The sequence below is a fragment of the Amycolatopsis suaedae genome (assembly GCF_004214935.1).
Classification (GTDB): Bacteria; Actinomycetota; Actinomycetes; order Mycobacteriales; family Pseudonocardiaceae; genus Amycolatopsis; species Amycolatopsis suaedae.
In genome coordinates, this window is sequence record NZ_SFCC01000011.1 from 224,380 (window position 1) to 280,406 (window position 56,027).

General features: G+C 71.2%; 56 protein-coding genes (2 of these 56 only partly in view). 36 read left to right on the forward strand and 20 right to left on the reverse strand.

The window, feature by feature from the left end; translation table 11 throughout:
- Positions 1-1,300 carry the 3' portion of a glycoside hydrolase family 15 protein gene (locus EWH70_RS22750; protein ID WP_130477503.1) on the forward strand. Its footprint begins 869 nt before the window's first position, so the window shows 1,300 of its 2,169 coding nt (coding positions 870-2,169); its start codon lies off the left edge, out of view; its stop codon occupies positions 1,298-1,300.
- Between the two features lie 36 nt (positions 1,301-1,336).
- On the opposite strand, the gene EWH70_RS22755 is transcribed toward EWH70_RS22750, so the two are convergent.
- Positions 1,337-1,903: a peptide deformylase gene (locus tag EWH70_RS22755; RefSeq protein WP_130477504.1), complete on the reverse strand. Its 567-nt coding sequence runs from the start codon at positions 1,901-1,903 to the stop codon at positions 1,337-1,339.
- A 136-nt stretch (positions 1,904-2,039) separates the two neighbouring features.
- On the opposite strand from EWH70_RS22755, the gene EWH70_RS22760 reads away from it, so the two are divergent.
- Together EWH70_RS22760 and EWH70_RS22765 are read left to right on the forward strand one after the other, a co-directional pair.
- Entirely contained in the window at positions 2,040-2,378 is a 339-nt protein-coding gene (locus EWH70_RS22760; RefSeq protein WP_130477505.1) for a DUF3263 domain-containing protein, read from the forward strand.
- Positions 2,375-2,983, forward strand: a complete 609-nt coding sequence (locus EWH70_RS22765; protein WP_130477506.1) for a LytR C-terminal domain-containing protein — start codon at positions 2,375-2,377, stop codon at positions 2,981-2,983. The genes EWH70_RS22760 and EWH70_RS22765 overlap by 4 nt, the downstream gene beginning before the upstream one ends.
- A gap of 11 nt (positions 2,984-2,994) precedes the next feature.
- Here the strand turns inward: EWH70_RS22765 and EWH70_RS22770 are convergent, their stop codons facing one another.
- The 5 genes from EWH70_RS22770 to moeA form a co-directional block, all read right to left on the reverse strand.
- A complete protein-coding gene (locus tag EWH70_RS22770; protein WP_130477507.1) occupies positions 2,995-5,262 on the reverse strand; it encodes an AAA family ATPase in 2,268 nt (755 codons plus the stop codon).
- A gap of 9 nt (positions 5,263-5,271) precedes the next feature.
- On the reverse strand, positions 5,272-6,219 hold the full coding sequence (locus EWH70_RS22775) for a CDP-alcohol phosphatidyltransferase family protein (protein ID WP_130477508.1): 948 nt from the start codon (positions 6,217-6,219) through the stop codon (positions 5,272-5,274).
- A 3-nt stretch (positions 6,220-6,222) separates the two neighbouring features.
- The gene (locus EWH70_RS22780) at positions 6,223-6,939 is read right to left on the reverse strand and encodes a phosphatidylserine decarboxylase (protein ID WP_130477615.1); all 717 of its coding nucleotides are present in this window, start codon (positions 6,937-6,939) and stop codon (positions 6,223-6,225) included.
- 179 nt (positions 6,940-7,118) lie between these two features.
- Positions 7,119-7,496, reverse strand: a complete 378-nt coding sequence (locus EWH70_RS22785) for a squamosa promoter-binding protein 15 (protein ID WP_130477509.1) — start codon at positions 7,494-7,496, stop codon at positions 7,119-7,121.
- 11 nt (positions 7,497-7,507) lie between these two features.
- Positions 7,508-8,734: a molybdopterin molybdotransferase MoeA gene (gene moeA, locus EWH70_RS22790; protein ID WP_130477510.1), complete on the reverse strand. Its 1,227-nt coding sequence runs from the start codon at positions 8,732-8,734 to the stop codon at positions 7,508-7,510.
- 77 nt (positions 8,735-8,811) lie between these two features.
- On the opposite strand from moeA, the gene EWH70_RS22795 reads away from it, so the two are divergent.
- The 6 genes from EWH70_RS22795 to EWH70_RS22820 all read left to right on the forward strand — a co-directional run bounded on the left by EWH70_RS22795 (position 8,812) and on the right by EWH70_RS22820 (position 15,056).
- Positions 8,812-9,489, forward strand: a complete 678-nt coding sequence (locus EWH70_RS22795; RefSeq protein WP_130477511.1) for a TIGR00266 family protein — start codon at positions 8,812-8,814, stop codon at positions 9,487-9,489.
- Between the two features lie 5 nt (positions 9,490-9,494).
- A complete protein-coding gene (locus EWH70_RS22800; protein ID WP_130477512.1) occupies positions 9,495-10,085 on the forward strand; it encodes an AIM24 family protein in 591 nt (196 codons plus the stop codon).
- A gap of 115 nt (positions 10,086-10,200) precedes the next feature.
- Positions 10,201-10,407: a cold-shock protein gene (locus EWH70_RS22805; RefSeq protein ID WP_130477513.1), complete on the forward strand. Its 207-nt coding sequence runs from the start codon at positions 10,201-10,203 to the stop codon at positions 10,405-10,407.
- 67 nt (positions 10,408-10,474) lie between these two features.
- The gene (locus EWH70_RS22810; protein ID WP_130477514.1) at positions 10,475-11,953 is read left to right on the forward strand and encodes a serine/threonine-protein kinase; all 1,479 of its coding nucleotides are present in this window, start codon (positions 10,475-10,477) and stop codon (positions 11,951-11,953) included.
- A gap of 249 nt (positions 11,954-12,202) precedes the next feature.
- Positions 12,203-13,831 (forward strand): chaperonin GroEL, encoded by a 1,629-nt coding sequence (gene groL / locus EWH70_RS22815; protein ID WP_130477515.1) that lies wholly within the window; start codon positions 12,203-12,205, stop codon positions 13,829-13,831.
- Between the two features lie 463 nt (positions 13,832-14,294).
- A complete protein-coding gene (locus tag EWH70_RS22820; protein WP_130477516.1) occupies positions 14,295-15,056 on the forward strand; it encodes a nucleotidyltransferase domain-containing protein in 762 nt (253 codons plus the stop codon).
- 43 nt (positions 15,057-15,099) lie between these two features.
- On the opposite strand, the gene EWH70_RS22825 is transcribed toward EWH70_RS22820, so the two are convergent.
- On the reverse strand, positions 15,100-15,321 hold the full coding sequence (locus EWH70_RS22825) for a PspC domain-containing protein (RefSeq protein ID WP_130477517.1): 222 nt from the start codon (positions 15,319-15,321) through the stop codon (positions 15,100-15,102).
- Positions 15,322-15,406: 85 nt separating this feature from the next.
- On the opposite strand from EWH70_RS22825, the gene EWH70_RS22830 reads away from it, so the two are divergent.
- Both EWH70_RS22830 and EWH70_RS22835 read left to right on the forward strand, forming a co-directional pair.
- Positions 15,407-16,366, forward strand: a complete 960-nt coding sequence (locus EWH70_RS22830; RefSeq protein WP_240687148.1) for an o-succinylbenzoate synthase — start codon at positions 15,407-15,409, stop codon at positions 16,364-16,366.
- 21 nt (positions 16,367-16,387) lie between these two features.
- Positions 16,388-16,960: a type 1 glutamine amidotransferase domain-containing protein gene (locus EWH70_RS22835; RefSeq protein ID WP_130477519.1), complete on the forward strand. Its 573-nt coding sequence runs from the start codon at positions 16,388-16,390 to the stop codon at positions 16,958-16,960.
- Here EWH70_RS22835 and EWH70_RS22840 read toward each other — a convergent pair.
- Positions 16,957-17,808, reverse strand: a complete 852-nt coding sequence (locus tag EWH70_RS22840) for a DUF72 domain-containing protein (protein ID WP_130477520.1) — start codon at positions 17,806-17,808, stop codon at positions 16,957-16,959. The genes EWH70_RS22835 and EWH70_RS22840 overlap by 4 nt on opposite strands.
- Before the next feature lie 37 nt (positions 17,809-17,845).
- Positions 17,846-19,483, reverse strand: coding sequence for a DNA repair helicase XPB (locus EWH70_RS22845; protein ID WP_130477521.1), 1,638 nt, complete (start codon positions 19,481-19,483; stop codon positions 17,846-17,848).
- A gap of 71 nt (positions 19,484-19,554) precedes the next feature.
- On the opposite strand from EWH70_RS22845, the gene EWH70_RS22850 reads away from it, so the two are divergent.
- Positions 19,555-20,106, forward strand: a complete 552-nt coding sequence (locus EWH70_RS22850) for an LppU/SCO3897 family protein (RefSeq protein WP_130477522.1) — start codon at positions 19,555-19,557, stop codon at positions 20,104-20,106.
- Here the strand turns inward: EWH70_RS22850 and EWH70_RS22855 are convergent.
- Entirely contained in the window at positions 20,103-21,515 is a 1,413-nt protein-coding gene (locus EWH70_RS22855; protein WP_130477523.1) for an FAD-dependent monooxygenase, read from the reverse strand. The two genes, EWH70_RS22850 and EWH70_RS22855, sit on opposite strands and share 4 nt — an antisense overlap.
- Before the next feature lie 72 nt (positions 21,516-21,587).
- Between EWH70_RS22855 and EWH70_RS22860 the strand changes: the two genes are divergently transcribed.
- Positions 21,588-22,223 (forward strand): TetR family transcriptional regulator, encoded by a 636-nt coding sequence (locus tag EWH70_RS22860; RefSeq protein ID WP_130477524.1) that lies wholly within the window; start codon positions 21,588-21,590, stop codon positions 22,221-22,223.
- Positions 22,224-22,506: 283 nt separating this feature from the next.
- Here the strand turns inward: EWH70_RS22860 and EWH70_RS22865 are convergent, their stop codons facing one another.
- Positions 22,507-23,472 (reverse strand): ABC transporter substrate-binding protein, encoded by a 966-nt coding sequence (locus EWH70_RS22865; protein WP_130477525.1) that lies wholly within the window; start codon positions 23,470-23,472, stop codon positions 22,507-22,509.
- Positions 23,473-23,636: 164 nt separating this feature from the next.
- Here EWH70_RS22865 and EWH70_RS22870 point away from each other — a divergent pair, with 164 nt between their 5' ends.
- Positions 23,637-26,048 carry a sensor histidine kinase gene (locus EWH70_RS22870; protein ID WP_130477526.1) on the forward strand — a complete coding sequence of 804 codons (2,412 nt, stop codon included), beginning with the start codon at positions 23,637-23,639 and terminating at the stop codon, positions 26,046-26,048.
- On the forward strand, positions 26,045-26,740 hold the full coding sequence (locus tag EWH70_RS22875; protein WP_165436367.1) for a copper homeostasis protein CutC: 696 nt from the start codon (positions 26,045-26,047) through the stop codon (positions 26,738-26,740). Before EWH70_RS22870 ends, EWH70_RS22875 begins: the two co-directional genes overlap by 4 nt.
- Here EWH70_RS22875 and EWH70_RS22880 read toward each other — a convergent pair.
- The 4 genes from EWH70_RS22880 to EWH70_RS22895 form a co-directional block, all read right to left on the reverse strand.
- Positions 26,703-27,851 (reverse strand): MFS transporter, encoded by a 1,149-nt coding sequence (locus EWH70_RS22880; protein ID WP_130477527.1) that lies wholly within the window; start codon positions 27,849-27,851, stop codon positions 26,703-26,705. The two genes, EWH70_RS22875 and EWH70_RS22880, sit on opposite strands and share 38 nt — an antisense overlap.
- Entirely contained in the window at positions 27,852-28,703 is an 852-nt protein-coding gene (locus EWH70_RS22885; protein WP_130477528.1) for an amino acid ABC transporter permease, read from the reverse strand. It abuts the gene before it with no gap.
- Positions 28,700-29,344, reverse strand: coding sequence for an amino acid ABC transporter permease (locus EWH70_RS22890; protein WP_130477529.1), 645 nt, complete (start codon positions 29,342-29,344; stop codon positions 28,700-28,702). Before EWH70_RS22890 ends, EWH70_RS22885 begins: the two co-directional genes overlap by 4 nt.
- A gap of 68 nt (positions 29,345-29,412) precedes the next feature.
- Complete coding sequence (locus EWH70_RS22895; protein ID WP_130477530.1) at positions 29,413-30,354, reverse strand: glutamate ABC transporter substrate-binding protein; 942 nt, start codon at positions 30,352-30,354, stop codon at positions 29,413-29,415.
- Between the two features lie 706 nt (positions 30,355-31,060).
- Here EWH70_RS22895 and EWH70_RS22900 point away from each other — a divergent pair.
- The 6 genes from EWH70_RS22900 to EWH70_RS22925 all read left to right on the forward strand — a co-directional run bounded on the left by EWH70_RS22900 (position 31,061) and on the right by EWH70_RS22925 (position 37,038).
- A complete protein-coding gene (locus tag EWH70_RS22900; protein ID WP_240687149.1) occupies positions 31,061-33,919 on the forward strand; it encodes a sensor histidine kinase in 2,859 nt (952 codons plus the stop codon).
- Between the two features lie 2 nt (positions 33,920-33,921).
- Complete coding sequence (locus tag EWH70_RS22905) at positions 33,922-34,389, forward strand: roadblock/LC7 domain-containing protein (RefSeq protein ID WP_165436368.1); 468 nt, start codon at positions 33,922-33,924, stop codon at positions 34,387-34,389.
- A 92-nt stretch (positions 34,390-34,481) separates the two neighbouring features.
- On the forward strand, positions 34,482-35,243 hold the full coding sequence (locus EWH70_RS22910; RefSeq protein ID WP_130477532.1) for a DUF742 domain-containing protein: 762 nt from the start codon (positions 34,482-34,484) through the stop codon (positions 35,241-35,243).
- Positions 35,224-35,832, forward strand: coding sequence for a GTP-binding protein (locus EWH70_RS22915; RefSeq protein ID WP_130477533.1), 609 nt, complete (start codon positions 35,224-35,226; stop codon positions 35,830-35,832). Before EWH70_RS22910 ends, EWH70_RS22915 begins: the two co-directional genes overlap by 20 nt.
- A 122-nt stretch (positions 35,833-35,954) precedes the next feature.
- Positions 35,955-36,374 carry a roadblock/LC7 domain-containing protein gene (locus EWH70_RS22920; RefSeq protein WP_130477534.1) on the forward strand — a complete coding sequence of 140 codons (420 nt, stop codon included), beginning with the start codon at positions 35,955-35,957 and terminating at the stop codon, positions 36,372-36,374.
- 7 nt (positions 36,375-36,381) lie between these two features.
- Complete coding sequence (locus EWH70_RS22925; RefSeq protein ID WP_130477535.1) at positions 36,382-37,038, forward strand: DUF742 domain-containing protein; 657 nt, start codon at positions 36,382-36,384, stop codon at positions 37,036-37,038.
- Here the strand turns inward: EWH70_RS22925 and EWH70_RS22930 are convergent.
- Positions 37,035-39,299 (reverse strand): helicase-associated domain-containing protein, encoded by a 2,265-nt coding sequence (locus EWH70_RS22930; RefSeq protein ID WP_130477536.1) that lies wholly within the window; start codon positions 39,297-39,299, stop codon positions 37,035-37,037. The genes EWH70_RS22925 and EWH70_RS22930 overlap by 4 nt on opposite strands.
- A gap of 33 nt (positions 39,300-39,332) precedes the next feature.
- Between EWH70_RS22930 and EWH70_RS22935 the strand changes: the two genes are divergently transcribed.
- The 5 genes from EWH70_RS22935 (at position 39,333) to EWH70_RS22955 (ending at position 43,826) form a co-directional block, all read left to right on the forward strand.
- Entirely contained in the window at positions 39,333-40,682 is a 1,350-nt protein-coding gene (locus EWH70_RS22935) for a serine hydrolase domain-containing protein (RefSeq protein WP_130477537.1), read from the forward strand.
- A 63-nt stretch (positions 40,683-40,745) separates the two neighbouring features.
- Positions 40,746-40,934 (forward strand): hypothetical protein, encoded by a 189-nt coding sequence (locus tag EWH70_RS22940; protein WP_130477538.1) that lies wholly within the window; start codon positions 40,746-40,748, stop codon positions 40,932-40,934.
- A 96-nt stretch (positions 40,935-41,030) separates the two neighbouring features.
- On the forward strand, positions 41,031-42,419 hold the full coding sequence (locus EWH70_RS22945; protein WP_130477539.1) for an NAD-dependent malic enzyme: 1,389 nt from the start codon (positions 41,031-41,033) through the stop codon (positions 42,417-42,419).
- 10 nt (positions 42,420-42,429) lie between these two features.
- Positions 42,430-42,903: a cyclic pyranopterin monophosphate synthase MoaC gene (gene moaC / locus EWH70_RS22950; protein ID WP_130477540.1), complete on the forward strand. Its 474-nt coding sequence runs from the start codon at positions 42,430-42,432 to the stop codon at positions 42,901-42,903.
- The gene (locus EWH70_RS22955) at positions 42,900-43,826 is read left to right on the forward strand and encodes a molybdenum cofactor biosynthesis protein MoaE (RefSeq protein WP_130477541.1); all 927 of its coding nucleotides are present in this window, start codon (positions 42,900-42,902) and stop codon (positions 43,824-43,826) included. The genes moaC and EWH70_RS22955 overlap by 4 nt, the downstream gene beginning before the upstream one ends.
- 272 nt (positions 43,827-44,098) lie before the next feature.
- Here EWH70_RS22955 and EWH70_RS22960 read toward each other — a convergent pair whose 3' ends face one another.
- The 3 genes from EWH70_RS22960 to moaA form a co-directional block, all read right to left on the reverse strand.
- Positions 44,099-44,725 (reverse strand): LysM peptidoglycan-binding domain-containing protein, encoded by a 627-nt coding sequence (locus EWH70_RS22960; protein ID WP_130477542.1) that lies wholly within the window; start codon positions 44,723-44,725, stop codon positions 44,099-44,101.
- Between the two features lie 456 nt (positions 44,726-45,181).
- Positions 45,182-45,466: a MoaD/ThiS family protein gene (locus EWH70_RS22965; RefSeq protein ID WP_130477543.1), complete on the reverse strand. Its 285-nt coding sequence runs from the start codon at positions 45,464-45,466 to the stop codon at positions 45,182-45,184.
- Positions 45,467-46,522, reverse strand: a complete 1,056-nt coding sequence (moaA, locus tag EWH70_RS22970; protein ID WP_130477544.1) for a GTP 3',8-cyclase MoaA — start codon at positions 46,520-46,522, stop codon at positions 45,467-45,469.
- Positions 46,523-46,591: 69 nt separating this feature from the next.
- On the opposite strand from moaA, the gene EWH70_RS22975 reads away from it, so the two are divergent.
- The 10 genes from EWH70_RS22975 (at position 46,592) to EWH70_RS23020 (ending at position 54,817) form a co-directional block, all read left to right on the forward strand.
- Entirely contained in the window at positions 46,592-46,984 is a 393-nt protein-coding gene (locus tag EWH70_RS22975) for a TOBE domain-containing protein (RefSeq protein ID WP_130477545.1), read from the forward strand.
- Entirely contained in the window at positions 46,981-47,700 is a 720-nt protein-coding gene (gene modA / locus EWH70_RS22980; protein ID WP_130477546.1) for a molybdate ABC transporter substrate-binding protein, read from the forward strand. Before EWH70_RS22975 ends, modA begins: the two co-directional genes overlap by 4 nt.
- Positions 47,701-47,710: 10 nt before the next feature.
- Positions 47,711-48,484 carry an ABC transporter permease gene (locus EWH70_RS22985; RefSeq protein ID WP_130477618.1) on the forward strand — a complete coding sequence of 258 codons (774 nt, stop codon included), beginning with the start codon at positions 47,711-47,713 and terminating at the stop codon, positions 48,482-48,484.
- Positions 48,481-49,539, forward strand: coding sequence for a sulfate/molybdate ABC transporter ATP-binding protein (locus EWH70_RS22990; RefSeq protein WP_130477547.1), 1,059 nt, complete (start codon positions 48,481-48,483; stop codon positions 49,537-49,539). Before EWH70_RS22985 ends, EWH70_RS22990 begins: the two co-directional genes overlap by 4 nt.
- Positions 49,540-49,553: 14 nt before the next feature.
- Positions 49,554-50,345: an HAD-IIA family hydrolase gene (locus tag EWH70_RS22995; RefSeq protein ID WP_130477548.1), complete on the forward strand. Its 792-nt coding sequence runs from the start codon at positions 49,554-49,556 to the stop codon at positions 50,343-50,345.
- A gap of 25 nt (positions 50,346-50,370) precedes the next feature.
- Positions 50,371-51,174: a metallophosphoesterase gene (locus EWH70_RS23000; protein ID WP_130477549.1), complete on the forward strand. Its 804-nt coding sequence runs from the start codon at positions 50,371-50,373 to the stop codon at positions 51,172-51,174.
- A gap of 163 nt (positions 51,175-51,337) precedes the next feature.
- Positions 51,338-51,892, forward strand: a complete 555-nt coding sequence (locus EWH70_RS23005) for a snapalysin family zinc-dependent metalloprotease (protein WP_240687150.1) — start codon at positions 51,338-51,340, stop codon at positions 51,890-51,892.
- A 90-nt stretch (positions 51,893-51,982) separates the two neighbouring features.
- The gene (locus tag EWH70_RS23010) at positions 51,983-52,591 is read left to right on the forward strand and encodes an OmpL47-type beta-barrel domain-containing protein (protein ID WP_130477550.1); all 609 of its coding nucleotides are present in this window, start codon (positions 51,983-51,985) and stop codon (positions 52,589-52,591) included.
- A 26-nt stretch (positions 52,592-52,617) separates the two neighbouring features.
- The gene (locus EWH70_RS23015; protein ID WP_130477551.1) at positions 52,618-53,118 is read left to right on the forward strand and encodes a hypothetical protein; all 501 of its coding nucleotides are present in this window, start codon (positions 52,618-52,620) and stop codon (positions 53,116-53,118) included.
- A gap of 52 nt (positions 53,119-53,170) precedes the next feature.
- Positions 53,171-54,817: an AMP-binding protein gene (locus EWH70_RS23020; protein WP_130477552.1), complete on the forward strand. Its 1,647-nt coding sequence runs from the start codon at positions 53,171-53,173 to the stop codon at positions 54,815-54,817.
- A gap of 362 nt (positions 54,818-55,179) precedes the next feature.
- Here the strand turns inward: EWH70_RS23020 and EWH70_RS23025 are convergent, their stop codons facing one another.
- A protein-coding gene (locus EWH70_RS23025; RefSeq protein WP_130477553.1) for a R2-like ligand-binding oxidase crosses the window boundary here: on the reverse strand, positions 55,180-56,027 show its 3' portion. 118 nt of this gene lie beyond the right edge of the window; the window shows 848 of its 966 coding nt (coding positions 119-966); its start codon lies off the right edge, out of view — the gene reads right to left on this strand; it ends in the stop codon at positions 55,180-55,182.

Sequence of the window (56,027 nt, forward strand, 5' to 3'; positions counted from 1 at the left end):
CGCGCCGCGGTCGCTGCGCACGCCCGCCGAACGGGACCTCTACCGCGCGTCGGCGCTGCTGCTCGCCGCCAGCGAGGACAAGCTCAACCCGGGTGCGTTCATCGCCTCGCCGAGCATGCCGTGGGCGTTCGGCAACAACGGCAAGGGCTACCTGCCGTCGGGCACCTACCACCTGGTCTGGCCGCGTGATCTCTACCAGATCGCCACCGGAATGCTCGCCGCCGGCGACCGGGCGGCGGCGGAGCGGTCGCTGGAGTACATGTTCACCAAGCAGCAGTACCCGGACGGGCATCTCGCGCAGAACACTCATGTCGACGGCACGCCGTACTGGACGTCCGTGCAGCTCGACGAGACCGCGCTGCCGATCGTGCTCGCCGAGCAGCTGAAGGCCTACGACGCCAAGACCTGGCAGGGCGTGCGCAAGGCCGCCGAGTTCCTGCTGACCTACAAGGGGTCCAACGGCCTGGCCTCGCCGTACAGCCAGCAGGAACGGTGGGAGGAACAGGACGGGTACTCGCCGTCGACCATCGCGTCGGTGATCGCCGGCCTGGTCTGCGCCGCCGAACTGGCCAAGGCCAACGGCGCGGCTGCCGACGCGCAGCGTTACCTCGCCGCGGCCGACGACTTCAAGGCGAAGCTGCCGCGGTGGACCGTCACCACGAACGGGCCGCTGTCGCCGGAGCCGTACTTCCTCCGGCTGACCAAGGACGGCAACGCCGACAACGGCACCCGGTACAACCTGGGCAACTCCAGCTACACCGCCGACCAGCGGGCCGTCACCGACGCCGGGTTCCTCGAACTGGTGCGGCTGGGCATCTACCGTCCGGATGATCCGATCATCCGGAACAGCATCGCGGTCACCGACAAGGCCATCGGCGTCACCACGCCGACCGGGCAGTTCTGGCACCGCTACACCGGCGACGGGTACGGCGAGAGGGCCGACGGCTCGCAGTGGGACATGGACCTGCCGCAGGGCAGCAGGCAGACGTTCGGCAGGTTGTGGCCGCTGCTGGCCGGCGAGCGCGGGGAGTACGACCTCGCCAACGGTGACCGGGCGATGGCAGCCAAGCGCCTGCGCGACCTCGGGCGGGTCGCGCACACCGGCGACACGATGCCCGAGCAGGTCTGGGACGAGAACGCGCCGTCCGGACAGCCGGGCTTCGGCAAGGGGACGCCGACCCAGTCGGCGACACCGCTGGCCTGGACGCACGCGCAGTACCTGCGGCTGGCCTGGGCCGTGCAGGCCGGTGCGGTGATCGAGCAGCCGACGGTGGTGCGCTGCCGCTACCTCGGCTGCTGATGGGCGGGCGTGAGGGTCACCTCGTGCGGGTGATCCTCACGCCTCGTCGTTCTCGGGGTCCGGCAGCCAGGAGTTGCCGGGCACGCCCCACTTGTTGCGCTTGATCATCCGTTTGGCCTCGCGGGCGTAGCGGCCGACGAGCCGGTCCAGGTAGATGTAGCCGTCCAGGTGGTCGGTCTCGTGCTGCAGGCAGCGGGCGAAGTAGCCGGTGCCCTCGACCTCGATCGCGTTGCCGTCCAGGTCGAACCCGGTCACCTTCGCCCAGCTGGCGCGCCCGGTGGGGAACGACTCGCCGGGCGCCGACAGGCAGCCCTCCCAGTCGTCGTCCGGGTCCGGCATGGTCTCCGGGATCTCCGACGTGGTCAGCGTCGGGTTCACCACGAGGCCCTTGTGCCGGACGCCTTCGTCGTCGGGGCAGTCGTAGACGAAGATCCGCAGGTCAAGGCCGATCTGGTTGGCCGCGAGGCCGACCCCGTTCGCCGCGTACATGGTCTCGAACATGTCGTCGGCCAGGGCGCGCAGCTCGTCGTCGAACTTCTCCACCTCGCGGGTGGGGTTGTGCAGCACGGGTTCGCCGGCGATGACGATGGGGTGGACGGTCACAACCGGTCAGCTTACCGAGGCCACGGATCGTGACGCGCCGGGCCGTGATGCGCACGATGTGTCGGTGCTGCGTGGTTGAATGGGCGGCGCGGACGAACGACAGCTGTGGGATTTACTGAGAGCGCCGAGGAGTCACATGGACGCCGCGGAGTCGATGGCTCGGGGTGGCCGGCCGACACCGCCCGCGCAGGCCGGAAAGGCCGCGCCGAACGACCCGCCGGCCGGGCTCAGCAGCCGTGAGCAGGAAGTGCTCGCCTTCGAGCGGCAGTGGTGGAAGTACCGCGGCGCGAAGGAGCAGGCGATCCGCGAGCTGTTCGGCATGTCGTCCACGCGTTATTACCAGGTGCTCAACCAGCTGATCGACAAGCCGGAGGCCATGGCGGCCGATCCGATGCTGGTCAAGCGGCTGCGCAAGACCAGGACCGCCCGCCAGCGCACCCGTGCCGCCCGACGGTTGGGGATCGAGCTTCCATGAGTTGGTTCAACGGCCTCTCCCGCCCCCTGCGGCTGGCCGGTTTCGTTCTCGTCGGCGTCGCCGTGGTCGCCGCGGTCATCGGTGGTGTCACCGCGGTGACCGACGACGACCCGGCCGAGACTGCCGCCCCCAGCCCGACCGCACCCAGCGACCCCGGCAGCGCACAGAACCCGCCGCCCGCGCCGCCGTCGTCGAGCGTGCCGCCGAGCCCGCCCGCGCCGCCGCCGTCGACATCGAGCGTGCCGCCGCCAAGTCCGTCGACGCCGCCTCCCGGCCCGCCCGGCGGTGACCCGCAGGCCGCGGCGAAGCGGATCCCCGTCCGTGTGTACAACAACAGCACCATCCACGGGCTGGGTGCCCGCGCGGGCGACGACCTGCGTGCCAGCGGCTGGAACGTCGCCGAGGTGAGCAACTACCCGTCCGGCATCATCCCGACGACGACGGCCTACTACCGTCCCGGCACCGAAGAGGAGGCCGCGGCCAGGGCGCTCGCGGCGGAGTTCGGCATGCGCGCGGAGCCGCGGTTCGAGGGCATCCAGCACTCCACGGGTGGCGTGATCGTCATCGTCACCAACGACTACGGCAAGGTGCAGCGCCAGAAATAGGGTACGCGCGGTCAGCGCGCGGCTCGGGCGGTCGCGTAGGCCTCCAGGGAGGCCAGCTGCGCCGGGTCCAGTGACGGGCGGACGGCCTCGGCCGCCTTCGCCAGATGTGCCGCGGTCACCTCGCTGGCCTCCAGCGACTCCCGCATGGCCGTCAGCGCGGCCTCGCGGATGAGCGCCGCGCAGTCGGCCGCCGAGTAGCCCTCCAGGCCCGCGGCCACCTCGTCCAGGTCGACGTCGCCTGCCAGCGGGGTGTTGCGCGCGCTCGCCCGCAGGATCGCCGCACGGGCCTCGGCGTCCGGCGGCGGGACGTACACCAGCCGCTCCAGCCTGCCCGGCCGCAGCAGCGCCGGGTCCACCAGCTCCGGCCGGTTGGTCGCACCCAGCACGACGACCTCGCGCATCGGCTCGACACCGTCCAGTTCGGTCAGCAGCGACGCCACCACCCGGTCGCCGACGCCCGAGTCGCTGGACTGCCCACGCCGTGGCGCGAGCGCGTCGATCTCGTCGAGGAACACCAGCGACGGCGCGGCCTCGGCGGCCCGGCGGAACAGCTCCCGTACGGCACGCTCGGACTCGCCGACCCACTTGTCCATCAGCTCGGCGCCCTTGACCGCGAACACGTTCAGCGCCCCGGCACCGGCCAGCGCCCGCACCAGGAACGTCTTGCCGCCGCCCGGCGGGCCGTACAGCAGCACACCCCGCGGCGGCGCGACCCCCAGCCTGGCGAACGAGTCCGGATACCGCAGCGGCCAGAGCACGGCCTCGGTGAGCGCCTGCTTGACCTCCAGCATGTCACCGACGTCGTCCAGCGTGATCCCGCCGGTCGACAGCGTGTCCGAAGTAGACATCGAAATAGGACGGACGGTTTCCAGCGCCGCCATCAGGTCCTGCGCTGCGACCACCGGCTCATCGACGTCCCGCTGCCGCAGCGCCGCCCGCAACGCGCCGTCGCGGCGCAGTGCGATCAGGTCCGCCGCGACGAATCCGGGGGTCCGCTCGGCGACGGCACCCAGGTCGACGTCGGAGTCCAGCGGAACGTCCCGCAGCAGTACCCGCAGCAGCTCGGTCCGCCCCTTGCCGTCGGGCAGCGACAGCGACAGCTCCCGGTCCAGCAACTCGGCCCCACGCAGCCGCGGGTCGGCCGACTCCGGGTGCGCCGTGGTCGCCACCAGCGCGAAGCCCGGCCGGGTCAGCGCCGCCCGCAGTTCCTCCAGCAGCACGGTCGCCACCGGCGGCGGTGAACTCGCCGGCAGCAGCGCGTCGACGTCGGTCAGCAGCAACACGGCAGGGCCGTCCGTGCTCGCCCGGCCGATCGCCTCGCGGACCCTGGCCGCGGCGGCGTTCGGCTCCAGCACGGCGACGCTCGGCGCCGCCAGCGACACCACCCGCACGTCCTCCGCCTTGGCCACCGACCGCACCAATGTCGACTTGCCGACACCCTCTGGCCCGGACAGCAGCACCCCCAGGTGTGCCGACGTTCCCAGCCGGGCCAGCAGCTCCGGCCGCCGGAACGCCAGCTCGAACCACTCGGCCAGCGTCCGAGCCTGCGCCTGCGCGCCGACCAGGTCGGCGACCGGCGGGACGACCTGCTCCTCCGGATCCTCCTCGACGACCTCGGCGTCGATGAAGTCCTCCACGGTGGACGACGCCCGGGTCGCCGTCGCCACCAGCTCGGTCGTGCCCGCAGCGGGCTCCGGTCCCGAACCGGCCCGTGGCCCGTCCCGCCATTCGACCACTGTGGACTGTCCAACGGCGACAGCGCCGGCCGGCTCGGTGGCGGTGACGGTGAGCAGCTCGTTGGTCCAGGTCATGCCGATGGCGTTGGACAGCCGGGTCCGCGCGCCGGCCACGTCGGCACCGGGTGGCGGCGCGAGGTCCTGCGGCAGCAGCGAGACGGCGTCGCCGACGGTGAGCACCTTGCCGATCAACGCGAGTCGCAGGGTGGACGGCGACAGCGACGCGTTCGCCAGCCGGGACCCCGCCACCGTGACCGACCGGGCCGCGGCCACCTCGGCCGGGCTGACCACCACCTCGGAGCCCTCGGTGATCCCCAGGTTGGACATCGTGACGTCGTCGAGCAGCGCCACCCCGGCGGGGCCGCTGCCGTCGGCCGGCGCGGCCAGCGCGGCGCTCGCGCGGGCTCCGGTCAGGTGCACCGCGTCCCAGGCATGCAGGCCCAGCGCGTCGAGCACCTCCGGGTGCAGCCGGACGACGCCGCGCCGGGTGTCGAGCGCGGACGGCGTGTGCCGGACGGTGAGCGTCAGTTGAGGCGAGGACACCGGATAACCCTAATCGTTCTTCCGTCGCAGACCGATCCGCCGCCAGCGGCGCCCGCCGTCCGTCGCGCGGCCACGCGGCGTGAACTCCCCGCCGTTGCGGGGCAGCCGGACGGCCCGTCGCGCGGCACCGGCGACCCGGCGCGGCTCGCGGCGGCGCAGGCCGAGCCGCCGTGAGCCACGCGCCCGCCGGATGGCCCTGCGTTCCCGGGGCGGCACGTCCCATGCCTCCGGGTGGCGGGCCAGCCAGTGGTACCGGCGCACCGAGTACGGGATGTGCAGCAGGTAGAGGACGAGCGCGACGGCCAGCGAGGTCAGCGGGAACTGGATGATCGCGGCAGCCAGCAGGGCGACGCCGACCAGCAGTAACCCGATGGCCTTCGCCGGTACCTTCACGGTCTTCAGTGACAGCGTCGGGATGCGGCTGATGGCCAGCGCGGCGACCGCGACGACCCACAGCCAGACCACCAGCGGGTCGGACCACCAGCCGTGGCCGAAGTCCAGCGTGATGATCAACGGCAGCAGGCCGAGCAGCCCGCCGGCCGGTGCCGGTACGCCGACGAAGAACTCCTTGGCGTACGGCGGTTTCTCCGTGTCGTCGAGCAGTGTGTTGAACCGCGCCAGCCGCAGGATCATGCAGACGGCGAAGATCAGCGCGGCCACCCAGCCGACCCGCGGGCCACCGGACTGCCAGGCGTAGAGCACCAGCGCCGGAGCGACGCCGAACGAGATGGCGTCGGCGAGCGAGTCCAGCTCGGCGCCCATTTTCGACGTCGCGTCCAGCAGCCGGGCGATCCGCCCGTCCAGGCTGTCCAGCACGGCCGCGATGCCGATGGCGCCGATGGCCAGCGGGTAGTTGCCGGACAACGCCGCCTGCACGGCGGACAGTCCGGCACACAGGGCGAGGACGGTGATCGCGTTCGGCAGCAGCCGCACGCCCGGGTAAGTCCGGACCGTCATCGGTCAGCCCGCCGTGCGGGGCAGCTCGGCCAGCGGCGTCTCGCCGCCGATCGTGCGCTGGCCCTTCGACACCAGCACCGTGCTGCCCGGTGGCAGGTAGAGGTCGACCCGCGAGCCGAACCGGATCAGCCCGTAGGTTTCGCCGGCGGCCACCTTGTCGCCGTCGGCGACCTGGCAGACGATCCGCCGCGCGACCAGGCCGGCGATCTGCACGACGACCAGCTCGTGGCCGTCCTCGGTGCGCAGCAGCACCGAGTTGCGCTCGTTGTCCTCGCTGGCCTTGTCCAGGTCGGCGGACAGGAACTTGCCCGGCCGGTAGGCGACCCGCTCGACGGTGCCGCTCGCGGGCACGCGCTGCACGTGGACGTCGAAGACGGAAAGGAAGACGCTGACCCGCATGCGCGGCTGGGCAGGCAGGCCCAGCTCGGGCGGCGGTACGGCCTCCTCGATCAGCGACACCAGGCCGTCCGCCGCGGCCACGGCGAGGCCGGGGCGCTCCGGCGCGACCCGGCGCGGCTCGCGGAAGAAGGCGGCGGTCGCCAGGGTGCCGAGGCCGGCCAGCAGGCCGAGGCGCTTGGAGAAGCGGCGCAACAGCAGCGTCGCGGCGGCCCCGCCCAGCACGAACGGACGACCGGCCGGGTGCATCGGCGGGATGGTCTCGCGGGCGAGGGCGACGGCGTGCTTGATCGGGTTCGTGGGCGCGTCCGGTTCGGCGCTCATCAGCAGGGATTCCCAGGTCTCGTCGGCGGTGTGTAAGCCCACGCTACCGCCCGGCGGGATTCGGCGGCGGACCGACCGGGCGCGTGCGCCCCCCGACGAGCGCACGCACCCGGTCACGACCTGATCGAACGAGTGTAATCGGTTACCCCGACACTTCGCCACCGCACGTGTTCGGGGGATTACAGTAAGGGTTCGGTCCAGAAGTCGTCGTCACGCTCGGTAGGGGTCTCCGGCGCGAACTGCCGCAGCTCGCCGTCGCGGAACATCCACAGCCGGAAGAAGTACTGGCCCGACTCCATCAGCAGCACCTGCACCGCGTGTGGTTCCAGCCACGGCGTCGCCCGGACCTGGTCCAGTACCTCGCCGAGCGAGCCGTTCGTCAGCGTGCCCGCCCACACCGTGCAGCTCGGGTACTCGGACCCGCCCCACCTGGTGTCCGGCCCGGTGGTGTCGCTCAACCTGCCGTAACCGGCCTCGCCCAGCCAGGTACTGAGGGCGGCGACATGCGGAACGTCCCGTGCGTTGACGCAGACCATCACGTTCGCCAGCCAGTTCACGGCGGGCAACTCTAGAGCAGGATGACGTCGACCTCGCTCCCGGCGACGACCTCGCATGCCTCTTCCGGCAGCTCGATCAGGCAGTTGGCCTGAGCGAACGCCGCCAGCAGGTGGGAGCCGGGGCCGCCGCGCGGGCCGACCTCGCCGGTCACCGCGCCCACCGCGGGCGAGTACCAGCCCCGGCGGAACTGCCGCTTGCCGACCGGCGACCGCAGGTCCTCGGTGAGCCGCGCCCGCACCCGCTGCCTGCTCGTCGCCGTGTGCCCCATCGCGGCCAGGATCGCGGGCCGCAGGAACACCTCGAACGACACCAGCACACTCACCGGGTTACCGGGCAGCGTGACCACCGGCACGCCCTCCCAGCGGCCGCAGCCCTGCGGCCCACCCGGCTGCATGGCGACCTTGGTGAACCGCACGCCCGCGTCGGCCAGCGCGTCCTTGACCACCTCGTAGGCACCGGCGCTGACCCCGCCGGAGGTCACCACGAGATCGACGCCGGCCAGCTCGGCGGTGACCGCCTCGCGGAAGGTGCCGACGTCGTCGGCGACGCTGCGCAGCGTGCGTACCTCGCAGCCGAGGGCCCGCAGCGCGGCCAGCAGCATGATGCTGTTCGACTCGTAGATCTGACCGTGCCGCAGCGGATCCGGCGCCGTCACCAGTTCCGACCCGGTGGACACCACCAGCACCCTCGGCGGGGTGTAGACGGTCAGCCGGTCCAGCCCGACGGCCGCGGCCAGCCCGAGCTGGGGCGGGCCGAGCACGCTCCCGGCGGGCAGCGCCACCGTGCCGGCGGAGACGTCCTCGCCGGTGCGGCGGACGTGCGTTCCCGGCGGTGCCGTGGCGAACACCCTGACCCGGCCCGCGTCGCCGCCCGCGAACCCCGGGCCGGCGTCGGTCCGTTCCACCATCACCACGCTGTCCGCACCCGGCGGCAGCGGCGCGCCGGTCATGATCCGGTGCGCGGTGCCGGGCAGCAGCGGCTCGACGTCGGTCCGTCCTGCCGGAATGTCGCCGGTTACCGGCAGTTCGACCGGTTTGTCCTCGGTGGCCTCGACGACGTCGACCGAGCGGACCGCGAAGCCGTCCATCGCCGAGTTGTCGAACGGCGGCAGCGACACCCCCGCCCGCACGTCGTGGGCCAGGACCAGGCCCGCGCAGCCGGCCAGCGGCAGCGTCGCCGTCCTGCCCGGAGTCAGCAGCTCGGCGACGGTGGCGCGGTGTTCTTCGACGGAGATCACCGGACCATCCTCCCGATGGCGGGCGCTCGTGCAAGACTCAGCCCCGCCACAGGCCAGTCCGGGAGGGAGACCCGTCGATGCAGGTGAATGTCCGCCACAAGCCGTCGTTCGCGGTGGCGCGGCTGATGCTGGCGCCGGGCGAGCCGGCGCAGGTCGAGGCGGGCGCGATGCTCGCGACCAGCTACGGCGTCCAGGTCCAGTCCAGTGCGCAGGGCGGGATCATGAAGGGCCTCGGCAGGGCCTTCCTCTCCGGTGAGTCGTTCTTCATCTCGACCTACACGGCCCCGCAGAACGGCGGCTGGGTCGACGTGGCGGCCAACCTGCCCGGCGACATCCACGTGATCAACCTCGACGGCCGTACCGGCTGGTGCGTCACCCAGGGGTCGTGGCTGGCGTCGTCGCACTCGGTGCAGACCGAGACCCGCTGGGGCGGCTTCGGCAAGATGTTCGGCGGCGAGGGCGGCTTCCTGACCCACGCCACCGGCCAGGGGCCGCTGGTGGTGGCCTGCTACGGCGCGCTGGAGGTGATCAACCTCCAGCCCGGCGAGGTCGTCACCATCGACTCCGGGCATGTGGTGGCCTACGCCGACACCGTGCAGTCGCAGACCCGCAAGGTGGCGTCCGGCATCATGCAGTCGATCAAGAGCGGTGAGGGCCTGGTGTTCGACTTCGCGGGCCCCGGCCAGGTGTTCACCCAGACCCGCAACCCCGCCGCGCTGGCCGCCTGGGTCATCGCGCAGGTGCCGTCGAGGTAGCCGACATGCGGGTGCACACGCGCCACACACCCGCCTTCGGCGTCGCCAGGGTGACGCTGAACCCGGGCGAGGGGGTGCAGGCGGAAGCGGAGACGTTGCTGGCGAGCAGTTTCGGGGTGACGAGCGCGCAGTCCCGCAAGGGTGCGCCGCCGGTGTTCACCGCGCCGGCCGAGGGCGGCTGGGTCGACCTCGCGCCCCGCGATCCCGGTGACGTCTACCCGCTGGAACTCGACGGCACCACCGGCTGGTCGGTCGCGCGAGGCGCGGTGCTGGCCCGGCCGGCGACCGTCCGGCGGGACCAGCACTGGCCCGCGCTGCAGACCCTGTTCGGCGGCGACACCGGGTTCCTGGAGCACTTCAGCGGCGCCGGACCGCTCGTGCTGACCTGCGCGGGCCCGGTGGAGGCCTTCACGCTCGAACAACGCGAGCTGGTCACCGTCACGCCGGGATTCCTGGTGGCCTACCCGGACACCGTGCAGTGCAGGCTGCGGGCACTGGACCCGGCCGGGCCGCAGTCGGTCCGCACCGGCGAGGGGCTGGCGCTGGACTTCGCGGGGCCCGGCACGGTGCTCGTCCAGGCACGCGCCAGGCGTTGATATTGCGACGAATTGGGCATTGAACAGCGCTCCGATTCGGGTAGCGTGAGTTCACTTCACCTTGCGGTGGCAGGTGATCTGTCACCGCGCTGCCTGGGTCGCGAGGAGGACGTCGGTGGCGGTCGGCACGGTCAAGTGGTTCAACTCGGAAAAGGGCTACGGGTTCATCGAGCACCCCGAAGGTCCGGATGTCTTCGTGCACTACTCGGCCATTCAGGCCGACGGCTTCCGGACCCTGGACGAGGGTGACCGCGTTGAGTTCGAGGTCCAGGCCGGCAGGGACGGGCGCAGCCAGGCTGCCGACGTCCGGAAGGTCTCCTGAGGCCTCGCGGCACGACACTAGGTGAACCGGCAGCGGCTGTTCGGCGGGGCGCGTTAGGCTGCGCTCCGTGACAGGCGATGAGTCGGGGGACCTCACCGGTCGCCGGCTGGGCAACTACCGCATCGACGGGGTGCTCGGCAAGGGCGGCATGAGTGTGATGTACAAGGCCACCGACGTGCGACTGGGTCGCAAGGTGGCCTTGAAGGTGATCGGCGCACACCTCGGCGCCGACGCCGAGTTCCGTGAGCGCTTCGTCGACGAGGCGCGCAGTACGTCGGCGATCGACCATGCCAACGTCGTGCCGCTGTACGACTTCGGCGAGCTCGACGGGATGCTGTACATCGCCATGCGGCTCGTCGACGGCAAGGATCTCGCCGGGCTCATCTCGAACAGCCCGATGGAGCCGGACCGGGCACTCGGCCTGCTCGACCAGGTCGCCGACGCGCTGGACACGCTGCACGCGCGCGGCCTGGTGCACCTCGACGTCAAGCCGGCGAACGTGCTCGTCACCAGCAGGGAGTCGGCCCGCGAGCACGTCTACGTCGCCGACTTCGGCCTGACCCGGCGCGGCGCGACCGGGCACCGCACCCGCGGTGGTGACTTCCTCGGGTCGCCGACCTACGCCGCCCCCGAGCACCTGCGGGGCGAGCCGCTCGATGGCCGCACCGACCAGTACGCCCTGGCCTGCGTGCTCTACGCCTGCCTGACCGGCGGGCCGCCGTTCAAGGGCGACGTGCAGGCGGTCATCAAGGGACACCTCAACGGCCAGCCGCCGCTGGTGTCCAGGATCGTGTCGCTGCCGCCCGCGATCGACGACGTCGTGCTCAAGGGCATGGCGAAGAACCCGGCCGAGCGGTACGGGAGCTGTGTCGAGCTGATCGACGCGGCACGCGAGGCGCTCAAGGCGCCGCAGCCCGCGCCCGCCCCGGCACCGCTGCCCGCGCCCGCGACGGCCGTCACCGGTCCTGGCACGGGACCGCAGCCACAACGTCATCCAGGAGAGGGGGCCCCGATGCATCCGTACGGCCAGCAGCCGGGCTTCGGGCAGGGAGGCCAGGGACCGCAGGGGCCGCAGGGGCCGCAGGGGCCAGGGGGTCCACCGCCGGGTTACGGCGGTCCGCCCCCGGGCTACGGCCCGCCGCCCGGCATGGGCACGCCGCCCCCGGGGATGGGCGGTCCGCCGCCCGGGTACGGCCCGCCGCCAGGCCCGGGAGGCCCCGGCGGTCCCGGTGGGCCGCCCCCGATGCCGCCTGGCGCCCCGTGGGGTCCCGGCCCGGGCCCGGGTGGCGACTGGGAGGGCGGCAAGAAGAAGAGCAAGGCGTGGATCATCTGGGTGATCCTCGGTGTGCTGGTGGTCGCCGGTGCCGTCGTGACGATCATCCTGCTCTCCGGCGGCGACGAGGGCGGCAACGGCGGCACGCCGCAGGAGCGCGGCACCAGCCAGGCGCCGGACATCCCGGTCGGCCCGGGTGGCAGCCAGGCGCCCTCCGAGTCCGGCAGCCGCAGGCCGCCGCCCCCGTCGATCCCGATCCAGCCGAGCACCTGAGGCGCGGCCGCGCGACCTGGGTTTCTTGCACTCGACCCCGGTGAGTGCTAAACACGGGATTGGCACTCGGTACACTCGAGTGCCAGACGGGGGTCGCCGACCACCGTCTTGAAAGGTCGGGACGGTGAGGCCGGGCTCGTACGAGCCGGTCGTCCGTCGCGGGCACCGAACCTGGCCGAGGAAGTGCTCCTGCTGCCGTCGTCGACACATCGACGGTGGCAGCGCCCAATACCGGAGGACCACACCGCAATGGCCAAACTGATTGCGTTCGACGAGGACGCCCGCCGCGGTCTTGAGCGCGGCCTGAACACCCTCGCCGAAGCCGTCAAGGTGACGCTGGGCCCGCGTGGCCGCAACGTCGTGCTCGAGAAGAAGTGGGGCGCGCCGACGATCACCAACGACGGTGTCTCCATCGCCAAGGAGATCGAGCTCGAGGACCCGTGGGAGAAGATCGGGGCCGAGCTCGTCAAGGAAGTTGCCAAGAAGACCGACGACGTCGCTGGTGACGGCACCACCACCGCCACCGTGCTGGCCCAGGCGCTGGTCCGCGAGGGCCTGCGCAACGTCGCCGCCGGCGCCGACCCGATCGCGCTGAAGCGCGGTATCGAGCAGGCCGTCGAAGCGGTGACCGAGCAGCTGCACAAGGCTGCCCGTGAGGTCGAGACCAAGGACCAGATCGCGGCGACCGCCTCGATCTCGGCCGCGGACCGCACCATCGGCGAGCTGATCGCCGAGGCGCTCGACAAGGTCGGCAAGGAAGGCGTCGTCACCGTCGAGGAGTCGAACACCTTCGGCCTGGAGCTCGAGCTCACCGAGGGTATGCGCTTCGACAAGGGCTACATCTCGGGTTACTTCGTCACCGACCCGGAGCGTCAGGAAGCTGAGCTGGAGGACCCCTACGTCCTGCTGTACAGCTCGAAGATCTCCAACGTCAAGGACGTCGTGCCGCTGCTGGAGAAGGTCATCCAGACCGGCAAGCCGCTGCTGATCATCGCCGAGGACGTCGAGGGCCAGGCCCTCGCCACCCTGATCGTCAACAAGATCCAGGGTTCGTTCAAGTCCGTTGCCGTCAAGGCTCCGGGCTTCGGCGACCGTCGCAAGGCGATCCTGCAGGACATCGCCACCCTGACCGGTGGCCAGGTCATCAGCGAGGACGTCGGCCTCAAGCTGGAGAACGCCGACCTGTCGCTGCTGGGCCGGGCTCGCAAGGCCGTCATCACCAAGGACGAGACGACCATCGTCGAGGGTGCCGGTGACGCGGACCAGATCCAGGGCCGGGTCAACCAGATCCGTGCGGAGATCGAGAACTCCGACTCGGACTACGACCGCGAGAAGCTGCAGGAGCGGCTGGCGAAGCTGGCCGGCGGCGTTGCCGTCATCAAGGCCGGTGCCGCCACCGAGGTCGAGCTGAAGGAGCGCAAGCACCGCATCGAGGACGCGGTGCGCAACGCCAAGGCCGCCGTCGAGGAGGGCATCGTCGCCGGTGGTGGCGTGGCCCTGCTGCAGGCCGCCGAGGCTGCCTTCGCGGGCCTGAAGCTCGAGGGTGACGAGGCCACCGGGGCGAACATCGTCAAGGTCGCCGTCGAGGCCCCGCTCAAGCAGATCGCCGTGAACGCTGGCCTCGAGGGCGGCGTCGTGGTGGAGAAGGTCAAGACCCTCCCGCAGGGTCACGGCCTCAACGCCGCCACCGGTGAGTACGAGGACCTGCTCGCGGCCGGCGTGCCGGACCCGACGAAGGTGACTCGTTCCGCTCTGCAGAACGCTGCCTCCATCGCCGCGCTGTTCCTGACCACGGAGGCCGTGGTCGCGGACAAGCCGGAGAAGGAGAAGGCGCCGGCCGGCGACCCGTCGGGTGGCATGGGCGGCATGGACTTCTGATCCGAAGTCCCGCTTGATATCCCAGGAAGGGGCCCGGTCCGCAGTCAGCGGGCCGGGCCCTTTCGTGTGGTCCCGGCCCCGCTCAAGCACGTGAAGGCCACCTTCAGCACGTCTCACGTAGTGAAGGTGGCCTTCACGAGCTTGACGCCCCCAATGCCACATTGGGGTACTTGAATGCCCCCAATGTGGCATTGGGGTACTTGAACTCCCCCAATGTGGCATTGGGGGAGTTCGCCCGTGGTGGGGTGGTCTCGTTCGTGGCGGCCGTGGGGTTGCTGGGCCTGCTGTGACCACTGAGGTTTCCGAGACTGCGATGCCCGCGCCACGAGGCACGTGAAGGCCACCTTCAGCACGTCTCACGTAGTGAAGGTGGCCTTCAACGGCCCGCCCTCGCCGGGCGGCCACCGCGTGGCAGGCCGAAAATCGGGTGACCGGCACCACGCGGCCGGGCTACAACTGGGCCATGAAACACGACAGCCCCGAGTTCCGCGCTCTGGCCGAGCGCGGCACGATTCTGCGTTGCCAGGTGGGTTCCGGCCTGCACGGCACCGCCGTCAAGGGGCAGGACGACCGGGACGAGATGGGCATCTGCGTCGAGCCGCCGGAGTACGTCGCCGGGCTGCGCAGGTTCGAGCAGTACATCTACCGGACCCAGCCGGAGGGCGTACGGTCCGGCCCCGGCGATCTCGACCTGATCGTCTACTCGCTGCGCAAGTGGATGCGGCTGGCGCTGGCCGGTAACCCCACGGTGCTGCTGCCGTTGTTCGTGCCCGAGCACGAGATCGTGTCGATCGACGACACCGGCCGCGACCTGCGGGCCAACGCCGACATGGTGCTGTCCAGGCAGGCCGGACGGCGGTTCATCGGCTATCTGCGGGCGCAGCGGGCCCGGATGCTCGGCCTGCGCGGCAAGCGGACCAACCGGCCGGAACTGGTGGAGCTCTACGGCTTCGACACCAAGTTCGCCATGCACATGGTCCGGCTCGGGGTGCAGGGCGTCGAGCTGCTGGAGACGGGCCGGATCAGCCTGCCGGTGGCGCAGCCGTGGCTGTCCTGGCTGATCGACCTGCGACAGGGACGGCACACCCGCGACGAGGCGCTGGAGGCCGCCGAGGAACTGGAGAACCGACTGGAGAAGCTGCTGGACACCTCGCCGCTGCCGGAGCGGCCGGACGCCGACCGGGCCAACGCCTGGCTGGTCGACGTCCACCTGTCCCGCTGGTGAGCCGCTGGTTCCCCGGCCAAGTGGGGGAACCAGCGGCCGGCACTCATTCCTTGGTGTCCTCGGGCATGAAGATCCAGCACAGGACGTAGAGCAGCACCGGCGTACCGATGCCGAAGATCGTCGCGGCCACGAGCAGGATCCGCAGGATCGCGGCGTCCACGCCGAGCATGCGGGCCCAGCCGCCGCACACCCCGGCCACCATCTTGTCCGTCGAGCTGCGCCGCAGCTTCGACTTCGTCTGAGGGGTATACACGGGATTCGTCATGTCTCCATGGTGGGTCGCGCCGCGCCCGGTGCCATCGGGGAACGCCCCTGACCTGCCCCGGAAGTTCGACCCTTACGGTGGGCTGGTGAACCTGGTCTACGCGTTGCCGCTGCGCGATCGTTTCCGTGGCATCACCGTGCGCGAGGGCGTGCTGCTGCGCGGGCCGGCGGGGTGGGGGGAGTTCTGCCCGTTCCGCGAGTACTCCGACGCCGAGGCGGTGCCCTGGTACGCCTGCGCCGTCGAGGCCGCGCACACCGGCTGGCCGGAGCCGGTACGCGACCGGGTGCCGGTCAACACGACCGTCCCGGTCGTGCGGCCCGAACGGGCCCACGCCCTGGTGACCGCGTCCGGCTGCCGCACGGCGAAGGTGAAGGTCGCCGACCCCGGCTCCTCCCTGACCGCCGACTGCGACCGGGTCGCCGCCGTGCGCGACGCGCTGGGCCCGTCCGGCGCGATCCGGGTCGACGCCAACGCGGCGTGGGAGGTCGACGAGGCCTGCCGCGCCATCGCCGAGCTGGACCGGGCCGCCGGCGGGCTGGAGTACGTCGAGCAGCCCTGCGCCACCCTGGACGAGCTGGCCGCCGTGCGGCGCCGGGTGGACGTCCGGATCGCCGCCGACGAGTCGATCCGCAGGGCCGGGGACCCGCTGAAGGTCGCGGTGGCCGGGGCTGCCGACGTCGCGGTGATCAAGGTCGCGCCACTGGGCGGGGTCCGCCGTGCACTGGAGGTGGCGCGGGCCTGCGGGCTGCCCTGCGTGGTGTCCTCGGCGGTGGAGACCAGCGTCGGGCTGGCGGCGGGGCTGGCGCTGGCCGGTGCGTTGCCGGAGCTGGACTTCGCCTGCGGCCTCGGCACGATCTCGTTGCTGGAGCACGACGCCTGCTCGGAGTCGCTGTCCCCTGTGGACGGCTACCTGCCGGTGCCCCGCCGGGCACCCGAGCCAGACCTCGCCGAGCCCGCCTCCGCCGAGGTCACCCGATGGTGGCTGGACCGGATGAGCCGGGTCACCCGGTTAGCGGCTCCGTCCGCTGGGTACCACGACGGGTGAGCCGAGTGAGAGGAGTTTCCAGTGGCCAACACGCTGGACGGCAAGCGCGTCGCGTTCCTGGTGGCGCCGGAGGGCGTCGAGCAGGTCGAGCTGACCGAACCGTGGCAGGCCGTCGAGAAGGCGGGCGGGCAGCCTGAGCTGGTGTCCACCCAGGAAGGCAGCATCCAGGGGTTCGACCACCTGGACAAGGCCGACACGTTCCCGGTGGACCGGGTGGTCGGCGATGCGTCGCCGGACGACTACGACGGTCTCGTGCTGCCCGGTGGCGTGGCCAACCCGGACTTCCTGCGCACCGTGCCCGAGGCCGTCCGCTTCGTCGGCGCCTTCTTCAGCGGGCAGAAGCCGGTCGCGGCCATCTGCCACGCGCCGTGGACCCTCATTGAGGCCGACGTCGTACGCGGTCGCAGGCTCACCTCGTGGCCGAGCCTGCAGACCGACCTGCGCAACGCCGGTGCCGAATGGGTGGACGAGGAGGTCGTCGTCGACTCCGGCCTGGTCACCAGCCGCAAGCCGGACGACCTGCCCGCGTTCTGCGCCAAGGTGGTCGAGGAGATCGCCGAGGGCAAGCACCGCGCCCAGGCCCGCAGCGCCTAACCGAGCAGGCCCGCCAGGGTCTGGGCGTCCTCGGGTGCCTTGACCTTGATGTCGTTGTCGAAGTACACGTAGACGTCCCGCTTACGCCGCGGCGCGGCCCCGGCGACCCTGTGCTCGCCGGGGCTGCCGCCGCGGTGCCACTTCTTGATCAGCCCGGCCCAGTACTCGAGGGCCGTGTCGCTGTAGCCGCTCTCGTACAGCTTCTCGTCGCCGTGCAGCCGTACGTAGACGAAGTCCGCCGTGACGTCGTCCAGGCGCGGGAAGGTGCCGGCCGTGTCGGCGACGACGAGCCCGATCTCGTTGTCCCGCAACAACTTCACGGCTTCCTTGGTGCGGAAGCTTTCGTGCCGGACCTCCAGCGCGTGCCGCAGCCGCCGGTTCGGTCCGGGCTTGGTGTACGGCTCGCCCTTGAGCTTGTCGTCGTGTTTCCTGGCCAGGCTTGCCGCGGCGCGGGTGGTGCGGGGCAGCAGGTCGAAGAACGCCGTCAGGCGGCCGGCGTCGAACGCCAGCCGTGGCGGCAGCTGCCACAGGAACGGTCCTAGCTTGTGGCCCAGCGCGAGCACGCCGGAGGCGTAGAAGTTGGCCAGCGGTGTCTCGACGTCCCGCAGTCGCTTCATGTGCGTGATGAACCGGCCGCCCTTGACGGCGAACAGGAAGTCGTCCGGTGTCTCGTCGAACCAGCCGCGGTAGCGCTCCGGCCGTTGCAGGGAGTAGAAGGAGCCGTTGATCTCGGCGCTGTTCATCCGCCGCGACAGGTACTCCAGCTCGCGGCGCTGCGGCAGGCCCTTGGGGTAGAACACCCCGCGCCACGGCCCGTACCGCCAGCCCGAGGTGCCCACCCTGATCATTGCCGGGTACTAGCCGCGAACGCCGTGGGCTAAACCCTCACAGGAACGCGTCGGCGTCGCGGATGGTGTAGGCGTAGCCCTGCTCGGCGAGGAACCGCTGGCGGTGGGCTGCGTAGTCGGTGTCGACCGTGTCGCGGGCGACGACCGAGTAGAAGTGCGCCTGCCTGCCGTCGCCCTTGGGGCGCAGCAGTCTGCCGAGCCGCTGGGCCTCCTCCTGGCGGGAGCCGAAGGTGCCCGACACCTGCACGGCCACCGACGCCTCGGGCAGGTCGATGGAGAAGTTCGCCACCTTCGACACCACCAGTGTGTTCAGCTCGCCCTTGCGGAAGGCGTCGAACAGCTTCTCCCGCTCGGCGTTGCGGGTGGAGCCCTGGATGACCGGCGCGTCCAGCTCGGCGCCGAGTTCCTCCAGCTGGTCGAGGTAGGCCCCGATCACCAGCGTCGGCTCGCCGGCATGCTTGTCCACAATGGACTTGATGACCTTGGTCTTGGTGCGGGCGGTCGAGCAGATCCGGTAGCGCTCGTCGGACTCGGCGGTGGCGTAGTTCAGGCGCTCGTTCTCGGTGAGCGTCACGCGGACCTCGATGCACTCGGCGGGCGCGATCCAGCCCTGCGCCTCGATGTCGCGCCACGGGACGTCGAACCGCTTCGGCCCGATGAGGGAGAACACGTCGCCCTCGCGGCCGTCCTCCCGCACCAGCGTGGCGGTCAGCCCGAGGCGGCGGCGGGACTGCAGGTCGGCGGTCATCCGGAACACCGGCGCGGGCAGCAGGTGCACCTCGTCGTAGACGATGAGGCCCCAGTCACGGGAGTCGAACAGTTCGAGGTGCCGGTACTCGCCCTTGGTCTTGCGGGTGACGACCTGGTAGGTGGCGATGGTGACCGGGCGGACCTCCTTGCGCTCGCCGGAGTACTCGCCGATCTCCTCCTCGGTCAGCGACGTGCGGGCCACCAGCTCACGCTTCCACTGCCTGCCCGCGACGGTGTTGGTGACCAGGATCAGCGTGGTCGCCCCGGCCTGCGCCATCGCGGCCGCGCCGACCAGCGTCTTGCCCGCGCCGCAGGGCAGCACGACGACTCCGGACCCGCCCGCCCAGAACGCGTCGGCGGCCTGCCGCTGGTACTCACGCAGCGACCAGCCCTCCTCGGCGAGCGCGATCGGGTGTGCCTCGCCGTCGACGTAGCCCGCGAGGTCCTCGGCAGGCCAGCCGACCTTCAGCAGCATCTGCTTGAGCCTGCCGCGTTCGGAGGGGTGCACGACGACGGTGTCCTCGTCGATGCGGGCACCCAGCATCGGGCTGATCTTCTTGTGCCGGGCCACCTCCTCCAGCACGGCGCGGTCGGTGGTGGTCATCACCAGGCCGTGCGCGGGGTGGTTGGCGATCTGCAGCCTGCCGAAGCGGCCCATGGTGTCGACGACGTCGATCAGCAGCGGCTGCGGCACGGGAAAGCGCGAGTGGGTGGTGAGGGCGTCGACGACCTGCTCGGCGTCGTGCCCGGCGGCGCGGGCGTTCCACAGCGCCAGCGGCGTGATCCGGTAGGTGTGGACGTGCTCGGGAGCACGTTCCAGCTCGGCGAACGGCGCGATGGCGATCCGTGCGTCGTCGGCTCGGTCGTGGTCGACTTCGAGCAGCACGGTCTTGTCGGACTGGACGATCAGCGGGCCATCGGTCACGCCCTCCTTTATACGTGTGGGCCGACACGACCACTATCGCGGCGGGGTCGGGGGGTGACAGGATCTTGGGCGTGTATCCCCATCCGCCGCCTCCGCCGAAACGCGGGCTCGGTGCCGGGGCCAAGGTCGGCATCGCCATCGGCACCGTCGCGCTGACCGTGGGACTGACCGCGATGGCCGTGGTGTTCGCGCTGGAGATGAAGCGCGTCGGCAGCCCGGAGGTCAGCGACTGCGTCCGCATCCTCGACGACAGCGGTGAACGCAGCGAGTTCAGCACGGTGGATTGTGATGACGACGCGGCGATCTACCGCGTCGAGGCCAAGCCGGAACCGGGAATGCCGTGTCCCGACGGCGACTACGTCGAGTTCGAGTTGCTGGAGAAGCCGGTGCGGTCGCTGTGCCTGGCGTTGAACGTCAGCGACGGCGACTGCCTGTCTGAGATCACAGACACCACCCGGACGACGAAGGTCGCGTGTGGCGAGGTGCGTGCCGAGAGCCGGGTGACGGTGCACCGGGACGTCCAGGCCAGGGACGTGTGCGGGCCGAAGGAGACCGGCTTCGCCTACCTGCGGCCCGCGCGCACCGTCTGCCTGACGCCGACTCCGCCGAAGACCCGGGTCTAGGGCGCTCCGAACCACCGCTCGGCGGCTTCGCCCGGGTCGCCGTCGCCCGCCCAGGCGACGTAGCCGTCCGGCCGGAGCAGGACCGCGGGTGCGTCCAGCGGCGCGAACGGAACTCTGGCGACCCTGGGGTGAGCGAGCTTGACGTTCGCGCCGCCGTCGAGCAGAACGGGCCGGCCGCGGTGCAGCAGCGGGGCGAGCCGCCCGCTCGGGTCGGGCAGCCTGCCGCCGGTGAGCGGGTGGTCGCCGGGCAGGTCGTAGCGCAGGTCGAGGCCGGACATCAGACCGGCCAGCCTGGTGTTGACCTCCGGCAGCCGGGTCAGCTCGGTCAGCATTTCCCGCAACGCCGCGGCGTCGGTGTCCGGCTCGGGACTGGCCACGACCCGCTGGGCGCTGGTGTGCCGCAGCACCCGCGCGGCCGCCGGGTGGCGCTCGGCCTGGTAGGTGTCGAGCAGGCCGTCCGGTGCCCAGCCCTGGACCGTGGCGGCGAGCTTCCAGCCGAGGTTGAACGCGTCCTGCACGCCGAGGTTGAGGCCCTGCCCGCCCAGCGGCGGGTGGATGTGCGCGGCGTCGCCCGCGAACAGCACGCGGCCGTGCCGGTAGCTCGTGAGCTGCCGCGTGGCGTCGCTGAACCGGGAGGCGTTGCGGACCTCCGCGAGCCGGGTTCGGGTGCCGTACACCGCGTGCAGCACGGCCTCGATCTCGGCGTGGCTGACCGGTGTCCTCGGCGGGTCGGTGAGCCGGTTGTCGCCGAAGGTCAGGCGGTACTCGTCGCCGTGCAGCGGGACCAGCATCGCCCAGTAGTCGCCTGCGCGCTGGGTCATGCCGCTGATGTGGTCGGCCGCGGTGGGGACCGTCTCGGAGGTGGCGGAGAGCCGGATGTCGGCGAGGGCCGCACCGTAGGTCCCGCCGCGTCCGGGGAAGGGCAGGCCGAGCAGCCGCCGGACGGTGCTGTGCGCGCCGTCGCAGGCCACCAGCCAGCTCGCGGTGAGCGTCTCCCGGCCGGTGTGGACGGTGACGTGGTCGTCGTGCTGCTCGACCCGTTCGACGGCCGAGCCGCGCCAGACCACTGCGCCGTTGGCTTCCGCGGCGGCCTGCAGCTCCTCCTCGACGATCCACTGCGGGACGACGAGCGGCCGTGGGTACCGGGTGTTCCAGGGCGTGCAGTCCAGCGGTACCGGCAGCAGCGCGAAGTGCCCACCCGCGGACTCCCGTAGCGCCCGCTGGGCCAGTCGCGCGTGCAGGCCGCGCATGTCCAGCTGTTCGCGGGTGCGCGGCTGGAGCGCGCCGCCCTTCAGTTGCTCGACCCGTTCGCCGAGACGTTCCAGAACGACCGTGCGTACACCGGCCAGGGCGAGTTCGTTGGCGAGGGCGAGGCCCGTCGGGCCGGCCCCTGCGATGACGACGTCCATTGAGTCCTCTCGGTGCAAAAGTATACCGAGTGCAAACTACTCCCGAGTGCTGAACTTGGCTAGAGTGGCCCGGTGGCAGGAGAGATCGGACTCCGTGAGCGGAAGAAGCTGCGTACCCGCCAGGCCATTTCGGACGCGGCCATCGCGTTGTTCCTGAAGTCGGGGTTCGACGCGGTGTCGGTCGCCGAGATCGCCGAGGCGGCGGAGGTTTCCAAGCGGACCCTGTTCGCCTACTTCCCGACGAAGGAGGACCTGGTCCTGCACCGCTTCGCCGACCACGAGACGGAGAGCGCGTGGTGTGTGCGGGAGCGAGCCGTCCGGCAGACGCCGCTGGCGGCGTTGCGGGCCCGGTTTCTCACCGGGCTGGCCGAACGGGAGCCGATCACCGGGCTGTGTGAGGTGCCCGAGGTGCGGGACCTGTTCCGGATGGTGCTCGAAACGCCCGCGCTGGCCGCGCGGATGCTGCAGTTCAACGCCGGTGCGGAGCGGGCGCTGGCCGAGGCGCTGCGCGAGACGGCCACGGTGTCGGCGCTGACCGCCCGGGTCGCGGCGGCACAGGTGGTGGCCGTCCAGTGGACGCTGGCCGTGGACAACCACAACCGCATCGTCGCCGGCCAGGCGGCCGACCAGATCTACCCGATCGCCGTCGAGTCGGCCCGGCAGGCCTTCGCGCTGCTGGCCCGCGGCCTGGAGCCCGAGGGCATCTGACCGCCCCGAAGCACGTGAAGGCGGATGTGACTGCTGGGGCTGGTGTGGCGAAGTCGGGTGGTGTGCGTGGCGGTGGAGTTCATGTGCGGGAGGGTGGGACTCGCGTGCACGAGGGTGGGACTCGCGGTGTCCGCGGGGCGGAAGACGTGTCTCAGGGTATGAACTCCACGCTCGTGCACGCGAGTTCTCCGTTCCGGCACGCGAGTTCCACGCTCGCGCACGATCGGACTTTGCCGGGGTCTCTGACGTGAGACGTGATGAAGGTGGCCTTCACGAGGCTTGGCTAGTGCCCGGGCAGCAGGGACTGCACGTCCAGGCGGGTGGACAGGGCGCCCGAGCCGTGCATGAGGTCGGCGACACGCTGCAGGCGCACGCCGCTCAGCGACGTCGGATAGGTGCCGAGGGCGACCAGCGACGCGGTGTTGCCGTCGATGCCGGCGAACGACGGCAGTGCCTTGCGGACGGCGGCCGGGTCGTCGGCGCGTTGCTGTGCCAGGCCGAGCAGGCGGCGGAACTCGGCGAGCAGGTTCGGGTTCTGCTTGGCGAACGCCTCGGTCGCCGCGTAGGCCGACATCGGGAACTCCGTGGTGGCGCCCCGCGCGGTGTCGGTCAGGACCCGCGCGCCCAGCTTCTCCTCGGCCGTCGTGATGTGTGGCTCGACCATCCAGGCCGCGTCGGCCTCGCCCTTCTGCAGTGCGCGCATCATCTCGCCGGGGTCCCGCTGCACGAACTTGATCTTCTCCGGCGCGACGCCCGCGGTCGCCAGGGCGGACCGGCTGGTCAGCGTGCCGAGACCGTCCAGGGTGTCGACGGCGATCCGCGGCGACCGCTTGGCGGCGGGCTTGTCGTAGGACGAATCCGGCAGGATCATCAGCGCCATCGAGTTGGCCCCTGCCGTGTACGCCTCGCCCTGTAGTTGCAGCGGCAGCCCCTGCGTCGCCGCGCGGAACAGGGCGAAGTCGCTGGCGAACGCCACGTCGGCCTCGCCGGACGTCAGCTTGGTCAGGCCGTCGTCGGGCGCGGCCTGCTCGATCAGCTCGATCCGCAGCCCGGCCCGTTCGAACAGGCCATCGGCGGTAGCCATTCGTAGGGGAGCGCTCTCGATCGGGTTACCGACAACGACACGGAGAGTGTTTCGTTCCAATGCGGGAGCTTGACGCGCTTGTTCGCCGGACCACAGGGAACAGGCGCTGATCGCGAACAGCACGATGACCTGCATCGTCACCGTCCGCCACCGTCTGCTGCTCATCCGTGCCCTCTCAGCTACCGAGAGAATCGCCTTCCGCCCTGGAGCTTAGGCGGCCGGGGCAATACCATCGCCGCAAGGCGGCGCACGCGTACGGCGACTATCGCGCTACTCTCAAGTTAACTACTCTCCAGTAGGTTACTGCCTGGAGAAGCAAAGGACGTCAGGTGAACCGTCGCCTCGATCGCCCCCGACGGGGTGACGCCGACGGTTCGCGCTCTACCGCACGTGCGCATGCGGGCGGCTGGCGCCTGCGCAACTGGCGGTTGCGCACGAAGCTGCTCGTGGTCCTGCTGATCCCCACCGTCGCGGTCGTCGCGCTGGCCGGGCTGCGGGTGCGGGTCGACCTGGCCGAGGCGGACCGGCTCGCGGAGGCCGCCAGCAGGGTCCACGTCGAGGTCGCGTTGAGCGAGCTGACCCATCAGCTGCAACGTGAGCGCGACCTGACCGTTCGCCACGTCGCCGCGGGCCGCCCCGCCGACGTCACCGAGTTGCGTGACCAGCGTGCCAGGGTGGACACCGCCGTCGGCCGGTTCGGCACCGAGCTGACCGCCGCCCGCCCCCGGCTGACCGCCGAGGCCGCGACCGCGTTCGGCCGCGTGCAGGACCAGCTCGGTGGCCTGACCGGCCTGCGTTTCGCCGGGGAGCACTCCGAGTTCCCCGCCGACGCCGTACTGCGGTCCTACGGCGACCTGGTCGCCGGCCTGCTCGCCGCCGGCGCCCAGCCGGTGACCGAGACGACCGAACCGGAGCTGGCCGGTCTGCAGCTGGCGACGCACGCGCTGGCCCGGATCAAGGAGCAGATGTCGGTCAAGCGGGCGCTGCTGGCCGAGGTGCTGCAGGTCGGCAACGTCTCCGACGAACGGCTGCGCGCGCTGCTCGGCGCCGAGGCCGAGCTGGCGGCGGCCCGGCACGACTACCGCCAGTTCGCCACCCCCGAGCAGCAGCGGATGTACGACGACACCGTCATCGGCATCGTCGTCGACATCGGCAACGACATGGTCGAGGCGGTCGTCACCAGGGCGGAGGGTGACCAGCCGCTGGCCGGTCTCGACCCGGTCCGCTGGGACACCGCCGCCACCTACACGGTCAACCAGGCCCGCAAGGTCGAGGAGGCCCTGCAGGTCATGGCGCAGAACCGCACCGACGCCCTCGCCGAGATGGCCCGCACCGCCGCCCTGCGGGACGCCGGGGTCGTGTTCGGTGTCGTGTTGCTGGCGGTCGTGCTCGGCGTGCTGATCCTGCGGTCGCTGCTGCGGCCGCTGCGCACGCTGCGCCGGTCCGCGCTCGAGGTCGCCGAACACCGGCTGCCCGCGGCCGTCCAGGGCATCCTCGCCGACCCCGAACCGCCACACCCGGGGACGCCTGCCGGGTCGACGGTCGCGCCGGTGCCGGTGTTCAGCCGCGAGGAGTTCGGCGAGGTCGCCAGAGCCTTCGACGCGGTGCACGGCGAGGCCGTCCGGCTGGCCAGCGAGCAGGCCAGGCTGCGGGAGAACATCAACGCGATGTTCGTCAACCTCTCCCGCCGCAGCCAGGATCTGGTCGAGCGGCAGCTGTCGGTGCTGGACCGGATGGAGGCCGACGAGCAGGACCCGGACACGCTGGGCGGGCTGTTCGAGCTGGACCACCTGGCCACCCGGATGCGGCGCAACAGCGAGAACCTGCTGGTGCTGTCCGGCCACGACCTCGGCAGGGAGGTCGAGGGGCCGGTGCTGGCCGACGAGGTCGTCGGCGCGGCGCTGTCGGAGGTCGAGCACTACCAGCGGGTCGAGCTGGCGCCCGCGCCGCAGCTGGTGGTGCGCGCCGAGGCGGTCAGCGACCTGGTGCACGTCATCTCCGAGCTGCTGGAGAACGCGACCGCGTACTCCCCGCCGGACACGCTGGTGTCGGTCTACAGCGAGGTCAACTCCGACGGCGACTGGAGCATCGAGATCCTCGACCGCGGATCGGGTATGCCGGAACCCGAGCTCGCCAGGCAGAACGCGAGGCTGGCCGCGCCGCCCGACGTCGACGTCGAGGTCTCCCGCCGGATGGGCCTGTACGTGGTCGCGCGACTGGCCCATCGGCACGGTATCCGTGTGCGGCTTGCCCAGTCGTCCGGCGGCGGGCTGGAGGCGATCGTCGTCGTGCCGTCGCGGCTGGTGATCGTGCTGCCCCCGGAACCGGAGCCGGAGCCCGAACCGGCGATGCCGCTGTCCGTGCTGACCTCGCCGCCGGAGCCGATCGTCGACCCCGAACCGGAGCCGGAACCCGAGCCGGAGCCGGTGTGGCCGGTCGCCGACGAGCCGATCTGGCCGCAGAGCGACCCGGAACCACCCCGCCGCGCACCGGTGGTCGGCCGTGTCGAGCAGGCTCCCGAGTGGCCGACCGAAGCGGACGATCCGGACGCGTTCGACTTCGACGGCCCGACCGACCGCATGCCCGCCTACGAGGCGGTGCTGGCCCAGTGGTTCCGCACCGCTGAGGAACGCCCCACACTCACGCTGTCACCGGAGGCCGTTCGCGGGAGGATGTCCAGGCTGCAGGACGGTGTCGAGCGCGGTCGAAGCGCGCGGATCAAAGAAGGAAGTGAGCGGTGACGGCTCTGCTCGAGGTGATCGCGCTCGGCGCGCACGACGCCGAACGGGCTCAGGAGGGCGGTGCGGACAGGCTGGAGCTGGTCGCCGACATGGCCGCCGACGGGCTGACGCCACCGGCCGGGGTGGTGCGGGAGGTCCTTTCGGCGACCGATCTGCCGGTGCGGGTCATGCTGCGGGACACCGCCGGTTTCGCGCCGGCCGATCTCGACGCGTTGCGCCGCACGGCGGGTGAGCTGCTCGCCGTGGGTGCGCGGGAGTTCGTGCTCGGCTTCCTGACCCCGCACGGTGCCGTCGACGCCGAGGCCTGCCGTGCCGTGCTGGCCGAGCTGGGCGGGGCGCGGTGGACGTTCCACCGCGCACTGGACCACGCGGCCGACCCCGTCGCGGCCTGGGGCGTGGCGGCCGGGCTCGGCTGCGACACGGTGCTGACCGCCGGGCACCCGGGCGGTGTCGACCAGGGGCTGGACGTGCTGCACCGGCTGGCCGACCTGGACGGCCCGCCGGAGCTGCTGGTCGGCGGCGGCCTGCGGGAGGAGCACCTCCCCGTGCTGCGGGCGGCCGGGGTCCGGGCGTTCCATGTCGGTGGCGCGGTGCGTCCGGGGGGCTGGGCCGAGCCGGTCGACGCGGCGGCGGTGCGCCGCTGGTCGGACCTGGTCAACGGGCTCGGCGCGGTGACACCAGCCCCAGCGTGAGCGCGGTGACGCCGGCGAGCGCGCCACCCGCCCACAGCACCGTGTCCGGGCCGCCGGTGTCCAGCAGCAGCCCGCCGAACAGCGAGCCGAGCGAGATCGCGACCTGGAAGGCCGTCACGAACAGCGCCGACGCGGCCTCGGTGGACTTCGGCACCACGGTGTAGAGCCACACCTGCAGCGACAGCGGGACACCGCCGTAGGCGGCGCCCCAGACGACCAGCAGCCCGATCACGGCGGCCAGCGATCCGCCCGCGAACGGCAGGGTCACCGCGGCCAGGGCGAGCGAGAGGGCCGCTGCCGCCAGCGTGTGCCGAGGGGCCCGCTGGGCGAAGGTGCCCATGGTGAACGTCCCGATCAGCCCCGCCGCGCCGTAGACCAGCAGCAGGGTGCTGACCAGTTCCCTGGGCACGGCCGGGGCGCGTTCGAGGAACGCGACCAGGTAGGTGTACGCGCCGAAGTGGCCCGCGACGATCAGGAACACCGCGCCGAACGCGAACCGCACCGTGGGATCGCGCAGCAGGCGGGGCAGGTCGGCAGGCCGGACCGCGCTGTGCGGCGGCAGCGGTGGCAGCAGCAGGGCCTGGACGGCGAGCACGGCGAAGGCGAGGACACCGAGCACGGTGAACGTGATCCGCCAGGTGGTCAGGTCGGCGATGAGCCGCCCGGCGGGCAGGCCGAGCACCGAGGCCAGTGACACGCCGGAGTAGACGACGGAGATCGCGCGGCCGACCAGGTGCTCGGGTACCAGCCGGCCGGCGACCCCGGCGGCGACGGCCCAGAACCCGCCGACGCTCACCCCGACCAGGACGCGGCCGGCCAGCAGCACCGGGTAGTTCGGCGCCACGGCCGCGAGCGTGTTGGCGCCGATGAGCAGGACGAGCAGCCCGCCCAGGACGATCCGCCGGTCCAGCCGCCCGGCGGCGACGGCGATCACCGGTGCGGCGACGGCGGCCACCAGGCCGGGGATGGTGACCGTGAGCCCGGCGGCGCCCTCGGTGATCCCCAGCTCCGGGCTGATCGCGGTGAGCAGCCCGACCGGCAGGAGCTGGGTGGTGATGGTGGCGAACGTCCCCAGCGCCACCGCCACCACGGCCGGCCAGTAGCGGAGCACTTACCCGTCCCGGTGCGGGAGTTCTTCGGCGGTCGCCGCGACGCGCCCCTTGCGGCGCTGACGGCTCTCCAGCCAGCGGGCCAGCCGCGACAGGCCGAAGTTCACCACGAAGTACACGGCCGCGATGACGAGGTAGGCCTGGATGAGGATGCTGACCTGGCTCTGCTGGTAGTAGCCGATCAGTACCTTGGTGCTGTACAGCAGTTCGCTGTAGCTGACCACGAAGCCGAGCGAGGTGTCCTTGAGCACGCCCGCGGACTGGCTGACCAGCGAAGGGACGACCCGGCGCAGTGCCTGCGGCAGGATCACCAGCCGCATGGCCTGGCCGTTGCTCAGGCCGAGTGCCGCGGCCGCCTCGCCCTGGCCGCGGTCCAGCGACAGGATTCCCGCGCGGAAGATCTCGGCGAACTGCGCGGAGTTGGACACCGCGAGCGGCACGACGAGCTTCCACAGCAGCGGCATGTTGATGCCGAGCTGCGGAAGGGCGAACAGCGTGACGAACACCAGCAGCAGGGCCGGGACGACCCGCACGACCTCCATGTAGGCCCGCGCGGCTCCCCGCAGCACGGCGGGGCCGGACACCCTGGCGACAGCGAGCAGCAACCCGGCCGTACCACCGATGGCGATGGCCAGCACGGCGGCCAGCACGGTGGAGCCGAGGGCGTCCAGGATGAACCGCCAGATCAGCCAGTCGGTGAAGATACCCCACTTGGCGGGGTCCAGCTCACCGTTGACGGAGAACTGCCGGATGGCCAGTGCCACCAGCACCGCGCCGGCCAGGAGGCTGACGACCGTGGCGATGCGGATGCGGCGGCGGGCGCGTGGCCCCGGCTCGTCGAACAGGACGTTCACCGGTGGATCACCAGCTTCCGCTCCAGCAGGCCGGTGACCACGGTGATGACGACGGCGAGCAGGGCGTAGAGCACGCCCGCGCCGGTGAACAACACGATCGGTTCCGCCTCGATGAGGTTGATGCGGTTGGTCGTGGTGGTCAGCTCGACCACCCCGACGGCGCCCGCCAGCGCGGTGTTCATCAGCAGCGCGACGGTGACGTTGCCCAGCGGCTGGATGACGCTGCGCAGCGCCTGTGGCAGTACGACCGAGCGCAGGGAGGCGCCGAACCCGAGGCCGAGCGCGCGGGCGGCCTCGGCCTGGCCGGTGGCCACGGTGTTGATGCCGGTGCGCAGGGTCTCCGCGTAGTAGGCGGCGGAGTACATCGAGATGGCGATGACCGCGGTGGTGAACAGGTCGAACTGGATGCCGATCTCCGGCAGCGCGAAGACGAAGATCACCAGCCAGGCCAGCAGCGGGACGTTCTGGAACACCTCGACGTAGGCGGTGCCGAACATCCGTAGCGGGGTGACCGGCGCGACCCGGAACGCCACGATGAACAGTGCGATGACGAACGCGCCGACGGCGGACAGCGCGAACAGCTCGACCGTGAACAGAGCCCCCTCGGCGAACTCGTCGAGGTGGTCCAGTAGTGCGTTCATCTCAGACTTTCATCGTCGTGAAGGCCACCTTCGTGCTGAAGGTGGCCTTCACGAGCTTTCGGTGGACCTCAGGAGCCCGGGACGGAACCGATGGCGGGCGGGTTCGGGGCCTCGCCGGCGACGACGCTGCCGAGGGAGTCCTTCCACGCCTGCTGCCACAGGCCCGCGCCCTGGATCTTGGTCAGCCACTGGTTGACGAACTGCTTGAACGAGTCGTCGCCGTGCTTGAGGCCGATGCCGTACGGGTCGCTGGTGAACGGCTCGCCGCGGATCTCGATCTTGTCGTTGAGCCGGGCGCTGGCCGCGAGCAGCGTCAGGTCCTGCACGTAGGCGTCGCCGCGGCCCTGCTCCAGCGCCTGGACGCATTCCGGGTCGGTGCCGAAGGCGACGATGTCGGCCTGCGGTGCCTGCTGCTTGATCGCGTCGATGCCGGGGGTGTTGGCGCCCGCGATGACCTTCTTGCCGTTGAGGTCGGACGGCTTGGTGATGCCGTTCTTGCCCTTGAGCACGGCGATGGCCTGGCCGGAGATCAGGTACGGCCCGGCGAAGGCGACCTTCTGGGCCCGCTCCGGGGTGATCGTGTAGGTCTGGAAGACGACGTCGACCGTGCTGTTCTGCAGCAGCGCCTCGCGGGTCTCCGAGCCGGAGTTGACGATCTTCGCGCTGGGCGCGCCGATGATGTACTTGGCCAGCAGCTTGCCCAGCATCGCGTCGAAGCCCTCGGTCTCGCCGGTGGTCGGGTTCTGCTGGGACAGCAGCGGCGCGTCGAGCGAGCCGCCGATGAGCAGCTCACCGCGCTGCTTGATGGCGGTGGCCGTCGGGCTCTTCGCCAGTTCGTCGGGCGTGGCGACGGGGGCCCGGTCGAGGAAGCTCTGCGTGTTCTGCTGACCGCCGGGGGCGGGCGGAGGCGGCACGGTGCCGCCGTCCGAGGAACACGCACCGGTCAGGCCGATGACGGCGAGGGCTGCCGTCGCGGCGATCCGGGTACGCGTCGAGGACGCCAATCGCATGGTCGACATTTCCTTCCTTGACCCAGGACTGCCACGCGGGCATTGGCGACCGGCGGTCTACCGACAGTAGAGGGATCCGCGGCAGCCACTGCTCCATCGGGGGAAGCGTGCGCGGCACGTGCGAAGAATGGTTCAGTCCATGTACTGGCGTCAAGCGTCGCTGGTCAGGGATTTCCGTACGTGCGACGAAGGCGGGCATGGTGTCACACCTTGATCCGTTTCTCATCATGTGGACACTTGGATGTCCGATTAATCGGCGTCGCCGTACCGCTGGCCGGACGCTCGACCTCCGCTCGCCGCAACCGGTTCTGGGTACTTCTACCCTCGCGCACTGCGTTCGAGCAGCCGTGATAAGGAACGTCGACCTTCCGTTTCTCCCCCGCACTGGGTACTCTCAGGCCCCAATCGGGTGAGTTGTGCCTTGTATTCACGCTGGGGTTTGCAGCGCACGGTCATCCGCCCACGCGGACCGAGCCGCCCCCTGCTCTCGCCGCGTGGGAACCTGATGCAGGCGGAAAGTCGGCTTCATCGAACGGGAAGGAACTCCTCGGTGCCCCAGCTCACCAGCGGGGAGCGCGGTCGCAAGGCGGTGTCTTCGACGGATCCTCGTGTCGCACAAAGTGATAGCGCGACAGCGAGAAGTAACGTCGACGGCACCAACGGAGTAACGCGGCCGGCTCGGACCCGGGGCCTTTCCAACTGGCGGGTGAGCGCCAAGCTGGTCGTGGTTTTCCTCGTTCCGACGATCGCCGCACTGTTCCTGGCCGGCCTGCGTATCTACAACGGCTTCGAGGAAACCGGCGTCTACGACCGCGCGCAGCAGCGGATCGAGCTGAGTGAGCGGGTCGCGGCGACGGTCCACGAGGTGCAGCGCGAACGCGAGACGATGGCCGCGTGGATCATCTCCGGCCGTCCGCAGGGCCGTGGTGAGCTGGACGACCAGATCACCCGCTCGGATTCGGCCGCCAACGAGCTGCGGGCCTCCGAGTCCATCATCGAGACGATCGACGACCCGCCAACGGCCAGCCGCTACGAGCAGGCACTGACCCGGCTGCGTGGCCTGGGTGAGCTGCGGGTCTCCGCGGGGGACACGGCGTTCCCGGCGTCGGCGGCGCTGATCTCCTACACCGGTGTCGTCGAGGCGCTGCTGGCGGTGTCGGACAGTTTCAGTTCCGACGTCACCGACGCCGGGCTGCAGGAGCGTCACGACGCGCTGTCGGCGCTGGCCCACGCCAAGGAGTTCTCCGCCCAGCAGAACGCGTTCCTGCGTACCGCCACGATCCGCAACAAGTTCGATCCCGCCGAGCTGAACAGCATCACCACCGCCGAGGCGAACCTGGTCTCGGCCATCGACAGCTTCACCAACTCGGCGACGCCGCAGGCGCGGCAGGTCTACTCGAACACGGTCGTCGGTGAGCAGGTGTCCCGCCGGTTCCAGCTGCAGCAGCTGGCCCTGCAGCGGGCCGCGGCCGGGCTGCCGGAGCTGAGCATCGACGCGTCGCAGGTCGGTCAGGCCTCCGCGGTGACGCTGGACCTGGTCCGCCAGGTCGAGGAGGCCCTGCTGGCCGACGCCAAGTCCTACACCGGCGGCCTGCTGACCTCGGTGCAGCGGGAGCTGATCATCACCTCGGCGATCATCGTCGCCGGTCTGCTGATCGCGTTGCTGACGATGGCGATCGTGGCCCGGTCGATGCTGCGGCCGCTGCGTAGGCTGCGGGTCAACGCGCTGGAGGTGGCGAACAAGCACCTGCCGGAGGCCGTCGACCGGATCATGGCCGAGTCGGACCCGAAGGCCGCCGCCGAGCGGGCGGTCGCGCCGGTGCCGGTGCACACGACGGAGGAGATCGGCCAGGTCGCCAGGGCCTTCGACGCGGTGCACGGCAAGGCCGTCCAGCTGGCGGCCGAGCAGTCGCTGCTGCGGGAGAACGTCAACGGCATCTTCGTCAACCTGTCGCGGCGGTCGCAGCGGCTGGTGGAGCGGCAGCTGGGTGTGATCGACCGGCTGGAGGCCGACGAGCAGGATCCGGACCATCTGGCGAGCCTGTTCGAGCTGGACCACCTGGCGACCCGGTTGCGCCGCAACGGCGAGAGCCTGCTGGTGCTCTCCGGCGCGGGTCTGGCCAAGTCGGTGCCAAGGCCGGTGCCGGCCGCGGACGTGATCGGTGCCGCGGTGTCGGAGATCGAGCAGTACTCGCGGGTGGATGTCGGTGTCGTGCCCGCGCTGGCCGTGCAGGGCCTGGCCATTCACGACCTGGTGCACCTGCTGGCCGAGCTGCTGGACAACGCCACCTACTTCTCCGAGCCGGAGACGAAGGTCACCGTCCGCGCGGTGATGACCAGGCGCAAGTCGCTGGCCATCCAGATCACCGACAAGGGCGTCGGGATGTCCGACGCGCAGCTGGCCGAGTCCAACCGCAGGCTGGCCGACCCGCCGGACCTGGACGTCTCGGTGACCCGCCGGATGGGCCTGTACGTGGTGGCGCGGCTGGCGAAGCGGCACAACATCGAGGTGCAGCTGCGGGAGAACGAGGACATCGACGGCGGCACGGTCGCCCGGGTCGTCGTCCCGGAGAACCTGCTGATCGACCTGCCGCCGAGCGAGCGGCCGCCGCGTACGGACACGTCGCTGCCGTCGATTCCGCCGGTGCGTCCGGACGGCACCCCGCCGCCGCCGTCGACCGGCCCGCAGCCGGCCGTTCGCCAGGAGCCGGTGGCGCAGCCCCGCGAGGGACAGGGGCTGGTGCCGCTGGCCCAGCCGATCAGCCTGGACGACCTGGTCGGTGGCACGGTGAGTGCCGCGGGCCCGTTCCTGACGCCGAAGCGCGAGACTTCGCCGGAGCCGGCTCACGGGGCCGACGAGCACGGGTTTCCGCAGACCGACGTCGACCAGCCCGCCCCGGCCGAGGCGCCGGCGCCGCCGCGGCTGGAGCTGCCCAAGCGCGAGCCCACCTACGTTCCGGTGGCGAAGGCCGAGCCGAGGCCGGAGGAGTCGCAGGAGGAGCAGGTGGGCAGTGCGCTGGACGACGACGTGCCCACTCGCCGCCTGCCGATCTACCAGTCGGTGCTGTCGCGGTGGTTCAGCGAGGCCGAGGACGGTGAGGCCGAGGGCGGTCAGGCCGAGGCAGGCGAGCCGGCGGAGGCCGCGGCCCCGGAGGGAGCCGAGGGAGGCGGCGTGACGGAAGGCTGGCGCAGCGCGTCCGACGAGGGGTGGCTGGCGGCGCAGGCTCTGCTGGAGTCCAAGGACGAGGAAATCACCCCGGCCGGTCTGCCCAAGAGGACGCCCAACGCATACTTGGTACCCGGCTCGGTCGGCGGCGAGGAGACGACGATGTTCGCCGACGGTGCCGGTGAGCAGCAGGCGGGTGCCGCCACGGGTGGCGGTGCCGGCCGGTCTGCCGCCGCCGCACGGGAGCGGATGGCCAGTTTCCAGCGTGGCTACCGGTCCGGCAGGCATGCGCTCGCGGAGCACGACAGTGTTGTTGATGTCTCCGAGCCGCGAGACGATGAGGCCGTACCGGCGAACGGTGTGGCGGGACGACCTTCTGAACCAAGCGCTAAGGAGTGACAGTGACACGGGCGGGGTCAGTGCAGCCGGGTGGCCCGGCACAGCCGGGCAAGCCGACGAACGGCCAGCCGGGCGGTTTCGCGTGGCTCATCACCGATTTCGTGCACAGGGTTCCTGGCGCGGCACACGCGGTCGTGGTGTCCGCGGACGGGCTGCTGCTGGCGGCCTCGCGTGGCCTGCCGAAGGACCGGGCCGACCAGCTCGCGGCGGTGGCCTCCGGGCTGACCAGCCTGGCGCGCGGTGCGGCGAAGGTGTTCGACGGCGGCAGCGTCGCACAGACGGTGGTCGAGATGGCCAACGGTTTCATGTTCCTGATGTCGGTGTCCGACGGGTCGTGCCTGGCTGTGCTGGGCTCGCCGGACAGTGACATCGGTCTGGTGGTGTACGAGATGACGCTGTTGGTCGAGCGGGTCGGCCAGCAGCTGACCCCGGAACTCCGCGCGCAGCTCCAGGGTGCCGCGCGGCGGTAGGCGAGGTGAGAGGCGTGAAGCTGGTGCTCGAGGTGGACGGCGGACGTGCGCTGCGCTGCGGCGCGGGGCCGCGGTAGGACGGGGAGACTGTCGTGGACTCGGGACGATCGAGGGGCGACTTCTCCGGCGCGGGATGGCCGGGTGAATCGGACAACGCCAACGCGGGCGGGACGTCCAGTGAGGACTGGAAGACCTTCCGGGACCGAATCGACCGCGAGTGGCGTGCCCGGCGCAGCGACGGCGAACCCGAGCCGGGTGGCCGTGCCGGAGGCGACCAGGAAGCGGGCTGGTTGCGGCAGGCGGATGGCGAGTCGCTCGGCGGGCCGTCCGTGTTCAACGTCGACGACTTCAGAGACCGGCTGCTGAGCGGTCCGGGTTCGGAGTTGTACGGCGGTGGCAGCTCGATCGGTGGTGAGCCGGCCGGGTTCGCCGCGTTCAACACCGGGGGGACCGGTGAGTTCGCCGGTGTTCCCTCGGCGAGATCGGGTTCCCTGCCGCCGGAGGAGCCGCAGGAGAGTTCCGGGCTGGTGCGGCCGTATTTCCGCACCGGCGGCCGGACGAAGCCGACCTACGACCTCGCGATCGAGGCGCTGATCTCGACGAGCGAGCGTGGGCGGGTGATCGACTCGGTGCGGGTCCCCGAGCACCGGTCGATCTGCGACCTGTGTCTGGACACCCGGTCGGTCGCGGAGGTCGCCGCACTGCTGCGGTTACCCCTCGGCGTCGTGCGTGTACTCATCGGTGACGTGGCCGGCCTCGGGCTGGTATTGATACACAGCAGCAGCTCGGTGGTGGGAGACCGGCCGAGCATCGAGTTCATGGAAAGGGTGCTCAGTGGGCTTCGGAGAATTTAGCTCCGACGCGAATACACCGGCGGTCGCCGGGCCGACGTCGTCGGCCAAGATCGTTGTCGCCGGTGGGTTCGGAGCGGGGAAGACCACCCTGGTGGGCGCGGTTTCCGAGATCGACCCGTTGACCACGGAGGCCTCGATGACCGAGGCGTCCGTGAACGTCGACGACGTGTCGGCGACGCCGAACAAGTCCACCACTACCGTGGCGATGGACTTCGGCAGGATCTCCCTGGATTCGGATCTGGTGCTCTACGTCTTCGGTACCCCGGGACAGCACCGGTTCTGGTTCATGTGGGACGACCTGGCGCTGGGCGCTATCGGCGCGGTGGTGCTGGTCGACACGCGGAGGTTGTCGGACGCGTTCCCGTCCATCGACTTCTTCGAGAATCGCAAGCTGCCCTACGTCGTGGCGATCAACTGTTTCGACAGGTTGCTGCATCACCAGATCGAGGACGTGCGGCACGCGCTGACGATCTCGCCGTCGGTGCCGATCATGGCGTGTGACGCGCGGGAGCGGGAGTCGGCGAAGCAGGTGCTGATCGCCGTCGTTCAGCATGCGATCTCACACGACAAGGCGCTGCAGGCGGGCTGATTCACTCGTTCGAGCGCGGCCATCCGCGTGAACTCGCCGATGCTCACCAGCGTCCTACGACACGTTCGGCATCATGAATAGGCTGACCAGGAGCCGATGCCGATCCGCCTGAGGAGGGGACAGTGACAGCTTCTGCCGCCCAGTCCGGGAGTTTCGGCTGGCTGATCACCGACTTCGTACGCCGTGTCCCGGGGGCGGCGCACGCCGTCGTGGTGTCCGCGGACGGGTTGTTGCTGTCGGCTTCGGACGGTCTGCCGAGGGAGCGGGCCGAGCAGCTGTCCGCGGTGGCGTCCGGTTTGATCAGCCTGACGCAGGGCGCCGCGCGGTGTTTCGACGCGGGTGCGGTCAACCAGACCGTGGTGGAGATGGAGCGCGGGTACCTGTTCCTGATGTCGATCAGTGACGGGTCCAGCCTCGCGGTTCTCGCCGCGCCGGGTAGTGACATCGGTACCGTCGCCTACGAGATGACGTTGCTGGTGGACAGGGTCGGTGAGCAGCTGACGCCGGAGTTGCGGGCGCAGTTGCAGGGTGGCGTGCGGTAGCTGGCGAATGATTCGGATTCCACGTAACGACGACCAGGAACCTGGCGCCGAGTGGTCGGCGCTGCACTCGGCGACCGAGCGGGAGGGGCTGGACGACCCGAGCCGGTTCGACATCGCGCGTTTCCTGCCGCGCAGGAACCCGCGGCCGTCGCCGGCTCCACCACCTCCCCCGCCGCAGCCACCGCCTCCGCCGCCCGCGCCGGAGGTGGTCCCGCAGGCGATCCACTGGCCGTCCGAGCCGCCGGACGAGACCCCGGTGCCGATGCCGGCCGCGGTGCGGTCGGCCGGGATTCCGGCGCCCGCTCGGCAGGTGGGGCGGGCGTCGACGCGGACGCTGGTGCGGCCGTACACCCGGACCGGTGGCCGTACGCACTCCGAGCACAATCTGGCGCTGGAGGCGTTGATCTCGACGACCGAGCAGGGGCGCCGGTATCACGGCGCGGCGTCGGTGGAGCACCGGCTGATCTGCGATCTGTGTGTGCAGACGCGGTCGGTGGCGGAGATCGCCGCGCACCTGCGGTTGCCGCTGGGGGTGGTGAAGGTGCTGGTGGGTGACATGGCCGACGCCGGCCTGGTGCTGGTGCACGCGTCGAGCCTGGTGCTGGGTGACCGGTCGGCGCTGGAGTTCATGGACCGGGTGCTGCAGGGCCTGCGGAACCTCTAGGCGTCTTCGACGAGGGCTACCGACGTGATGCGGTGCAGGGGGTAGCGCTCGTTCTCGGTGCTTTCCAGTACGCCGCCGCCGACCCTGGCCGGGGTGACGACGCGCTGGCGGGCGGTGCCGTGGGCGTCGACGAATCCGATCCAGACTTCGCGTTGTTCGCGGGTGGCCTGGGACAGCAGTGCGAGGGTGAGGGCGGTGTCGGCGCCGCCGCCTCCGCTGGGCAGGCGGACGGTGGTGCCTTTGCGGGTGGTCGCGGCGCGGTCGCCTGCGCGGATGTGGGCGACGATGGCGCGTAGTTGCCCGGGGTCGACGGTGGCCTGGTCGGGTGCGGGCCGGGGCGCGGTGCGGGAGCGGGCCGGGGTGCGGCGGCCGCGGGCGCGGGTGAGGTCCATGATGCGGCCGTCGGGGCCTTCGGCTGCGGGGGCGAAGCCGGCGTCGCGCAGGGTGTCCAGTACGTCGGCCAGTGGCAGCGGGCTGACCAGGACGGTCGGGGCGATCTGGCGTAGTTCGAGTTCGGTGGCGGCGGGGGTGCGGACGACTTCGGCGAGCAGGCTTTCGTCGTCGCAGCGCAGGAACGATCCGGCGACGCCGCCGCGCAGGCGGCCGTGGCGGCGGGCGACGTCGTCGATGAGGTAGGTCAGGGCCTGCGGCACCGGGGTGGCGGAGCGCTGGCTGAACAGGGCGTGTAGTTCGGCGGCGGTGCGGCCGGTGTCGAGTGCGCGGCGGACGGTGTGTTCGGTGATGCGGTAGACGGTGGCGTGGCCGGCGGATTCGACGTCGGCGACGGCGAGGATCTCGGTGGCCAGTTCGGGTTCGAGTGGCCCGGGGGCGACGACGGTCAGGTCGGCCTGCACGAGGACCTTGTCGACGGGGTCGGGCATGGCGTCGGCCATGGCCTGTCCGGCGCGGGGGCGGTCGTCGTCGAGCAGGGCCCTGGTGGCGGTGGTGACGGCGCCGAGCGCGATCGCGCCGATCGCGGCGGCTTCGGCCATGGTCCAGCGGACCATTTCGTCGCGTAGCCGCCCGCCGCGGCGGGGTGCGCGCCAGGCGAGGGTGGCGGTGAGGTCGTCGGCGCTGTGCACGCCGGTGCCGGGTGGAAGGTCGGCGAGGGCGGCGAGGGTGCGGCGGCGGGCGACGGGGGCGAGTGGCCTGCGTAGTTCGTCGGCGAGCGGGGCGATGGGCTTGTCCTTGGCGTCGCGGTGGCCGGCGAGGCCGGGCAGGCGGGGCAGGTCGAGCCAGGTCTGGGCGAGCAGGGTCCAGCGGGCGTCGGGGGTGGAGGCGAGCCAGCTGTCGGTGAGCGTGGTGGGGACCCATTCCGGGGTGGTGTTCTGGTCGTCGGCGACGAGGCCGGCGCCGACGACGAGTTCGGCGATGAGCACGGCCCGGGGTTCGTCGACGTCGAGTTCGCGGGTGAGCCGCCGCAGTTCCCGTACGCCGAGCCCGCCTGCTTTGAGTACCGGTGGTGGTTGTCCGGACCAGAGCGTGAGCAGGGCTTCGGTGTGCCGGATGAACTCCATGGCTTCGCCGGCGGCGGTCTCGTCGACGGTGGCCGGTGCGTGCGGGTGGGTGTCCAGGCGCGGGGGCGCGAGGGTGCCGGGGGCGTGGATGTGGCCGCCGCGCAGGGCGAGGCCGATCTGCAGGGGCAGTTCGACGGTTTCGCTGTCGCGGCGGACGAGCAGGCCGCGGGCGAGCAGTTTCTGGGCGGGGGTGCGGGCCGAGGACAGCGGGACGTGGATGCCGGCGTCGCGGGTGCGGCCGACGGGCGGGCCGGGGGCGAGGGTGGTCAGCAGGGCCCGTTCGGCGTCGCTGAGTTCGTCGAGGTCGAAGTCGGGCAGGTCGGGGGCGGGGTTGCCGAGGCCGGCGGGGTGGGCGCCGAAGACGTCGCGGGCGGCGGGCGGTACGCGGATGGCTTCGTCGTCGCCCCAGGCCAGTGCGCGGGCCCTGAGGCGGTCGAGTGCGGCGTCGATGTCGGCGGGTTCGAGGCCGGCCAGTTCGACGAGCCGGTCGCGGCTGGTGGGGTCGGCGTCGGCGTGCACGACGAGCATCGCCTCGTACACGGCGAGGGTGACGGTGTCGAGGTCCTCGCAGGCGCGGGCGATCGAGCCGGGTGTGCCTGCCCGGGTGGCCAGCACGGTGCTGCTGGTCGGGGGTGGGGTGGCGAGGTCGCGGCGGGCGTGCAGCAGGTCGGTCAGGGCGTCGTCGGTGACCGAGCGCAGCCAGTCGGCCAGGGAGCCGGTACTCGCGTTGTCGCTGTTCGGCATGGGTCTGCTCACGATATCTGACACACTCCGGCGATGCGGGTGCTGCTGGTGGTGGTCGCGGTGCTGGCGGGGCTGGGGGCGTTGCTGGTGGTGCCCGCGCCGGTGTCGCCGAGGACGGACCGGCACGGTGACGGGGAGCTGGCCGAGGCGCTGGCGCGGGTTGTGGAGCGGCACGGCGGTGCGGGTTACGACCGGTTGTCGGTGGCGGTGGTGGACCGGGGTGCCGTGCGGGTGGCGGGACTGGGCGCGGATCCGGGGACGCCGTTCCAGCTGGCGTCGGTGGCGAAGGCGCTGACCGGGTCGCTGCTGGCGGACGCGGTGGGCCGGGGTGAGGTGACGCCCGCGACGACGCTGGGTGAGGTGTTCGGCGCTGGCCGGTTCGCCGATCCGGTGGTGGCGGGGGTGTCGCTGGCGGAGCTGGCGACGCACCGGTCCGGGATCGGGGCGCGGTTGCCGGGAGCGTGGTGGCGGTCGGTGCCCGCGGTGTTCGGCGGGCCGGTGCTGGACTCGGGTGATCCGGGTGACGTGGTAGCGGCGGTGGCGGCGCTGTTGGCGGCGGATCTGGGCAGCCGGGGCCGGTTCGACTACTCGAATCTGGGCATGGGTGTGCTGGGGCAGGCGCTGGCGGCGCGAGCGGGCATGTCGTACGGGCAGTTGCTGCGAACGCGCCTGGTGGCGGGTGCGGCGGTGGGCGAGGTGCCGCCGGGGGCGGCGGATCCGGGTGACGAGCTGGGCCGTCCGGTGGCGCCGGTGGTGGTGGCCGGGCTGGAGCCGGCGGGTGCCGGGGTGTACGCGAGCGCGGTTGACCTGGCGCGGTTGCTGGCGGCTCCCGTCGTGGCCGGGGCGCGGTCGGGGTTCGGCTGGGTACGGGTGGCGGGGATGAGCCTGCACAGTGGCGGGTTCGCCGGGGCGGGGTCGTTCGTGGCGGTGACCGACGAGGGTCGCGGTGTGGTGGTGCTGGGCAACACGTCGCGGTCGGTGGAGCCGCTGGGGATGGAGTTGCTGGGGTTGCCGGCGGCGCCGGGTGTGGTGCCGCCGGAGCCGCTGGTGCTGGTGGTGGCGCTGGGGGTGGTGTCGCTGGGTGTGCTGGTGGTGCCGCCGTTGCTGGTGTGGCGGCGCGGGCTGGATCGCGTGAGTGGCCCGACGGTGCTGCTGGCGTCGGCGGCCGTGACACTCGCGTCGTGGAACCTGGCTCCGGACGCCTGGTGGTTTCGCGTGCTCTGGCCGGCGACGGTCGCGTCCCTGGCCGTCACCACCGTCACCCTGTCGTCCCAATGGCCTACCCTCGGCTCCAGGGGGACCTGGTTCCGGCGAACGGCCCATTCGGCTGCCTGGCTTGTGTCGACGGCCCTTCTGGCGCTGGGCACGGCTGGCTGGTGGTGAGCGCGCGGGGTGCGTCGGGCACACTGTGCACGAGCGTGACGTGAACTTGCACGGGAGGAAGACGTGGCCAAGGCGAAGGACGGCAGGAAGCACGGGGTCGACCCGCACTGGCCCGAGGTGCCCGATGGCGAGCACCCCGTTTCCGAGCTGGCCGCCGACCGGCAGGGCGCGTTGTCGCCGTACGGCGATGTGACGTTCCCGCTGGACTCGGTGCCGTACGTGCACCCGGAGACCACGATCAACCGGGATTAGTTACCGGCGGGTTTACCGGCAGGTGCCGGGTGACCGGGGCCACGGGGCTAATGTCCTGAGTAGACATCAGATCACCAGCCTCGCGGGGGTGCGCCCATGCCCGTTCCGGGTCCCGGTTACTCGATCACCGTTCGCGTGGAGGCGCCGTCCTCGGCGTCCGCCGCGGGCGACCTGACCAGCGCGGTCGGTCGTGTCGGCGGTGTGCTGACGGCGTTCGACGTCGTCGAGTCGCACGCCGACTCGATCGTCGTGGACATCAGCGCCAACGTCCTGTCCGCCAACCACGCGGAGGACATCACGCAGGCGCTGGACGCGCTGCCCGGCGTCCGGGTGCGGAAGGTGTCCGACCGGACGTTCCTGATTCACCTCGGTGGCAAGCTCGAGGTGAACCCGAAGGTCGCGCTGCGTAACCGTGACGACCTCTCGCGGGCGTACACGCCGGGCGTGGCCCGGGTCTGCCAGGCGATCGCGGCCAACCCGGAGGACGCGCGCAGGCTGACGATCAAGCGCAACACGGTCGCCGTGGTCACCGACGGTTCGGCGGTGCTGGGCCTTGGCAACATCGGCCCGGCGGCCGCGCTTCCGGTGATGGAGGGCAAGGCGGCGCTGTTCAAGAAGTTCGCCGACGTCGACGCGTGGCCGGTGTGCCTGGACACCCAGGACACCGAGGAGATCATCCGCACGGTGAAGGCGCTGGCCCCGGTGTACGCGGGTATCAACCTGGAGGACATCGCCGCGCCGCGTTGCTTCGAGATCGAGGCGCGCCTGCGGGAGCAGCTGGACATCCCGGTGTTCCACGACGACCAGCACGGCACGGCGATCGTCGTGGTCGCGGCGCTGCGTAACGCGTTGCGGGTGGTCGGCAAGCGGCTGGAGGACTGCAAGGTCGTGGTCAGCGGTGTCGGCGCCGCGGGTTCGGCCATCATCCGGCTGCTGCAGCGCAAGGGACCGGGCGACGTCGTGGCGGCCGACATCGACGGCATCGTCCACTCCGGACGGGACAACCTGGACGACAACCTGCGCTGGGTCGCCGAGCACACCAACAAGCACAACGTGTCGGGCACGTTGCACGAGGCGCTGGTCGGCGCGGACGTGTTCATCGGGGTGTCGGCGCCGAACCTGTTCGGGGCCGAGCAGGTGGCGACCATGGCCGACGACGCGGTGGTGTTCGCGCTGGCCAACCCGGACCCGGAGATCGACCCGCTGGAGGCGCAGAAGCACGCGGCGGTGGTGGCCACCGGGCGTAGCGACTACCCGAACCAGATCAACAACGTGCTCGCGTTCCCCGGCGTCTTCCGCGGGCTGCTGGACGCGCAGGCCCGGCACATCGACGACGCCATGCTGCTGGCCGCCGCCGACGCGATCGCGGACGTGGTGGACGGCGACCGGCTGAACGCGTCGTTCATCGTGCCCAGCGTGTTCGATCCGGCCGTTTCCAGTGCGGTGGCGGGTGCGGTGAAGGCGGCGGCCCAGCGGGAGGCCTAGTCTCGGGGGCGTGAGTGAACTCAGCCACGTCGACGAGTCGGGTGCCGCTCGGATGGTCGACGTCTCCGGTAAGTCCGCGTCCGCGCGGGAGGCTGTGGCCACCGGGGTGGTGCGTACGACGGAGCGGGTGGTCGAGCTGCTGCGCGGCGGTGAGCTGGCCAAGGGTGACGCGCTGGCGGTCGCCAGGATCGCGGGCATCATGGGCGCCAAGCGCACGTCGGAGCTGATCCCGCTGTGTCACCAGATCGCGCTGACCGGCGTGGACGTCGACTTCACGCTGGAGGACGCGGCGGTGCGGATCACGGCCGCGGCGCGCACGACCGACCGCACGGGCGTCGAGATGGAGGCGCTGACCGCGGTGGCGGTGGCCGGGCTGGCCGTGCATGACATGGTCAAGGCCGTCGATCCGGCTGCGACGCTGGACCAGGTGCGGCTGGAACGCAAGACCGGTGGCAAGACGGGACTCTGGGAGCGTGGGTCGTGAGCCGTTCGGCGCGGGTGATCGTGGCGTCCAACCGGGCCGCGGAGGGGGTGTACCCCGACCGGACCGGGCCGATCATCGCCGAGTGGCTGGCCGAACGGTCCTTCGACGTGCCTGAGCCGATCGTGGTGCCCGACGGCGAGCCGGTGGCGCGGGCGTTGCGGGCGTGTCTGGCCGAGGACGTCCAGGTGGTCATCACGACGGGCGGCACCGGCGTGTCGCCGACCGATCGGACGCCGGAGGCCACCGCGCCGCTGCTGGACTACGAGCTGCCGGGCGTTGCGGACGCCGTGCGGGCGGCCGGGTTGCCTGCCGTGCCGACGGCGGTGCTGTCGCGGGGGCTGGCCGGGGTGGCCGGGCGGACGCTGGTGGTGAACCTGCCGGGGTCGCGTGGTGGCGTCGCCGACGGCCTGGAGGTCCTCGACGGCCTGCTCGACCACGCGCTGGACCAGCTGCACGGCGGCGACCACGTGCCGGCCGCGCCGGAGGCGGGCGGGGTGCCCGCGCGGGTGGCGCTGGCGCAGGTGACCGAGGCCGAGCTGTCGGTGGAGGAGCACGCCGAGCTGGTCGGTGACCGGGCGGCGGGCGCCGTCGTGACGTTCGCCGGGGTGGTGCGGGACCACGACGGCGGCAAGGGCGTGCGGGGCCTGTTCTACGAGGGGCACCCGAGCGCGGGCGAGGTGCTGGCCAGGGTGGTCGCCGAGGTTGCCGGGCGGGTGCAGGGCGTGCGGGCGGTCGCGGTGAGCCACCGGCTGGGCAAGCTGGAGATCGGCGACGTGGCGCTGGCCTGCGCCGTGGCCGGTGAGCACCGCAGGGAGGCGTTCGCGGCCTGCGCGGAGCTGGTCGACGAGGTCAAGGCCCGGCTGCCGGTGTGGAAGCACCAGAGCTTCGACGACGGCACCGACGAGTGGGTCAACTCCCCCTGACGCCGCGCGAGCCGCACGTTGCGTGCGCGGCCGACCAGCTTTAGCGGGCTAAAGCCGGTCGGGTCGGGGCGGGAGCGGTCAACTCGCGGGTCGGCAACGGTGGACTCGCGGGGCCGGAACGGTCAACTCGCGCGTGGGAACGTACGACTCGCGCGTGGGGCGGGTGGGGGCACAGACGAAAACAGGGCCCCACCGCCCGGGGGATGGCGGTGGGACCCTGCAGGGCCGTGGACCGGCCGGCTCGGGGTCGGCCGGGACGTGACCCTTACGAACTACTTGGTGGCGATCTTCTGACCGACGACGATCAGGTTCGCGTCGGAGATGAAGTCCTTGTTCAGCTCGTGGAGCTTCTGCCAGCCACCCTCGACGTTCAGCTGCTTGGCGATCTTCGACAGCGTGTCGCCGGCGGCAACGGTGTAGTCGCCGTTCGGGTTGGACTTGGCGACACCCGCGACGACCGGAGCGCTCTGCTGAACCGGCTTGGTGCTCTTCTGCTTGGCCGGAGCCTTCTTGGCACCCTGGGTGTTCTTGCTCTTGTAGCTGGCGGACGAGCCGCCCTTCTTGCCACAGTGCGGCCACGGCGAGGTGCCACGGGCGGCGTACAGGCGCTCGGCGACGGCGATCTGCTCGGACTTGCTGGCCTGGTGCGGCAGGCCCTGGCCGCCGTACGCCTGCCAGGTCCGCTTGTCGAACTGCAGACCACCGTAGTAGCCGTTACCGGTGTTGATGCTCCAGTTGCCGGTGCTCTCGCAGTGCGCGATCGCGTCCCAGTTCGGCGACGCCGACGCGGGGGTCGCGGCGATGGCCAGCGGGGCGCCGACGGCGAGACCGCCGACGACGACGCGAGCGATGTGACGGGTGGCTGCGGAAGCCTTGCGGTGCTTGCCTCGGTAAGACATCAGTTACAGCTCTCACTTCCACGCCTGCGCGTGCAGCGCTGCGGGCGGGCTCGGGAAAGCCCGGCCGGTCGCGGACCGGCTGACCTGGCTGCCGCGGGGGCGGCTGCCGTGGTCCCCCTCGCCCCTGTCCAGAAGTTCTTTCGCTCGGGGTTGGTTCCGGGATCCCGTCGGACAGGGTTCGGCGTTCTGGAATCCCGGTCTTGCTCGTGGTCGGTCGGGGCCAACCGAAAAGCGACGGTACGTAACGACGAACGTGATGGGAAATTATTCGAGGCGTGACCTACGTCACAGTAACAGCACGCAACCTTTGGCGATGAGCATGTTTTCGCAGGTCAGACCACCGTTATCAGGCCGTTTCCTGCCCGAGATAAATCACTGATCGTGAGGTTTGGGTCACGTGCTCTGCCTCCGAATGGACCGTTCGTGAACGTCGTCGAACCGGCTCCGAAACGCTGTTCAACCGCCCGCGAACGGCGGCAGCACGTCGAGTTCCGCGCCGTCCGGCAGCGGGTTGTCCACGTCCCGGACCGCTACGCCGTCCAGCAGGTAGCTGGAGACCTCCAGGACCTTCGGCAGCCCCTCCGGGTGCCGGTCCCGCAGCTCAGCCAGCGCGTCGGTCACCCTGGACCCGGCCGGCAGACTGAGCAGCTCGCTCTCCACCCCCGCGGCGGCCCGTGCGGAGGCGAAGAACCGCACGTGCACCGTCGTCGCGTGCTGGCCCACCTCGGCAGACACGGACATCTAGCCCCCGATCGCGCTCATCGGCCGGATCGGCTGCGCGAACCCGGCCTCGTTGATCTCGTGCCCGGCAAGTTTGCCCCACATCGTGTCCCGCCACGCCCGCGCTATCTCCTCATCGCGCGCGCCCGCGCGCGCGAGCGCGCGTAGGTCGGTCTCGGAGTTGCTGAACAGGCAGGACCGCACCGCGCCGTCCGCGGTCAGCCTGGTGCGCTCACAGGCCGAGCAGAACGGCCGCGTGACCGACGCGATGACACCGACCTCGCCGGGCCCGCCGTCGACGGTCCACTTCTCGGCCGGCGCGCCGCCCCTGGGCTCATCGGAGACGGTGAGGGTGAACTCGGACCGCAGCAGGTCGAGGATCTCCCCGGCGGTCACCATCTCGTCGCGCCGCCAGCCGTGCTGGGCGTCCAGCGGCATCTGCTCGATGAACCGCAGGTGGTAGCCGTTGTCGAGGGCGAACCGCAGCAGCGTCACGGCCTCGTGTTCGTTGACGCCACGCAGCAGCACCGCGTTGATCTTCACCGGCTCCAGCCCAGCCGCCTTCGCGGCCGCGAGGCCCTCCAGTACGTGCCGCAGCCGGTCCCGGCGGGTGATCTGCCGGAACAGTTCCTCGTCCAATGTGTCCAGGGACACATTGATCCGGTCCAGGCCGGCGTCGACCAGCTCGGCCGCGCGGGCCGCCAGCCCGATGCCGTTGGTGGTCATTGACAGCCGGGGCCGCGGCCGCAGCGCCGCCATCCCGGCGACCAGGCCGGTCAAACCCTTGCGCATCAAGGGTTCGCCGCCGGTGAGCCGGATGTCGGTGATACCGAGCGACTCCACGGCGATCCGCATGAGCCGCAGCAGCTCGTCGTCGGTGAGCACCTGCGAGCTGGGCATCCAGTCGAGGCCCTCGGCGGGCATGCAGTACGTGCAGCGGAGATTGCACCGGTCGGTCAACGAGACCCGCAGGTCGGTGGCCACTCTGCCGAAGCTGTCAACCAGCGCGGGGGTGTCCGGGCGGGGCGAGGCCGGAACGCTGGCGACACGGGGGATCCCGAGGTTTACCGCCGTCATCATGTCCAGCCTAACCGGCGATCATACGATCGATAGCTTTTCCGCATTCGCGGAGATAATCTGCCGGGCATGCCGCAATTTCGGTTGTCAGAGGTGGCGAGGCTGACCGGTGTCAGCGACGACACCGTGCGCAGGTGGGTCCGGGCGGGCGAGCTGACCGCAAGCGAGGACGCCGCCGGGCGCAAGGTCGTCGACGGCGAGCAGCTCGCGGCGTTCGTCAAGGCGCAGCACGAGGCCCCGCCGGATCCGTCCGGAATCGGTCGTTCGGCCCGCAACCGGTTCGTCGGCCTGGTCACCTCGGTGCTGGCCGACCGGGTCATGGCGCAGGTCGAGATGCAGTGCGGGCCGCACCGGATCGTGTCGCTGATGAGCTCGGAAGCCGTCGACGAGCTGGGACTGCGCCCCGGCGTGCTGGCCGTCGCCGTCGTCAAGGCCACCCACGTCGTGGTGGAGACCCCATGAGGAAACTGCTGCTGGTCGCGTTGCTGGCGCTGACCGCGTGCTCGGGCCAGGCGGGGCACAGCACGCTGACCGTGTTCGCGGCGGCCTCGCTGACCGAGTCGTTCACCGCGCTGGAGAAGCGCTTCGAGGCCGAGCACACCGGCGTCGACGTCGTGTTCAGCTTCGCGGGTTCCTCGCAGCTGGCGCAGCAGATCAACGAGGGTGCCCGTGCCGACGTGTTCGCCTCGGCCGACGAGGCCAACATGAACAAGGTCACCGCCCACCTCGCCGGGCTACCCGCCGTCTTCGCCACCAACCAGCTCACCATCGCGGTGGCACCGGGCAACCCCAAGGGCATCCGCGGTCTCGCCGACCTGGCCAGGCCGGGGCTGGCGGTGGTGGTGTGCGCACCGCAGGTCCCGTGTGGCGCGGCCACCCGCAAGGCCGCCGGGACCGCGTTGAAGCCGGTCAGCGAGGAGCAGGACGTCAAGGCGGTGCTGACCAAGGTGACGGCCGGCGAGGCCGACGCCGGGCTGGTCTACCGCACCGACGTGCGGTCCGCGGGCGAGAAGGTCACCGGGGTGGACTTCCCCGAGGCCGCCCAGGCGGTCAACCGGTACCCGATCGCCGCGCTGGCGGAGTCGGCGCAGGCCGAGGCGGCCCGGCAGTTCACCGAGTTCGTCCTCGGTCCCGCCGGCCGCGAGGAACTGACCAGGGTGGGCTTTGGCGCGCCATGACCCCGGCGGGATCCCCCGCCTGCTCTGGGTACCGGCGGCCTGCGCGCTGGCGCTCGTCGTGCTGCCGGTCGTCGGCCTGGTGCTGCGCACGGACCTCGCCCGCCTGCCGGAGCTGGTGGTCGCGCCCGCCGCGCTGAGCGCGCTGGAGCTGTCGCTGACGACGGCCGCGATGTCCACCGTCACCTGCGTGATCCTCGGCGTGCCACTGGCCGTCGTGCTGGCACGGGCGCGTGGCCGCGCGGTGCGGTTCCTGCGGGCGGTGGTGTTGCTGCCGCTGGTGCTGCCACCCGTCGTCGGCGGGCTCGCGCTGCTCTACCTGCTGGGCCGCAACGGCTTCCTCGGCTACGCGCTGGACGCCGCCACCGGCGTCCGGCTGCCGTTCACCACGGCGGCGGTGGTGATCGCCCAGACGTTCGTCGCCATGCCGTTCCTGGTGGTCAGCCTGGAAGGCGCGCTGCGGTCGGCAGGTACCGGGTACGAACGGGTCGCCGCCACGCTCGGCGCCCGGCCGTGGACCGTCTTTCGCAGGGTGACGTTGCCGCTGCTGCTGCCCGCGCTCGGCTCCGGCGTCGTGCTCAGCTTCGCCAGGGCACTCGGCGAGTTCGGCGCGACCATCACGTTCGCCGGCAGCCTGCAGGGCGTCACCAGGACGCTGCCGCTGGAGGTCTACGCGCAGTCCGAGTCCGATGTGGACAGCGCGGTCGCGGTGGCGCTGCTGCTGGTCGTGGTGGCGATCCTGGTGATCGCGCTGGCCAGGCCGCGTGCGCTGGAGGGCGTGCGATGACCGGCCTGACCGCGCGGTTGACCCTGTCCCGCGGGACGTTCACCCTGGACGTCGACCTCTCCGTGCCAGCGGGAACGGTGCTGGCCGTGCTCGGCCCGAACGGCGCGGGCAAGTCCACCCTGCTCGACGGCCTGGTCGGCCTGCACCGGCCGGATCGCGGCGCCGTCGTGCTCGGCGGCCGGGACGTCACCGCCGTGCCGGTCCATTCGCGGCGTATCGCGTTGCTCGCCCAGGACGCGATGCTGTTCCCGCACCTGTCGGTGCTGGACAACGTGGCCTTCGCGCCCCGCTCGGCCGGGCTGGGCCGCGCGACGGCGCGGGACCGGGCGCGGCACTGGCTGTCCGAAGTGGATGCCGGGGCGCTCGCCGACCGCGGGCCGGCTCAGCTGTCCGGCGGGCAGGCGCAGCGGGTCGCGGTGGCCAGGGCGCTGGCCGGTGAGCCCGAGCTGCTGCTGCTCGACGAGCCGCTGGCCGCGTTGGACGTCGACGCCGCACGTGCGGTGCGCGGCCTGCTGCGCAGGGTGATCCGCGCCGAGGACCGGTGCACGGTCCTGGTCACGCACGACCCGCTCGACGCACTCACCCTGGCCGATCACGTTGTCGTGCTCGACGCGGGCCGCGTTGTCGAACGGGGCCCGGTACGCGACGTGCTCGCCGCACCACGCACAGCGTTCACCGCGCGGATCGCCGGGCTGAACCTGGTGCCCGGCACGGTCACCGGCGCGGGCCTGCGTACCGGCGACGGCCAGGTGATCGCCGGGGTGGCCGCCGCCGACGCCGTCGCCGGGCAGGCCGGGGTCGCGGTGTTCCCGCCCAGCGCGGTCGCGGTGTTCCCGGCCGGTGATCCGCCGGGCGGCAGCCCGCGTAACACCGTCGCCGCCACGGTCGCCACCCTGGAACCACACGGACCGGTGATCCGGCTGCGTACCGCCGGGTCCGGCTGGGCGGCCGACCTGACCCCGGCCGCCGTCGCCGAGCTGGGCCTGGAGCCGGGGGTGCCGGTACGGCTGGCGGTCAAGGCCGCGGCTGTGACAGTTCACCCAGCGCTCGACTGACTACGATCCTGACCATGGAACCCCGGTGGAGTTACCTGACCGACATGGACGGCGTGCTCGTGCACGAGGAGCACCTGGTGCCCGGCGCCGACGAGTTCCTCGCCGAGCTGCGGGCCAACGACATCTCGTTCCTGGTACTGACCAACAACTCCATCTACACCCCGCGTGACCTGCGTGCCCGGCTGCTGCGGACCGGCCTGGACGTGCCGGAGACGTCCATCTGGACCTCGGCGATGGCCACGGCGAAGTTCCTGGCGTCGCAGCGGCCGGGCGGCTCGGCGTTCGTCATCGGCGAGGCGGGCCTGACCACGGCACTGCACGAGGCCGGTTACGTACTGACCGAGCGCGACCCGGACTACGTGGTGCTCGGCGAGACCAGGACGTACAGCTTCAGTGCCATCACCAGGGCCATCCGGCTGATCGAGGCCGGGGCGAAGTTCATCGCCACCAACCCCGACGCCACCGGCCCCAGCCTGGAGGGGTCGCTGCCGGCGACCGGGTCGGTCGCGGCGCTGATCGAGCGGGCCACCGGCCGTCAGCCGTACTACGTGGGCAAGCCGAACCCGCTGATGATGCGGTCGGCACTGCGGTCGCTCGGCGCGCATTCGGAGAAGGCGCTGATGATCGGCGACCGCATGGACACCGACATCCACTCCGGCATCGAGGCCGGACTGCAGACCATCCTCGTGCTCACCGGCATCTCGACCAGGGAATCGGCCGAGCTGTACCCGTACCGGCCCACCCGCGTGATCGATTCGGTCGCCGAGCTCATCGGCCACACGAAGGATCCCTTCCCGTCCGGGTGAGCGGCGGTGGGCTTATGGTTTGCCGATGGCACATCCCAGCTATGTGATCGGCGACATCCACGGGCATCTCGACGGGCTCGTGGCGGCGCTGCGTGACAAGGGGCTGGTCGACGCCGACGGCGACTGGGCCGGTGGTGAGGCCGTCGTGTGCTTCCTCGGCGACTTCGTCGACCGCGGCCCCGACGGCATAGGGGTCATCGACCTGGTGATGAAGCTGCAGCGGCAGGCGGCCGAGGCCGGCGGGGAGGTCCGCAGCCTGCTCGGCAACCACGAGATCCTGCTGCTGGGCATGCACCGGTTCGGTGACACGGCGGTGGTTCCGGACGACGTCGCGCCACGCAGCTTCGCCAAGAGCTGGGAGCTCAACGGCGGCCAGCCGGAGGACCTGGCCGCGCTGACCGACGAGCACATCGAATGGCTGACCACCCGCCCGCTGGTCACGTTGCTGGCCGATCACCTGCTGCTGCACTCGGACGCCCTGACCTACCTGGACTGGGGCATGCAGATCGCCGACATCAACAAGACGGCGGGCGAGATCCTGGCGGGCGACGACCTCGCCGACTGGTGGGGCGTGTGGAGCCGGATGACCGTGCGGTACGCGTTCCGCGGGCCGAACGGCCCCGGCGTCGCCGAACTGCTGCTGGCCTGTCTGGGCGGGCAGCGGATCGTCCACGGGCACACGGTGATCGCCGATCAGCTCGGGATTCACCCGACGGAGATCGAGGACCCGCTGCTGTACGCGGGCGGCAAGGTGCTCGGCGTCGACGGTGGGTTGTTCGTCGGCGGGCCGTGCCTGATCGTCGAGCTGCCGTGGGAGCCGGAAGACTGAGTCCTACTTTGGTCGGGACTTGCCGGTGCCGTACCCGGTGCCCGGCTCCGCTGAGGTGCGAATTTCCCAACTGGGCCGCAAAACTGTGAACTGGACACCCTTTCTCGGGGTGCTCCGGCGCGCCTAGCGTCCGCCTCATCCCCCCGAAGGTGAGGAGTCCGAGGTGCGCACCAAGCCCACGAAGTCGGCACGCTCCCTGCTGGCCGTGCTGTCCCTGATGGTGACCATGTTCGCCGCGCTGGTGGCACCGGCTGCCGCCGCCGCGCCGGCGCCGGAGATGGTCCGAACGCTGTACTACAACTCCAGTGGCGCCGCGGAGTTCCAGGCCGCGGTCGACGCCGGTGCGGCGGTGTGGAACCGCCACGTGAAGAACGTGAAGCTGGTGAAGGGTTCGCCCGCCACCATCCGCGTGCTGGCCGACAACGGCTGGCCGCGCGCGCAGGTGGTCCGGCTGGGCCAGGGCACGTGGTGGATGGGCAGGCAGGCCGTGCGTGACGGCCACGACGTCACCCGCATCTCCGCGCACGAGTTCGGTCACCTGCTCGGGCTTCCGGACCGGCGTACCGGCAAGTGCGAGGACCTGATGTCCGGCGCCAGCGCGGGAACGTCCTGCAAGAACCCCAACCCGAACCCGGCCGAGATCGCCGAGGTGGAGCGCAACTTCGCCGGCTCGATGTCGATCGACGCGGACCGGTTCGCGGGCACGTTCGTCGGCTGAGGTAACGGTCCAGGCACGTGACGGCCACCTTCATCACGTCTCGCGTGATGAAGGTGGCCTTCCCGTACGTGGCTGGCTAGCGTTCGCCGGGTGTCGATACGCCGCCTGCTGGTCACGTTGGTCGTCCTGCTCCTCGCCGGAACCGGCAGCGCCACCGCCGCCGGGCGTCCGGACACTCTCCCGCCCCGCACGATGGTCACGGTTCAGCCGTCGGGACCGGACGGCCAGGAGGGCTGGTACGTCACCGCGCCGGTCACCGTCACCCTGACCGCCGTCGATCCCGGCCACAACGCCAGCGGTCTCGCCGGCACGAAGTACCGGATCGACCGCGGGCCCTGGGTCTCGTATTCCAGACCCTTCACCGTCGCCGGGGATCGTGCGCACTCGGTGGATTTCAACTCCACCGACAACGCCGGCAACACCGAACAGGCCCGCACGCTGCGGGTGAACATCGACGCCTCGCCACCCGAGGTGAACGCCCGGTTCGACGGCGGCTGGCACGGCGGTCCCGTGCGGGTTCCGCTGGTGGCGGCGGACCGGGTGTCCGGCGTGCGTGCCGTTGAGTACAAAGTGGACAGTCTGGGATGGCAGACGTACTACGGCCCGGTACTCGTCGAGGGCGACGGCAGGCACACCGTCCGGTACCGGGCGGTCGACCGGGCGGGCAACGTCTCACCGAACGGGCCGCCACGGTCCTGATCGATGGCACCGCGCCGACGCTCGCCGTGGACGGCGTCGCCGATGGCGTGGTCTACGGCGACGCGGCCGACCTGGTGGTGAGCTGGCAGGCCGCGGATGCCACCTCGGGTGTCGGCACGGTCGCCGCCACGCTCGACGGCGCCGAGATCACCAGCGGCACCTACCTGCCGTTGTACCGGTTGCCGCTGGGCTTCCACCGGCTCTCGGTGGCGGCGACCGACCTCGCGGGCAACCGGACCGAACAGACGCTGGAGTTCGCCACCCACACCTCCACGCGGGAGATCTCACTGCTGCTGCAACGGTTCCGGGCCACGAGCAGGCTGAGCCTGCCCGCGTACACCCGGCTGACCGAGCAACTCGCGGTCGTGCGGCTGGCCGAAGCGGACGGCGACGACGAGCGGGCGCTCGCGGAGTGTCTGGTATTCCAGACGCTGGCCGCCGACGCCGTTCTGGTGCCCGATGCCGACGTCCGGTCGGTACTGGTCCGCGATGCCGGTGTGGTGGCCGGTCGGATCGAAGGCCGTTAGCCGGGGTTGGACCTAGACTGACCAGCGACCGTCAACGCAGCCGGGAGGATCCATGCAACTGCCCAGCTACGCGTCTGGGATCTCAGACGTTCCGCTGCTCGGCGACACGATCGGCGACAACCTGGACCGGACGGTCGCGGCACACGGTGACCGCGACGCTCTCGTCGACAGGAGCGCGGGCAGGCGATGGACCTACCGCGAGCTGGCCGCCGACGTCGACGCGCTCGCGCTGGGCCTGCTCGACCTCGGCATCACCAAGGGTGACCGGGTCGGCATCTGGTCGCCCAACCGTGCCGAGTGGACGCTGACCCAGTACGCGACGGCGAAGATCGGCGCGATCCTGGTCAACATCAACCCGGCGTACCGCTCGCACGAGCTGCGGTTCGTGCTCAACCAGTCCGGCGTGCGGCTGCTGATCGCCGCGGCGTCGTTCAAGACCTCGGACTACGCGGCGATGATCGACGAGGTGCGGCCGGAGTGCGCTGGGCTCGAGCACGTCGTGCTGCTCGGCGGCGATGCGTGGACCTCGTTGCTGGACAAGGGAAAGCAAGCCGACCGGGCGTCGCTGGAGCGGGCGCGGGCCGAGCTGTCGGCGGACGACCCGATCAACATCCAGTACACCTCGGGCACCACCGGCTTTCCCAAGGGTGCCACCCTGAGCCACCACAACATCCTCAACAACGGCTTCTTCGTCGGTGAGCTGTGCGGGTACACCGAGGCCGACCGGATCTGCATACCGGTGCCGTTCTACCACTGCTTCGGCATGGTGATGGGAAATCTGGCGGCCACCAGTCACGGGGCGTGCATGGTGATCCCGGCGCCGGCGTTCGACCCGAAGGCGACGCTGGACGCGGTGCAGGCCGAGCGTTGCACGTCGCTCTACGGCGTGCCGACGATGTTCATCGCCGAACTCGCCGAGGAGGGCTTCGACTCCTACGACCTCGGCAGCCTGCGCACCGGCATCATGGCCGGGTCGCCGTGCCCGGTCGAGGTGATGAAGCAGGTGATCGAGCGGATGGGAATGGCCGAGGTCGCCATCTGCTACGGCATGACCGAGACGTCGCCGGTGTCCACCCAGACGCGGGCGGACGACTCGGTGGAGCGCAGGGTGTCGACGGTCGGGCGGGTCGGTCCGCACCTGGAGGTGAAGGTCGTCGACCCGGAGACCGGGCTGACCGTGCCGCGCGGGACGCCGGGGGAGCTGTGCACCCGCGGGTACTCGGTGATGCTGGGCTACTGGGAGCAGCCGGACAAGACGGCCGAGGCCATCGACGCGGCGCGGTGGATGCACACCGGCGACCTGGCGATCATGGACGACGACGGCTACCTCAACATCACCGGCCGCATCAAGGACATGGTGATCCGCGGTGGGGAGAACCTGTACCCGAGGGAGATCGAGGAGTTCCTGTACACCCACCCGGACATCCTCGACGCGCAGGTGATCGGCGTGCCGGACACGCGTTACGGCGAGGAGCTGATGGCCTGGGTGCGGATGCGCGAGGGCGCCGAGCCGCTGACCGCGGAGAGCCTGCGCGAGTTCTGCACCGGCAAGCTCGCGCACCAGAAGATCCCGCGCTACGTCCACGTGGTCGACGACTTCCCGATGACGGTCACCGGGAAGGTCCGCAAGGTCGAGATGCGCGAGGCCGCCATCACCCTGCTCGGCCTGGAGGACGCCGCGAAGGCCCGCCACGCCTGACCACCCCTCACCAACGGCCCATTCACCGACAAAACCAATCGGTCATTTCGGGCATTTTCGGGGAGCAAGGGAGCTTTGCGCCGGAGCGGCGCCGGTGGTATCTGCCAGGGCTCCGGCAAAGTCGGGAGTCGTGGTGGCGCGGGAGCGTGGAGTTCGCGTGCCGGAGCGTGGAACTCGCGTGCACGACGGTGGGACTCGCGGCGGGCGACCGGCACCACGGCCACCACAACGGCACCGCCGATCACCACGAACGAGACCCCGCACCCGCAACCAACGGCACCATCCTTGCGAATCTCGCAACCAAGGTGCCCCTCGCAGCAGCGCCGCAGTCGGCAGAAGGCGGTGCGGGCGGCCGGGCGGCACTACGTCGTGGTGGCCTCCGCGAGTGCCTTCGCGTCCTCCTCGCCGAAGGTGTCCTCCAGGGTTTCCGGCGAGTAGTCCAGGTCGATCTGCTCCACCGGCGTGCCGCGGGCGGACTCGATGGCGCCCAGCCTGCGTTGCGCCCGGTCGGCGGCGTACTCGATGAACTCCTGCGGGTCGTTCTCGAACGGCCGCGGCTCCTCGAACTGGTTGTTGACCCACTCGATCATGCCCAGCGCCTGCGGCAGCAGTTCGCCCATGCGCTGCTGCACCGCGTCCCACATCGAGTCGTCGGCCGCGACGTGCCTGCGGCAGGTGAACGTTCCCCACGCCATGTGCCTGCGCTCGTCGTCGCCGATCCGGCGGACCAGTTCCTGCATGCCGGGCAGGATGTTGCGTTCCGTGCAGATCCGCTGCCAGGCGTAGTACCCGGTCAGGGCGAGACTTCCCTCGATCACGTGGTTGTAGGTGACGCTGGCACGTACCTGGTTGAGCGGGCTCGGGTCCTCGGCGAGCACGCCGAGGGAGTCGGGAAGCTCCTCGTAGAACAGCTTGCGGTAGTAGGGATTGTCGGCGACGTAGGGGTGCAGGTCCTCGGTCAGGCCGACGGCGTCCATCCAGCGGCGGAACACCTCGGTGTGCTTGGCCTCCTCGAAACAGAACTGGGACAGGTACATCTCGTCGCCGAACCGGCCGGTCGCCGACATGGCCTTCATGAACGGCTGGATGTCCTCGGTCACGGCCTCCTCGCCCGCGATGAACTGGGCACACAGGTAGGTCGCCGAGCGCCGTTCCTCGTCGTCGAGGTCGCGCCAGTCGGCGGCGTCCTGGCTGAAGTCGATGTCCGCCG

What these genes read in the sequence shown, in the direction of transcription:
- EWH70_RS22760 (WP_130477505.1), top strand. Translation starts at nt 2,040, where the DNA reads ATGGACGCCGCGGAGTCGATGGCTCGGGGTGGCCGGCCGACACCGCCC.
- EWH70_RS22765 (WP_130477506.1), top strand. Translation starts at nt 2,375, where the DNA reads ATGAGTTGGTTCAACGGCCTCTCCCGCCCCCTGCGGCTGGCCGGTTTC.
- EWH70_RS22775 (WP_130477508.1), bottom strand. Translation starts at nt 6,219, where the DNA reads ATGACGGTCCGGACTTACCCGGGCGTGCGGCTGCTGCCGAACGCGATC.
- EWH70_RS22780 (WP_130477615.1), bottom strand. Translation starts at nt 6,939, where the DNA reads ATGAGCGCCGAACCGGACGCGCCCACGAACCCGATCAAGCACGCCGTC.
- EWH70_RS22795 (WP_130477511.1), top strand. Translation starts at nt 8,812, where the DNA reads ATGCAGGTGAATGTCCGCCACAAGCCGTCGTTCGCGGTGGCGCGGCTG.
- EWH70_RS22800 (WP_130477512.1), top strand. Translation starts at nt 9,495, where the DNA reads ATGCGGGTGCACACGCGCCACACACCCGCCTTCGGCGTCGCCAGGGTG.
- groL (WP_130477515.1), top strand. Translation starts at nt 12,203, where the DNA reads ATGGCCAAACTGATTGCGTTCGACGAGGACGCCCGCCGCGGTCTTGAG.
- EWH70_RS22820 (WP_130477516.1), top strand. Translation starts at nt 14,295, where the DNA reads ATGAAACACGACAGCCCCGAGTTCCGCGCTCTGGCCGAGCGCGGCACG.
- EWH70_RS22825 (WP_130477517.1), bottom strand. Translation starts at nt 15,321, where the DNA reads ATGACGAATCCCGTGTATACCCCTCAGACGAAGTCGAAGCTGCGGCGC.
- EWH70_RS22840 (WP_130477520.1), bottom strand. Translation starts at nt 17,808, where the DNA reads ATGATCAGGGTGGGCACCTCGGGCTGGCGGTACGGGCCGTGGCGCGGG.
- EWH70_RS22855 (WP_130477523.1), bottom strand. Translation starts at nt 21,515, where the DNA reads ATGGACGTCGTCATCGCAGGGGCCGGCCCGACGGGCCTCGCCCTCGCC.
- EWH70_RS22865 (WP_130477525.1), bottom strand. Translation starts at nt 23,472, where the DNA reads ATGAGCAGCAGACGGTGGCGGACGGTGACGATGCAGGTCATCGTGCTG.
- EWH70_RS22890 (WP_130477529.1), bottom strand. Translation starts at nt 29,344, where the DNA reads ATGAACGCACTACTGGACCACCTCGACGAGTTCGCCGAGGGGGCTCTG.
- EWH70_RS22895 (WP_130477530.1), bottom strand. Translation starts at nt 30,354, where the DNA reads ATGCGATTGGCGTCCTCGACGCGTACCCGGATCGCCGCGACGGCAGCC.
- EWH70_RS22925 (WP_130477535.1), top strand. Translation starts at nt 36,382, where the DNA reads ATGATTCGGATTCCACGTAACGACGACCAGGAACCTGGCGCCGAGTGG.
- EWH70_RS22930 (WP_130477536.1), bottom strand. Translation starts at nt 39,299, where the DNA reads ATGCCGAACAGCGACAACGCGAGTACCGGCTCCCTGGCCGACTGGCTG.
- EWH70_RS22935 (WP_130477537.1), top strand. Translation starts at nt 39,333, where the DNA reads ATGCGGGTGCTGCTGGTGGTGGTCGCGGTGCTGGCGGGGCTGGGGGCG.
- EWH70_RS22945 (WP_130477539.1), top strand. Translation starts at nt 41,031, where the DNA reads ATGCCCGTTCCGGGTCCCGGTTACTCGATCACCGTTCGCGTGGAGGCG.
- EWH70_RS22960 (WP_130477542.1), bottom strand. Translation starts at nt 44,725, where the DNA reads ATGTCTTACCGAGGCAAGCACCGCAAGGCTTCCGCAGCCACCCGTCAC.
- EWH70_RS22965 (WP_130477543.1), bottom strand. Translation starts at nt 45,466, where the DNA reads ATGTCCGTGTCTGCCGAGGTGGGCCAGCACGCGACGACGGTGCACGTG.
- moaA (WP_130477544.1), bottom strand. Translation starts at nt 46,522, where the DNA reads ATGACGGCGGTAAACCTCGGGATCCCCCGTGTCGCCAGCGTTCCGGCC.
- EWH70_RS22975 (WP_130477545.1), top strand. Translation starts at nt 46,592, where the DNA reads ATGCCGCAATTTCGGTTGTCAGAGGTGGCGAGGCTGACCGGTGTCAGC.
- modA (WP_130477546.1), top strand. Translation starts at nt 46,981, where the DNA reads ATGAGGAAACTGCTGCTGGTCGCGTTGCTGGCGCTGACCGCGTGCTCG.
- EWH70_RS22990 (WP_130477547.1), top strand. Translation starts at nt 48,481, where the DNA reads ATGACCGGCCTGACCGCGCGGTTGACCCTGTCCCGCGGGACGTTCACC.
- EWH70_RS22995 (WP_130477548.1), top strand. Translation starts at nt 49,554, where the DNA reads ATGGAACCCCGGTGGAGTTACCTGACCGACATGGACGGCGTGCTCGTG.
- EWH70_RS23000 (WP_130477549.1), top strand. Translation starts at nt 50,371, where the DNA reads ATGGCACATCCCAGCTATGTGATCGGCGACATCCACGGGCATCTCGAC.
- EWH70_RS23020 (WP_130477552.1), top strand. Translation starts at nt 53,171, where the DNA reads ATGCAACTGCCCAGCTACGCGTCTGGGATCTCAGACGTTCCGCTGCTC.